The sequence below is a fragment of the Membranihabitans maritimus genome (assembly GCF_021729145.1).
Lineage (GTDB): Bacteria > Bacteroidota > Bacteroidia > Chitinophagales > Saprospiraceae > Membranihabitans > Membranihabitans maritimus.
On the sequence record NZ_JAJSLW010000015.1, the window covers coordinates 14,158 to 71,828 of the forward strand.

40 protein-coding genes (1 of these 40 running past the window's edge) are annotated in these 57,671 nt (G+C 37.4%); 20 read left to right on the plus strand and 20 right to left on the minus strand.

Going from position 1 to position 57,671, the window contains the following annotated elements:
* A partial coding sequence (locus tag LVD47_RS16800; RefSeq protein ID WP_236979004.1) for a T9SS type A sorting domain-containing protein occupies positions 1 to 5,148 on the plus strand: 5,148 nt, incomplete at its 5' end.
* A 63-nt stretch (positions 5,149 to 5,211) separates the two neighbouring features.
* Here LVD47_RS16800 and LVD47_RS16805 read toward each other — a convergent pair.
* Entirely contained in the window at positions 5,212 to 5,883 is a 672-nt protein-coding gene (locus LVD47_RS16805; protein WP_236979006.1) for a response regulator, read from the minus strand.
* Positions 5,884 to 6,411: 528 nt separating this feature from the next.
* Here LVD47_RS16805 and LVD47_RS16810 point away from each other — a divergent pair.
* Entirely contained in the window at positions 6,412 to 9,543 is a 3,132-nt protein-coding gene (locus LVD47_RS16810) for a sensor histidine kinase (protein ID WP_236979008.1), read from the plus strand.
* Positions 9,544 to 9,549: 6 nt separating this feature from the next.
* Here the strand turns inward: LVD47_RS16810 and LVD47_RS16815 are convergent, their stop codons facing one another.
* Positions 9,550 to 10,155, minus strand: a complete 606-nt coding sequence (locus LVD47_RS16815; RefSeq protein WP_236979010.1) for a hypothetical protein — start codon at positions 10,153 to 10,155, stop codon at positions 9,550 to 9,552.
* 238 nt (positions 10,156 to 10,393) lie between these two features.
* Between LVD47_RS16815 and LVD47_RS16820 the strand changes: the two genes are divergently transcribed.
* From LVD47_RS16820 to LVD47_RS16830, 3 genes are all read left to right on the plus strand, one after another.
* Positions 10,394 to 12,811 carry an alpha-glucuronidase family glycosyl hydrolase gene (locus LVD47_RS16820; RefSeq protein WP_236979012.1) on the plus strand — a complete coding sequence of 806 codons (2,418 nt, stop codon included), beginning with the start codon at positions 10,394 to 10,396 and terminating at the stop codon, positions 12,809 to 12,811.
* Between the two features lie 210 nt (positions 12,812 to 13,021).
* Complete coding sequence (locus tag LVD47_RS16825; RefSeq protein ID WP_236979015.1) at positions 13,022 to 13,783, plus strand: HpcH/HpaI aldolase family protein; 762 nt, start codon at positions 13,022 to 13,024, stop codon at positions 13,781 to 13,783.
* A gap of 101 nt (positions 13,784 to 13,884) precedes the next feature.
* Entirely contained in the window at positions 13,885 to 15,705 is a 1,821-nt protein-coding gene (locus LVD47_RS16830) for a sulfatase-like hydrolase/transferase (RefSeq protein ID WP_236979017.1), read from the plus strand.
* A gap of 518 nt (positions 15,706 to 16,223) precedes the next feature.
* Here LVD47_RS16830 and LVD47_RS16835 read toward each other — a convergent pair.
* Complete coding sequence (locus LVD47_RS16835) at positions 16,224 to 17,213, minus strand: phosphotriesterase family protein (RefSeq protein WP_236979019.1); 990 nt, start codon at positions 17,211 to 17,213, stop codon at positions 16,224 to 16,226.
* Between the two features lie 170 nt (positions 17,214 to 17,383).
* On the opposite strand from LVD47_RS16835, the gene LVD47_RS16840 reads away from it, so the two are divergent.
* Positions 17,384 to 18,226 (plus strand): glycerophosphodiester phosphodiesterase, encoded by an 843-nt coding sequence (locus LVD47_RS16840; protein WP_236979021.1) that lies wholly within the window; start codon positions 17,384 to 17,386, stop codon positions 18,224 to 18,226.
* An 8-nt stretch (positions 18,227 to 18,234) separates the two neighbouring features.
* On the opposite strand, the gene LVD47_RS16845 is transcribed toward LVD47_RS16840, so the two are convergent.
* Entirely contained in the window at positions 18,235 to 18,822 is a 588-nt protein-coding gene (locus tag LVD47_RS16845; RefSeq protein ID WP_236979023.1) for a MiaE family protein, read from the minus strand.
* A gap of 38 nt (positions 18,823 to 18,860) precedes the next feature.
* Here LVD47_RS16845 and LVD47_RS16850 point away from each other — a divergent pair, with 38 nt between their 5' ends.
* Positions 18,861 to 20,105 carry a glycosyltransferase family 2 protein gene (locus LVD47_RS16850; protein WP_236979025.1) on the plus strand — a complete coding sequence of 415 codons (1,245 nt, stop codon included), beginning with the start codon at positions 18,861 to 18,863 and terminating at the stop codon, positions 20,103 to 20,105.
* A 55-nt stretch (positions 20,106 to 20,160) separates the two neighbouring features.
* On the opposite strand, the gene LVD47_RS16855 is transcribed toward LVD47_RS16850, so the two are convergent.
* The 4 genes from LVD47_RS16855 to LVD47_RS16870 form a co-directional block, all read right to left on the minus strand.
* On the minus strand, positions 20,161 to 20,628 hold the full coding sequence (locus tag LVD47_RS16855) for a DUF4168 domain-containing protein (protein WP_236979027.1): 468 nt from the start codon (positions 20,626 to 20,628) through the stop codon (positions 20,161 to 20,163).
* A 461-nt stretch (positions 20,629 to 21,089) separates the two neighbouring features.
* On the minus strand, positions 21,090 to 22,493 hold the full coding sequence (lpdA, locus tag LVD47_RS16860; RefSeq protein WP_236979029.1) for a dihydrolipoyl dehydrogenase: 1,404 nt from the start codon (positions 22,491 to 22,493) through the stop codon (positions 21,090 to 21,092).
* A gap of 29 nt (positions 22,494 to 22,522) precedes the next feature.
* Positions 22,523 to 23,737, minus strand: a complete 1,215-nt coding sequence (locus tag LVD47_RS16865) for a PSP1 domain-containing protein (protein WP_236979031.1) — start codon at positions 23,735 to 23,737, stop codon at positions 22,523 to 22,525.
* Positions 23,738 to 23,775: 38 nt separating this feature from the next.
* Positions 23,776 to 24,879: a DNA polymerase III subunit gene (locus tag LVD47_RS16870; RefSeq protein ID WP_369427818.1), complete on the minus strand. Its 1,104-nt coding sequence runs from the start codon at positions 24,877 to 24,879 to the stop codon at positions 23,776 to 23,778.
* Positions 24,880 to 25,055: 176 nt separating this feature from the next.
* Between LVD47_RS16870 and LVD47_RS16875 the strand changes: the two genes are divergently transcribed.
* A complete protein-coding gene (locus tag LVD47_RS16875; RefSeq protein ID WP_236979033.1) occupies positions 25,056 to 25,466 on the plus strand; it encodes a 6-pyruvoyl trahydropterin synthase family protein in 411 nt (136 codons plus the stop codon).
* A 71-nt stretch (positions 25,467 to 25,537) separates the two neighbouring features.
* On the opposite strand, the gene LVD47_RS16880 is transcribed toward LVD47_RS16875, so the two are convergent.
* The 11 genes from LVD47_RS16880 to LVD47_RS16930 form a co-directional block, all read right to left on the minus strand.
* On the minus strand, positions 25,538 to 27,016 hold the full coding sequence (locus LVD47_RS16880; protein ID WP_236979035.1) for a cryptochrome/photolyase family protein: 1,479 nt from the start codon (positions 27,014 to 27,016) through the stop codon (positions 25,538 to 25,540).
* Positions 27,017 to 27,283: 267 nt separating this feature from the next.
* Positions 27,284 to 27,919, minus strand: coding sequence for a flavin reductase family protein (locus LVD47_RS16885; RefSeq protein ID WP_236979037.1), 636 nt, complete (start codon positions 27,917 to 27,919; stop codon positions 27,284 to 27,286).
* Positions 27,916 to 29,337: an SDR family oxidoreductase gene (locus LVD47_RS16890; protein ID WP_236979039.1), complete on the minus strand. Its 1,422-nt coding sequence runs from the start codon at positions 29,335 to 29,337 to the stop codon at positions 27,916 to 27,918. Before LVD47_RS16890 ends, LVD47_RS16885 begins: the two co-directional genes overlap by 4 nt.
* 380 nt (positions 29,338 to 29,717) lie before the next feature.
* On the minus strand, positions 29,718 to 30,494 hold the full coding sequence (locus LVD47_RS16895; RefSeq protein ID WP_236979041.1) for a HEAT repeat domain-containing protein: 777 nt from the start codon (positions 30,492 to 30,494) through the stop codon (positions 29,718 to 29,720).
* 38 nt (positions 30,495 to 30,532) lie between these two features.
* Positions 30,533 to 30,970, minus strand: a complete 438-nt coding sequence (locus LVD47_RS16900) for an SRPBCC family protein (protein WP_236979043.1) — start codon at positions 30,968 to 30,970, stop codon at positions 30,533 to 30,535.
* Positions 30,971 to 31,577: 607 nt separating this feature from the next.
* Positions 31,578 to 32,057 carry a nucleoside deaminase gene (locus LVD47_RS16905; protein WP_236979045.1) on the minus strand — a complete coding sequence of 160 codons (480 nt, stop codon included), beginning with the start codon at positions 32,055 to 32,057 and terminating at the stop codon, positions 31,578 to 31,580.
* 28 nt (positions 32,058 to 32,085) lie between these two features.
* Positions 32,086 to 33,153, minus strand: a complete 1,068-nt coding sequence (locus tag LVD47_RS16910; protein WP_236979047.1) for a DUF4837 family protein — start codon at positions 33,151 to 33,153, stop codon at positions 32,086 to 32,088.
* Positions 33,154 to 33,210: 57 nt separating this feature from the next.
* Positions 33,211 to 34,182, minus strand: coding sequence for an AAA family ATPase (locus tag LVD47_RS16915; RefSeq protein WP_236979048.1), 972 nt, complete (start codon positions 34,180 to 34,182; stop codon positions 33,211 to 33,213).
* A 47-nt stretch (positions 34,183 to 34,229) separates the two neighbouring features.
* A complete protein-coding gene (gene ddpX, locus LVD47_RS16920) occupies positions 34,230 to 34,862 on the minus strand; it encodes a D-alanyl-D-alanine dipeptidase (protein WP_236979049.1) in 633 nt (210 codons plus the stop codon).
* Positions 34,859 to 36,964 carry an NAD-dependent DNA ligase LigA gene (gene ligA, locus LVD47_RS16925; RefSeq protein WP_236979050.1) on the minus strand — a complete coding sequence of 702 codons (2,106 nt, stop codon included), beginning with the start codon at positions 36,962 to 36,964 and terminating at the stop codon, positions 34,859 to 34,861. The genes ddpX and ligA overlap by 4 nt, the downstream gene beginning before the upstream one ends.
* A 10-nt stretch (positions 36,965 to 36,974) precedes the next feature.
* Positions 36,975 to 37,520 (minus strand): 1-acyl-sn-glycerol-3-phosphate acyltransferase, encoded by a 546-nt coding sequence (locus LVD47_RS16930; RefSeq protein WP_236979051.1) that lies wholly within the window; start codon positions 37,518 to 37,520, stop codon positions 36,975 to 36,977.
* Between the two features lie 526 nt (positions 37,521 to 38,046).
* Between LVD47_RS16930 and LVD47_RS16935 the strand changes: the two genes are divergently transcribed.
* The 5 genes from LVD47_RS16935 (at position 38,047) to LVD47_RS16955 (ending at position 42,319) form a co-directional block, all read left to right on the plus strand.
* A complete protein-coding gene (locus LVD47_RS16935) occupies positions 38,047 to 38,604 on the plus strand; it encodes an RNA polymerase sigma factor (RefSeq protein ID WP_236979052.1) in 558 nt (185 codons plus the stop codon).
* Positions 38,601 to 39,065, plus strand: a complete 465-nt coding sequence (locus LVD47_RS16940; protein ID WP_236979054.1) for a hypothetical protein — start codon at positions 38,601 to 38,603, stop codon at positions 39,063 to 39,065. Before LVD47_RS16935 ends, LVD47_RS16940 begins: the two co-directional genes overlap by 4 nt.
* Positions 39,066 to 39,082: 17 nt before the next feature.
* Positions 39,083 to 39,508 (plus strand): hypothetical protein, encoded by a 426-nt coding sequence (locus LVD47_RS16945; protein ID WP_236979056.1) that lies wholly within the window; start codon positions 39,083 to 39,085, stop codon positions 39,506 to 39,508.
* Between the two features lie 401 nt (positions 39,509 to 39,909).
* On the plus strand, positions 39,910 to 41,319 hold the full coding sequence (locus LVD47_RS16950) for a tetratricopeptide repeat protein (RefSeq protein ID WP_236979057.1): 1,410 nt from the start codon (positions 39,910 to 39,912) through the stop codon (positions 41,317 to 41,319).
* Positions 41,320 to 41,902: 583 nt separating this feature from the next.
* Positions 41,903 to 42,319, plus strand: coding sequence for a hypothetical protein (locus LVD47_RS16955; protein ID WP_236979058.1), 417 nt, complete (start codon positions 41,903 to 41,905; stop codon positions 42,317 to 42,319).
* Positions 42,320 to 42,462: 143 nt separating this feature from the next.
* On the opposite strand, the gene LVD47_RS16960 is transcribed toward LVD47_RS16955, so the two are convergent.
* Positions 42,463 to 43,389, minus strand: coding sequence for an AraC family transcriptional regulator (locus LVD47_RS16960; RefSeq protein ID WP_236979059.1), 927 nt, complete (start codon positions 43,387 to 43,389; stop codon positions 42,463 to 42,465).
* 707 nt (positions 43,390 to 44,096) lie between these two features.
* Here LVD47_RS16960 and LVD47_RS16965 point away from each other — a divergent pair.
* From LVD47_RS16965 to LVD47_RS16995, 7 genes are all read left to right on the plus strand, one after another.
* The gene (locus LVD47_RS16965; protein ID WP_236979060.1) at positions 44,097 to 47,465 is read left to right on the plus strand and encodes a SusC/RagA family TonB-linked outer membrane protein; all 3,369 of its coding nucleotides are present in this window, start codon (positions 44,097 to 44,099) and stop codon (positions 47,463 to 47,465) included.
* Positions 47,466 to 47,474: 9 nt separating this feature from the next.
* Entirely contained in the window at positions 47,475 to 49,127 is a 1,653-nt protein-coding gene (locus LVD47_RS16970; protein WP_236979061.1) for a SusD/RagB family nutrient-binding outer membrane lipoprotein, read from the plus strand.
* A 354-nt stretch (positions 49,128 to 49,481) separates the two neighbouring features.
* Complete coding sequence (locus tag LVD47_RS23770) at positions 49,482 to 50,462, plus strand: PKD domain-containing protein (protein ID WP_255785253.1); 981 nt, start codon at positions 49,482 to 49,484, stop codon at positions 50,460 to 50,462.
* A 21-nt stretch (positions 50,463 to 50,483) separates the two neighbouring features.
* Positions 50,484 to 53,918: a SusC/RagA family TonB-linked outer membrane protein gene (locus LVD47_RS16980; RefSeq protein WP_236979062.1), complete on the plus strand. Its 3,435-nt coding sequence runs from the start codon at positions 50,484 to 50,486 to the stop codon at positions 53,916 to 53,918.
* Positions 53,919 to 53,928: 10 nt separating this feature from the next.
* On the plus strand, positions 53,929 to 55,575 hold the full coding sequence (locus LVD47_RS16985; RefSeq protein WP_236979065.1) for a SusD/RagB family nutrient-binding outer membrane lipoprotein: 1,647 nt from the start codon (positions 53,929 to 53,931) through the stop codon (positions 55,573 to 55,575).
* Positions 55,576 to 55,687: 112 nt separating this feature from the next.
* A complete protein-coding gene (locus LVD47_RS16990; protein ID WP_236979067.1) occupies positions 55,688 to 57,088 on the plus strand; it encodes a PhoPQ-activated pathogenicity-related family protein in 1,401 nt (466 codons plus the stop codon).
* A 101-nt stretch (positions 57,089 to 57,189) separates the two neighbouring features.
* A protein-coding gene (locus LVD47_RS16995; protein WP_236979068.1) for a hypothetical protein crosses the window boundary here: on the plus strand, positions 57,190 to 57,671 show its beginning. Its footprint extends 1,858 nt past the window's final position; only the first 482 of its 2,340 coding nucleotides appear in the window; the start codon lies at positions 57,190 to 57,192; its stop codon lies off the right edge, out of view.

A 57,671-nucleotide genomic window follows, 5' to 3' on the forward strand; every position in this document is an offset into this window, starting at 1 on the left:
GCCGGCACCTATGAATTAACCGTTACCCACCCGGTGACGGGATGTATCTCGGAATGTGAAGTGGAAGTGTTTGAAGATTTGACAGAACCAGAATGTGATGCGGGTTTGGACAAGACCTTGACCTGTGCGGTGACTGAGGTGACCCTGGATGGATCATCGGATGTAGAGGGAGCGACATATTCCTGGACGGGTCCCGGCGGATTTACCAGCGATGAACAAAGCCCTGAGGTATCGGTTGCCGGCACCTATGAATTAACCGTTACCCACCCGGTGACGGGATGTATCTCGGAATGTGAAGTGGAAGTGTTTGAAGAAACTGTCACCCCTACTTGCGATGCAGGAGATGCTAAAGTTCTTTCATGCCAGGAGGGATCGACAACTGTAATCCTGGAGGGGGCTTCACAGACACAAGGGGTTTCATTCTCATGGAGTACAAATGATGGAATGATTGAAAGCGGGGCAAACACTGCAACTCCTACGGTAAGCCAGCCAGGAACTTATACCTTAAGGGTGACGGTAACTGAAACAGGCTGTTATTCTGAGTGTTCAGTAGATGTTACTGAAGATACGGAAGACCCTGTATTTGCCAATTGTAATGAAAATAGTCAAAATGATAGCCCTATAGACCTTGGATGTAATCCGGAAGATTTGCCAGATGAAGACATGGCTATCAACGATGTGGGAGAACCTTCGGATGATCACGACCTTGGAAATAATAATCCTTCCGCTTCAGGAGGAGAGATCATAGAGAACGGTTGTGAAAGAATGCAAATATGGACGGTGAGTATAGAAGATGCATGTGGGAATATAGGTACCTGTGAAGTGACGTACGTGTGGGTAGAAGATGAAGAAAATCCTGTTTTCGCCAATTGTACGGAAGGTAGTCAGGATGAAAGCCCGATTGATTTGGGCTGTAATCCTGAGCGTCCGGGTGAAGAGCGTGCAATTGCGGATGTAGGAGTGCCATCAGACAATTGCGGAGTGGTAGCATCTACGTTAACAGCACAGGGCGGTACGATTACGGGAGACGCGTGTGGATATACCCAGGTGTGGACGGTGAGTATAGAAGATGCATGTGGGAATATAGGTACCTGTGAAGTGACGTACGTGTGGGTAGAGGATGAAGAAGATCCTGTTTTTGCCAATTGTATGGAAGGTAGTCAGGATGAAAGCCCGATTGATTTGGGATGTAATCCTGGTCGTCCGGATGCAGAGCGTGCTATTGCGGATGTAGGAGTGCCATCGGATAATTGCGGAGTGGTAGCATCTACGTTATCAGCGGAAGGAGGAGCGATTACGGGCGATGCATGTGGATACACCCAGGTGTGGACGGTGAGTATAGAAGATGCGTGTGGGAATATAGGTACCTGTGAAGTGACGTACGTGTGGGTAGAAGACGAAGAAAATCCTGTTTTCACTAATTGCACGGAAGGTAGTCAGGATGAAAGCCCGATTGATTTGGGATGTAATCCTGAGCGTCCGGATGCAGAACGTGCTATTGCGGATGTAGGAGCGCCATCGGATAATTGCGGAGTGGTAGCATCAACGTTATCAGCGGAAGGAGGAGTGATTACGGGTGATGCATGCGGCTATACCCAGGTGTGGACGGTGAGTATAGAAGATGCGTGTGGCAATGTGGGCACCTGTGAAGTTGCGTACGTATGGGTAGAGGATGAGGAAAACCCTGTTTTCGCCAATTGTCCGATTGAAGAGCCAATTGATTTGGGATGTAATCCTGAGCGTCCGGATGCTGCGCGTGCTATTGCGGATGTAGGAGCGCCATCAGACAATTGCGGAGTGGTAGCATCTACGTTATCAGCACAGGGCGGTACGATTACGGGAGACGCGTGTGGCTATACCCAGGTGTGGACGGTGAGTATAGAAGATGAATGCGAGAATGTAGGTACCTGTGAAGTGACGTACGTGTGGGTAGAAGACGAAGAAAATCCTGTTTTCGCCAATTGCACGGAAGGTAGTCAGGATGAAAGCCCGATTGATTTGGGATGTAATCCTGAGCGTCCGGATGCTGAACGAGCTATTGAAGATGTAGGAGCACCATCAGACAATTGCGGAGTGGTAGAATCTACCTTATCCGCGCAAGGAGGTGTAATTACAGGAGGCCCTTGTGGTTATTTGCAAACCTGGACGGTAAGTATAGAAGATGCATGTGGGAATGTAGGTACGTGTGAAGTAATCTATACCTGGATTGAAGATGAGGAAGCTCCTCAAATAGTAATAGATGCGAAGAAGATTATTAACTGTGATGATGGAGCTATTTTTGATAGGCCCGATATCCGGGATAATTGTGACAATAGCCCGGATGTCGACGTAAAAACAGAATATTTTATACCGGGAGAGGGGTGCAGACACAGGAGGACCTGGACGGTTACGGATCATTGTGGAAATGTATCAGTCGCTTCTCAAATTATAATCATAGATGACAACACCCCTCCCGTATTAGAACCCGTACATCCTTTATTGACAGGTTTGGAAGATGGAGATACATTGTTTTTTGAATGTAGTAAGCCGGTTTACTTTAGTGAAGATGATTTCAAAGTAGCCAATGAATGTAAGAATTGTCCGCAAGATTATGACATTAAAATTCATGATTACGCGAAAAACCATAATTGCGAAAATGGAACCAATGCTGTAAGAGAAGTAGTCTGTTGGTGGACAGCAACTGACGAATTCGGAAACGAATCATCGTATACTATTTATATGTTTGCTATGGACCGTATGCCACCGGAATTTGTGTATGTACCAGGTGATAAAACCATTGGTGAAGGGGACCCTGTTGTATTTGGGCAACCTAGAGTAGAAGATGCCTGTAGTGACCAGGTAAACATTACATATGTTGATTCTACTTTTCAAGTCCATGGGGGAACGGAAATCAAGCGTACCTGGACGGCTACTGATAATTGTGGAAACTTTAGCCAGGCTTCACAGTCCATAGTGATAGAAGGTTCTGAACTTGTGTTTACCGGAATTCCTCAGGATAAAGTCCTTCCCTTTGGATCTGAACCTTCGTTTGATGAACCGGAAATTAATCCGGAGAATAGTGGATTTACCCTTCAAATTGTTGGTGAGGATTTGATAGAAGGAGATACCTGTGCGGGAATTATTTATAAGCGTACATGGAGGGCATCAAATGGTCAGGGAGTATCTGCTACAACTTCTCAAAAGGTTGAGATAGAAGGAGATGATGAAAAACCGGTTATTCTAAACCCTCCGTCGAATGATTTGGTGCTGCCATGTAATTCAGACATTCCTGAGTACGAACTTGAAGTGACCGATAATTCGGGAGGTCCGGTGGATATTTCAGTTGAAACAACCATTTCAAAAGGTAATTGCGAAGATCGTATGGGGATTCGCAATTGGACAGTAACAGATGCGTGTGGTAATTTGACGGTATTTAGTCAAATGATTTATTTCAATATGGAGGAAACGGTTTCTTTTACCAGTGTGCCGAAAGACACAACCATAGCCATAGGAAATTCTTTACCTCAAGAGAATGCTCAGGCTGAGACCTCATGCGAGGAAGGAAATTTGGATGTAAGTTCTTTTATAGACACATTGGCTACTACGGCGTGTCAAACAATCCTGCAAAAAATATGGATAGCTACAGATGCTTGTGGCGACAGGGATACAGCTTACCAGGAAATCACGTTTGAAGATTCTGAAGCACCTGTTTTTGAAGATACATTAACTAGATTGGAGATTAATTGCGGTGAGTTAGATAGTATATCAATGCCCGTCGTTTCAGATAATGTTGGCCTGGATTCCTTGATGTATGAGGATGAATATACGGCAGATAGTTGTGCCGGAAATATATTACGAAAATGGACGGCTGTTGACAGATGTGGTAATTCCAGCCATTTTTTACAGGAGATTAGGGTACGTCCGGATTCTTCGGATTTAAAACTTGTATTCAGTCCTGCAGATACATCTATACGTTGTGGAGATTCAATTCCTTCTGGAATTCCTCTTTGGGAAAGTACTTATTGCCATGATTTGAATATAGACGAATCTATATCATATAGTATTGTGGATACCAATAATTGTGGCCAGGGGTTGGGTTATTTTATTATAAAGACCTGGACGGTTACGAATTCATGTGGTTTCACTGATACAACCCGCCAACATATTGCTGTGTTGGCTCCGGGGCAGGAAAACTTAATTGCTTTTCTTGATAGACCTATTGCTATGGTAGCCAATTGTTTGGGAGAAATTCCATATGAAGAACCACTGGTGAAATCTACGTGTGACTCCATTGATGTATTTTTCTATGAAGACACAGTGGGGATGAAATGTAGTAATAATTATAGACTGTTGAGAACATGGATTGCTACCGATACTTGTGGTCAGGTGGCAAGTACAAGTCAAACTATTCAAATTCGACCGGATACAGAAGCACCTGTGATTTCAGTGGTTATGGATACCATTGAATTGTCTGTAGAGGAGTATGAAGCATGGAATGATGCTGATTCGAATGTGGATGTATATGACAATTGTGGAATTGATACATCTTACTGGGAATTTGGACAACAAGGATCGGACGGGGAAGATGTATATTTTTATACCTATAGTGTAACTGATTACTGTGGTAATACTACAAAGGACACGTTTTATATTGTTTTGGATGGCATTTCTCTTAAGACTACTTTGAGTCGAAGTGGAACACGGGTATATCCCGGGATCAAGGGAGGAGTGAGGCCGTTTACTTTTCATTGGGAATATATATTATCAGGACAATCGGATTGGGAGCAGTCTGAACAGGCGTTAGAATATTTTGAAACGCGTGGAATGGGACCCCTCGAAAAGGTTCGATTGAGGCTAACAGATAACCTGGGTAATTCATCTGCAGCTTCCATTAACCTGAATGAAGTCAGAACCCGGAAGTTTAACTATCGGGTCTATCCTAATCCTGCTGACAACTTTGTGGAAATAGAATTAGAACCGGGAAATGGAAGGTCTACATTGCTAATTCAGGTATATGACATGGTAGGAAATCAGATATACAAACAGGAGATGCTAAATGGTGAAAGAACAGTGAGGATTAATTCCTCAAACTGGCCTTCTGGGTCATATTTTATCAAATTAATTGATGATTCAACTATTAACAGTCATAAATTGATAATAGCTAAATAAGGCTGGGTGTCTTAATATTTTCTTTTTAGGGTAAGTCCTCTTCAATTTATTGGAGGGGGCTTTTTATTTCCCTTCCAGGAATTTAATTTGCTCTATAAGTTCAACTACATTATTAACAGTCATTTTTTTAAATATCCTGTTTTTGTAAGTACTAATGGTTGAAGGTTGAAGATTTAATTGATTTGAGATTTCATTAGTTGAAAACCCCTTGACCAAAAGTTTCATGACATCTGTTTCGCGAGTAGATAGGGTCTTAAGAGGATTTAATCTTGAATTGTTATTACTATCATTAAATTGGGTCAGTAACTCTTGTTGGATATGTTCACTTGCATAAATTTGGTTACTTAATACCGTATAAAGTGCTTTTTTGAATTCATGATCCGGGGCAGTTTTGGAAATAAATCCTTCTGCGCCACTCCTAAGGCATTGACGTGCATAGATTTTTTCATCGAAGCTAGAAAACACTAAAACTTTGATTGAAGGATTTTTAATTTTTAATAATTCAATCATTTTTGTATTGTTTCCTCCGGGTACATTGAGGTCTAAAATGACCAGATCTATTGTGTGATTTGATAATATTTCAATAGCTTTAGGAAAATTAGAAGCATACTTAATTGTATATTTTATACCAGAATCTTCCAATAGCATTCTAATTCCCACTTGCACTACTCTATGGTCTTCTACAACCAGGATATTGGTTAATGTAAATGCTGTGAATTTAAATTGATTACTCAAGCCAATAATATTATTGATAAGAAATTATTCTTGTGTGGAAATGGTTTTGCCGTAAAATGGAAATAGTTCTGTAATAAAACTTTAAAATACTCCTAAGTTTAACTGTGACTCAAATGGTGAAACTTTATTTGCCTCTCCAGTATTTATCAAATATAGTATTTTAATGGAAAAATAAAAAACTCATTTGGCTAGTCTTTTTTTATTGTTGAAGGGTAATATTTACGGAATTAGTCTTGAATTCTAAGATAGATAGAGAACGTTTACAGATTATCATAGAATATAATATAGGCGGATGTAAGAGATGAAAGCAGTCGGATAGCAAAAAAAATAAAATTGAGAATAAGGAGTGAAATTTTGAGATTGGTTTCGCTCTTTTTATTTTTAGAATTACATTTGATTTTAAGTAAATTATTCTATTTACCCAAAGAATAGATAATGCCACAATTGTATTTTTAAAAATTCTTCTTATTTGTTGGTGAACTTTTGAGGTGCTTTTAGTGACTTAACTTATTTCGTAAGAGTTGTTTTATGGGTAAAGTGTATGATAAAAAGTTGATAAGGCAAAAAAGATTATTTCCTTTTGTAAGGGTAGTGGTTTGCCTGTATTTGATTGGTTTTGTGTTAACTGGCCTTATAGCTCAGAATGATAGTTATTCAGTTCGACATTTTACAGATGAATCGGGACTCCCCCAAAATAGTATAAAGGATATAGTTAAAGATTCCCTGGATTATTATTGGATGGTTACAGAAAACGGAATTGTTCGATTTGATGGTCAGAATTTTATCAAGTTCGGTTCCGGACGTACAGGAACTGGTTCGGATCGTTATTTCGGTTTTCAAAAAAAGATGAACCATTTGACTGCTCATTATGCTATTACGGAAGACTATCAATATGTAAATTTATTAGATGATGTAAGAGTAGATAAAAAAATATCCAAAAAGGGATTTGATAAATACTATTCAACTTTTGTTGACTCATCCAAATATAATAATTTTTTTTATGCTAAAGGCTTACCGAGAATTATCAAAGCCCATTCAAGTAAGTCTGTATATGTCATACAAACTAATTATTTAAATACTTTTTATTTATGTTTTCATGACAAGATCAAGTATTATAAGGATGGAGAATTGTCTTTTACGTTACCGATGGACGAACTGGATTTCGCAGGGTTATTTTTGTTGCAGGATAAATTGTATTACAAAGCAGGTAAACAGTTTTGGAAAATTGAGGCTGGAGCGATAAAACCTGTAATACTAAAAGGAGATGTAACTTTAAATGACATGGAAGGTCCTGACATTCAAATTGTATGGAATATAAACAGTCATAAAAATCTTATAGTCTGCAAAGGAAAATTATATTCTTTTTTTTACGATGAAAATGGGGATTTAACCACTAAGTACATTGTAAATCTGGATACATATAATTTTTCAATCATTGAAAGTTATTATTTCTCAGAGGAAGGAGATTATATTTTACTCGGAAGCTTAACAAATGGGCTCTTACTATTAAGTAGCTTTCAATTTAACACTATTAATGTTCCTGCAATAAGTTATAAGTCCAATGTTTTTTACGCACAAACTCAATTCAATACCAATTCTATATTGACGCCTGATGGATATAAATTTACTAATAATTCAAGTGGGAATTGGGATTATACCCAAGTACAGGAAATAGATAATAACGATTATGGCATTTTTTGTGATAGTAATAACTTTATTTGGGTTTCTAATAATACAGAACTTCTGAAACTGGATTCTAATTTCAATAGAGTAGAATCCTGGGATTTAGGGAATGAAATTGTCAATTTTTTTTCCTTTGATGATGAATTGTGGTTTAGTTGTAGGACCAAAGGATTGTATTCGATTCATTTATACAAACCAAATACACAACCTCAAAAAATAAATTCATTGAAAGGGATTTCCTGCTTTTTGAAGACTTCCGATTCTATTATGTGGTTGGGGAGTAGTAATGGTACATATAAGGTGGATTTAAAAGGTAATATTATTGATTCAATTCCCGAATTAAATGGTGTTTATTGCAGAAGCCTTCATTATTCAGATTCAGGACAAATTTGGATTTCCACTTATGAAAAAGGCTTTTTTCTTAATGAGAATGATTCACTTTACGGATTTCCCATGGATAGGGACGAATATTTGAGATCTACTCATTGCATATATGAAGATAGTGCAGGTTACTTTTGGATGACAACGAACAAAGGCTTATTCCGAATTCTAAAACAAGACCTTCTAAATTATGCAAAAGAGGAACAGGAACACATCTATTATCAATATTATGACCGTAGTTTTGGTTTTGGCACGAATGAATTCAATGGGGGATGTCAACCTTGTGCGTTGGAATTGGATAACGGCCTGGTGTCACTTCCTTCCCTTTCAGGGCTTGTAGTCTTTGACCCATTGGAAATAAAAGAAATTACACCATCAGGAATATTAAAAATTGATGAATTTACGGTAGATAATGTTGCTCAAGTAATTTCAGATACCATAGTTTTCCCCAGGGATTTTGAGGAATTTGCAATTGAATTAAGTACTCCTTACTTAGGGAATGAGGAAGATTTATACATTTATTATTCTTTACAACCAAAGTCTGAAGCTCCAAAATGGCGATTGTATAATACGGAAATACGCTTTTCGAGGCTTGATCATGGAGAATATCAATTCCGATTTAGAAAGTTAAATGGCTTTGGCAAGGACAATTTTTCGGAGAGAAGTATACTATTGATAAAACCTCCGTACTTTTATCAAACCTGGACGTTTTATTTGCTTATAATCTGCATGGTAATAGTTATAGTGTATCTATATATCCGGGTCTCGCTGCATAGGGTTAGGGTACGAAATCGTCTTTTGGAAATAAAAGTAAATGAAAGAACGATAACTTTAAAAGCTGCCTTAGACAGTCTCAAGAAGTCCAAGAATAGCTTGAAAAGACAATTGCAAACCCAGGAATATTTATTGGGAGCAATGAATCATGATGTAGTGACACCATTGAAATATGTTCTTTTAAATACGGGAAAAATTAGTAAAAATGGGCATTCATTTTCACCAGAGATAGTATCTGAAGTAGCGGAAGGAATTCATATTTCCATTAAGGAAGTTTACGAATTGATGAGTGAGTTATTAGAATTCTCAAAAATTCAGATTAAAAAAGATAAAATAGATATCACCACTTTTAATTTATCGGATCTGATTCATAGGACAATAAGAATGTTCGATCTTTCTGCAAAGGGAAGGGATGTTCAAATTATTAGCCATATTGACGATGATGTTGAAGTAGAATCCAATGAGGCATTGCTACAAATTGTTATTTCTAATTTAGTAGATAATAGTGTGAAAAATACTTTATCAGGTAGCACTATCAGAATTCGAAATAGTTTTAAGAGTGACGTTTTTACATTGAGTATAGAAGATGAAGGTGGGGGAATTCCGCAAGAAATTATTAATTGGTTGGAAACAGGTTTTCAGGAAAATGATACTTATTTGCGTCAATACAAAGGGTTGGGGCTTTTTATTGTCAAAGAGTTACTTGAAATAATTAATTCGAAAATAGAAGTTACTAAAACTAAAAAAGGAAACCGGATATCAATACTATTTCTGGGAGAAGAAAAACCCAATTCCGTGTTTAGAATACATAAGTCAGATTAAGTAATATCATTTGGGTGGTGTAATCATGATATGTGCCCTGTGGGTGCCCGGGTCCATAATCCAGGGCATGCCGGGTACAGATGGGCTAGTAGGAAGACCTGTGGATTCAGCGGTAGCAAAAGATATATAAATAACATACCGCAATCTCCCTTCTTTTACATTTCCGGTTGTTGGGTCATACTGATCTTGCTCTGCATCAAAAACGAATAAGGGAGAAGGGGCTGTAGGCATCATAAGTTCACCTGACTTGACTTCTTCCTCACGTATCTCGAATCTTTCTTTGGGGGATTTTCCTGCTTTTGCAAGTTCCCTTCCCCTGGTCATAAATGGTTCGAGTTTGTCAACATAACAGGCCGAATGTATATTCTCTTTTTGGGGATCATCTGCTACACAGACAAAATCGTTATTGCCTTTTCGTAGAAGAATCATTTCTCCATTAGCTGCATACCCATATACTTTGGCACCATCCTTTTTCTCCGCAGGAGCGGCATGCAGGGCGGTTGTGATTTGGATTTTAGGATTAGGGAAGTCAGGTGCTATATTTTGTGAGTATAGGCCATTAAAAGAAGCGCATACTAAAAATGGAATTATAGCAGTAATTAAATAGGTCATTTTAATTTATTTGATTAATCATCCAATGTTTAACGATATTAATGAATATTAGGTTCCCAAAATGATACATCAATAAGTCAAGGATAAGAGGTGAAAGGCAATATCATTATGTATTTGATGAATTTAATTTGAAACTTTATACTAATTATTCTAATCGTGATAGAATATTGTCTTTTTTAATAGTCTGGTTTTACGTTGAAAATGTATTTTATTAATATCGTATAAAATATAGTAAAATATGGGACGAAACAAAATATTGAAGTGTTTTATGTTGTTGATTTTTGGGATCCCATTAAATATTGGGGCCCAATCAATGATGAATTTTTCCAATGCTTCCATAATTCTTTTGGCGGAAGATAACGGTACTGAAAATGTGGCCGTTGAGATGCTAATTGATGAAGTTAGTAGGCGAAGTAAAATAGAGTTTTCGGTTGATAATAATTTCTCGACTATTGAAAAACCACTAATTGTTGTGGGAAAGAAGGAGGTTTTGGCTTCAGTTAAGGAGCTTGATATGAAGAGTATTCCGGGAATGGATAATACGGTAGCGGATGGTTTTTCTATTGGCGTTATTCAAGGTGACTCTCACCCCATTCTTGTAATTGCCGGAAATGACAATAGGGGAGTGTTGTTTGGATGTGGATATTTGCTGAGAAAATCGAACCTTTCGGAGGGGCTTATTGATATACCTGAAAATATAGTGATTTCTACTAATCCGGTTGTACCTTTAAGAGGACATCAATTGGGATACAGACCGAAGGTTAATTCATACGATGGATTTACAGTTGATATGTGGGAGCAATACATAAAGGATCTGGTTGTTTTTGGGACCAATGCAGTTGAATTAATGCCTCCAAATACAGATGATGCTTCCAATAGTCCTATGTTTACCCTACCGCAAGATGAGATGCTTGTAAAAATGTCTTCATTATTGAAAAAGTATGGACTTGATGTTTGGATGTGGTACCCTTTAATGCATGGGGACTATAAGAAAACATCTGTAGTAGACAGGTCCCTGCGGGAAAATGACAGCATTTTCAGTAGTATGCCAAAACTCGATGCAGTTTTTATTCCTGGTGGAGATCCTGGAAGGCAAGAGCCATCAGTATTATTTGAACATTTGGAAAGGAAAGCCAAGGTGTTGCATAAATACCACCCTGATGCAGAAATATGGGTTTCTCCGCAGGGCTATAGTGCAGAATGGATGGATGAATTTATTAAAATTCTCAAAGGGAATCCTGAATGGTTAACGGGGATCGTTCATGGTCCCTGGGTTCGGATGGATGTCAACGATCTTAGAGAGGTGGTACCCGAAAAGTATCCTATTCGTCGATACCCTGATATTACTCATAGTATTGATGCGCAGTATTTTGTTCCCGACTGGGATTATGCGTATACGGTTACTGAGAACAGAGAAACTATAAATCCCCGTCCGGAAGACCACAAAACGATCTTTAATTCGGTACCGGTTGAAAATTACAAAGGTTTTATTTCTTACTCAGAAGGAGTAAATGATGATGTTAACAAAATTATTTGGAGTGGATTGGGGTGGAATCCCGAAGCAGATGTATTAGAAATATTAAGGGATTACAGTCGGTATTTTATTGGCCCCCACTATGCTGATGTGTTCCCTCAGAGTATATTGAATCTGGAAAAGAATTGGCAGGGTGATTTATCAAGTAATGATTTGGTGAATGTGCACCACGCTATTTTTCATGAAATGGAGAAAAAGGCAAATCCTTCAACCTTATTGAATTGGAGGTTTCAATTGGCTTTATACAGGTCGTATTATGATATTTATACAAGGAACCGGTTACTCTATGAGAACCATTTGGAAGGACGTGTCATGGATGTTCTTAGGAGAGCTGGGGAAATTGGGTCGGAACTGTCCATTCAAAAGAGCCGAAGAATTCTTGAAAAGGCAGTTTTATATGGTGTCTCTGAGGATTTGAAAAGCCGGTTATTTGAATTAGCAGAGGCCTTGTTCCAGAGTATTCGTATGCAATTAAGCGTGGAGAAGTATCATGCAATCGATGTTGTAAGAGGGGCTAACCTAGACTTAGTTGACTACCCGTTAAATAACCGGTATTGGTTGGAAAAACAATTTGACCGAATTGAAAATATAGATTCTGAAGAGGAGAGGTTGGCCGGAATCCATGAAATTCTTAATTGGACGAATCCTGGCCCTGGAGGTTTCTATGACGATTTGGGTGACCCAGAAAATCAACCACATATGATAGCCAATCTTGATTATGAAAAAGATCCAAATTCTTTTAAATCCGCATTTGCCGGGTTACCGGGAGGATATAGCCTGGAGTTTGACAGGATTAAAGATTGGAGGGTTTCATGGAAGACATACATGCAGACAATATTTGAACAACCATTACAAATGAGATACACAGGACTAGATCCTCATGCCAATTATCAGGTGAAAGTTGTGTATGTAGAAGACCAGGAAATTCGTTTGAAAGCTGATGGCAAGTATATGGTTCACGACTATTTGTTACCGGATTACGACCCCAAACCAGTAATTTTTGATGTGCCTGTGGAGGCGACAAAAGATGGCACACTTGAATTAGAATGGAATATTCATCCCGGAGGAATGGGTCCGGGAAGGGGGTGTTCGGTCGCAGAAGTGTGGCTGGTTAGGAAATAGGAGCGAGATGAACCCGTTAGCTTCCAACCGGAAACTTGGTTTTGTTTAAGAGGTGAAGCCGAAAGCCTTCTGATTGTACTGAAAGATATGTTCGGAAGTATGGACAGGTGGGTATATGTATGAAAATCTCTATGAAATAATATTCTCAATGGAATTGCAAACAATTAAATAATTAAGCGTATGAACAGGCAATTTTTAAAATCGAGTAAAGTGAAAAATAAGTTACGTAAAGGCGGGACTTGTTTTGGAACTATGTTGCGGGTCTTAAAATCACCTCAAAGCTTTGCTTTATGTGCATCGGTAGAGTGGGACTTTGTCATTCTGGATACTGAACACAATGATTTTGATTTGGAATCACTGGGCACCTTCTCGGTTTTGGCTAAATATGAAGATCTTTCAATGTTCGTACGTGTGCCTGATAAATTATACCATCAGCTTGCGCAAATTCTTGATATAGGAGCTGAAGGAATAGTATTACCAAGAGTCAATACATCTGGAGAAGTTCGCCAAATTATACAATCTACAAAATATGCTCCGTGGGGGAAACGCGGTGTAAGTATTTCAAATACAGTAACCCGTTTTAGAGACTTTGAACAAAAAGAATACACGAAATGGGCAAATGATGAATTGCTAAATATCATACAAATTGAAAGTGAGGAAGGAGTAAATAATATACGAGAGTTAGTTTCTATAAAAGGGGTAGATGCCGTGATGATAGGACCTGCTGATCTCTCCCAGGATATGGGTATTTCTGGTGAAATAACGCATGCAAAAGCTGAAGAAGCTTATATGGAGATAATAGAAGCTTGCAATGAATATGGTGTGGCTCCGGGAATCCATTTTGCAGATATGGACCTCGTACAAAAATGGGTGAAAAAGGGAATGCGTTTTATTACATACAGTTATGACAGTAAATTCATAAAAGACGGATTCAATAATGCTATCTCGAAATTACGAGGATTTACTAATTGAAAAAGATATAGATATAATTAGTTAATATAATAGGGAGGTGAATTTTATGGTTTGGAAATAATTGTTGAACTTAGAGTATACCAAATCAACTATTTCTAAATATGACACCTACAAAATTACTACAAATAGTAGCCTTGCTTTTTTTTCCATTCCTGATGTATGGACAAATGGAACAGCCAAATATTCTTTGGATAGTAAGCGAGGATAATAGTCCTTTTATCGGAGCTTATGGGGATGAATTTGCCACGACTCCCAATATCGATCAAATGGCACGAGAAGGTATTTTATATGAAAACGCCTTTGCAAGTGCACCCGTCTGTGCTCCGGCCCGATCAACTTTAATTACTGGTGTTTATCCTCCTTCTATGGGTACTCAACACATGCGTAGCAGGTATCCAATTCCTGATATGATTCGTTTTTTCCCTGAGTTTTTGAAAAAGGCAGGATATTATACAACGAATAATTCCAAGACGGATTACAATACTTCTGATGCGGAAGATCGAATTCCGTTTGCCTGGGATGAATCCAGTGGAAAAGCCACCTATGAAAATAAAAATAAAGGACAACCTTTTTTCGCTGTATTTAATATCGGGATTTCTCACGAAAGCTCTATTCATAAATCAATGGATGAATTGAATCACGATCCGGATGAGGTCCCGATTCCCCCGTATCATCCAGAAACTCCTGAAATGAAACACGATTGGGCCCAGTATTACGATAAGGTACAAGCTATGGATGCTCGTGTGGGAGAGATCCTTCGTGAATTAGAGGAATCGGGATATGCGGATAATACGATCGTTTTTTATTACAGTGATCATGGAGGAATTCTTGGGAGAAGTAAAAGGTTTATGTTTGATTCTGGTCTGCATGTGCCTTTGGTTATTCGATTCCCAGAAAAATATAGAGAGATTGCTCCGGGTGGACCGGGGACCCGAACGGATAGATTAGTATCTTTTGTTGATTTTGCACCTACGGTTTTGAGTTTGGCAGGAGTTCCTATTCCCCAATATATGCAGGGTAAAGCCTTTCTCGGAAGCCAGGAAGAGAAACCGCGGGAATATGCCTATAGTTTTCGCGGTCGAATGGATGAAAGGATTGATATGAGTCGTACAGTGAGGGATAAAAAATACAGGTATATTCGTAATTACCTTCCCCACAAAATTTATGGTCAGTATTTGGGGTATTTATGGCGGGCACCTTCCATGCGTTCATGGGAGAGAGAATATCAGGCTGGTAATCTGGATGAAATACAATCACAGTTCTGGAATCCAAAACCGGTGGAAGAATTGTTTGATATAGAGGCAGATCCTCATAACGTAAATAACCTTGCTAAGGATCCTGCCTATAAATCAACATTGAATAGAATGCGAAAAGCCAATGAAAAATGGATGAAACGCATCCGTGATGTAGGGTTTATACCTGAAGCTATGCTGTCTGATCTGGCTTCCCAGGTTCCGCTATATGACTACAGTAGAAGTGGGGATTATCCAATTGCCAACGTCAATAAAATAGTTGGAAAAATAACCCGGGGAGATAAAAAGACCATTGAAAAAAATCTTACTTCAGAAAACCCGGTCTTGAGATATTGGGCTGCCACAGGTGTTACTATGTATATTGATAAAGTAGATATTTCTGCTGAGAAAGTAAGAGGCTTGATGAATGATGAATATCCTGCGGTAAGAATTGCAGCAGCTGAGGCTTTATTTCATTTAGGAGAATCCGGAAGTGCAGTAACTGTTTTAGCGGAAAGCATGGAGGAGGACAATTTAATGGCCAGGGTACAAGCTATAAATGTCTTGGAAACCATGGGGGAAGAAGCGAGGCCTGCTGTTCCTGCTGTTCAGGAGATTATTCCTGAGGATGATGAAAACAGGGATTACGATGTCCGTGCGGCAAGACGTTTAGTTGACAAGCTTCAGTAGGCCAGGGGGCTTAATATAATTACTTTTCTTAATTCCGAACATCTTTAAGGGGGTTTCACCCTTTAATATCTGTAAAGAGACAATTATCAGGGCTATGCCGGGAACAAGTTAATATCAGAAGATTTTGTCATACTGGGGTATGAAACATTACAGTACAGGTTTTATTACTGTGAGGGAAAAATTTGGATTGTATGCAAAGATGAAATTGAATTTTGAGGAAATAAGCACAAGGATTTTGATGTCTTTTAACTATGAAGAAAAAACAATTTCTAAAATTATCATTAGTATAATGCATTCAATTTATGAGTTCATCGATAATCCTGATGTTAATGTTGTGGGATTCAGTAGTATATCTTCACGTTTCTTCTTACTATAGGAAGAGGGATATAAGAGTACAAAATTGAATATAGAGAAGCCCCTAAACCGGTGCTCATTGGATAATTAACTATGGTGGTCAATAAATAATTTTAGTATCATTTAATTTGATGATAATAGTCTAATCAATTCCTATCTACAGTTCAATGTATATTAAAAGCTTTAGCCGGGTTTTCTTTAAGTAAGCAATTAAAGTCAAAATCAGTAAAACCCGATGCTTTCAGTTGGGGTATGATTTTCTCAAAAATATTGGTGTACGGAGTGATTTCTTGCTTTGACTTTTGAGGATCAAACCATCCGGCATCATGGGAAATTAATATTTTATCAAGAATATCGTTTTCTTTGGCCCACTGGAGTTTGGTATTATATGAATTTGTATTCCAGCCCATTCCATCAAGGCTAATCCAGCAGCCTTCTTCAGCTGCCTTTTTATACTCTTTTGGATTGGTTTCATTTTGTGCATGGACCCATATAAATGCTGAGGGGGAAACTCCTGTTTTTTTCAGTATTTCTAATTGCGGCCAGAGACCCTTTGCTTTTCCTGTATGAGAGGCAATGGTTAAACCGGTTTGCAGGTGGGTTAAAGCAGCGGCTTTCACCAATTTCTGATGCATTGGATGCAGAGGATCTTTAGCATCTACGCCTATCTTGATAAAACCTGGTTTTATACCTGAATCCCCAATCCCATTTTCGAATTCATCAATCCATATATCGGCTATTTCTTCTGCTGAAAGATCAAATGCAATTTTCGGGATGTATTTATTATTTACAGCTCCATAAAATCCAGTGTTAGTTAGTATTTGTATCCCGGAAAGTCTCGATAATTCTTTTAGTAAATTGGGATCTCGTCCCAGGAAATTAGGAGTAGCATCGACAAAATATTTAACCCCCCATTTATGCAATTCCTTTAGTTTTGGTAGGATGGTATTTATCACTTCCGATTGTGAATAGTCGTCTTTATTAATTTTCATTGCCCCTATAAAATCTACTAGAATATGTTCATGGGATAACCAAATTTCCCCCTCTGTAGGGTACTTATTTATTTTTCCCTCAACAGTATAATAGGTGTAGGGTGATTTACAGGAATAACTGATGATCAATACAAGTAATATTATTCTATCTATACCATTCATGAAGATTACTTAATTTTTTTACATTTCTTAATCTACAACTAATTTTGTAATCCGGAAGAAAATCGGTTGCAAGAGTTTTCACGGGAAAAAACCGAGGAATTAAAACCTATGGATTCGTGAAATAATTATTTCTTAATTTAACTTGTCATTGGTTCTAATTATATTGCAGAATGAATACAAGCCTAAATATCTTTATATTACTGTTATCGCTGGTTATTACTTCAAATGCACAGAATAATGGAGTCACCACTACAATGCCTGAAAAAGGTTTATGTGCTCATAGGGGTGATATGACTAAATATCCTGAGAATACATTACTTGCATTGGTGTCAGCTGCTGAAAGCGGGGCTCATATGATAGAATTTGATGTGCGACTTACCGCAGATAAAAAATTGGTAATTATGCACGACGCGACAGTGGATCGTACGACGAATGGATCGGGAATGGTTTCAGAAATGCAATTTGATGAAATACGGAAATTGGATGCCGGGGGATGGATGTCTGATGAATTCAGGAGTTTACGTGTTCCTACATTTCAGGAAGTATTAGAGAGAATGCCTGTTAATGTTTGGTTGAATATTCATATCAAAGGTGACCCATTAATCGGTAAATTGGTGGCGCAAGATGTCATGAAGCAAAATAGACTTCACCAATCTTTTTTGGCTTGTAGTAAGGATGTTGCACTAGAAGCCAAAAAAATTAGTGAAGAGATTAAGATCTGTAATATGGATCGGCAAGACTCTAATTGGGATTATGTCAATCAAACTATTGCCAGGAACAGTGACTTTATACAATTGAAAGGAGATATCTCTCCGGTGTATAAAAGTATGGTGGAGAAGTTACTTGAGTCCGGAGTGCAAATAAATTATTTTGGAACGGATGATGAAACAGAATTAAATCAATTATTTGGATACGGTGTGCAGTTTCCCCTGGTAAATGACTATTCTCAGTCTATTCAAATTGCTGAAAAGTTAGGAGTTGTAAGAAATATCCCGGAATTTTTTAATGAATAGATTTTTTGTTAATGGAGAACAGGGCCAATAGGTAGTGAGGCGAGAATTTTACCTTCAATATCAACCATCTCATTGTATCTCTGTTCAACAGTATTCTGATCGAAATAATTTAGCGCCAATCGCAAGAACATTTCACCATGTCGGGCTTCGGATTTGTAAATAAGGTCATAAAATTTTACCAGTTCAGGGTCTTTACAGTTTTCTGCTATAAGTTTAAACCTTTCAAACCCCCGATTTTCTACCAAAGCTGCTATTATCAAGCGGTCCAATAATCCCTGATCTCTTCCTCCGCGAATATTTTTTAGTAACTGATCTACATAGGCATCTTTATTCATTTTTCGGTTCAGGGGGACTCCGCGTTCACGCATGATCCAAAAGACCTTTCTGAAATGATCGAGTTCTTCGATTCCCGTATGAATTAATTCATCCAGAATTTCATCCCGATCCGGGTATTTTGCCACCAGGCTCATAGCCATTCCACTGGCTTTCCTTTCACAGTCTGCGTGGTCTTTTAAAAATTCATCAAAATCTGCCAAAACAGCTTTGACCCATTCTGGATTGGATGGTTCTAATTCTTTTATTTGAAAATCCGGCATTTTACTCTGATTTTTACGTTTACACAAAAAAGTTACTTTTGAGCAAAACGCAAAATATTTCAGATGTTTTTAAGAATTACAAAGAACGGTTTCTTTACTGGCCCGAATATGAAATTTCTTATTCCACAGAAGGCCCCGAGACCATTGTTGTTATCCCGGCGTATCATGAGGATCAGTTGTTGACTACTCTTGAATCCCTGGATCAGAATAAAATCGGTAATAAAAAGGTAATAGTGTTAGTGGTCCTTAATTACCCGGTGAAATTGGGTGAAAAATGGGCGGAATTTCATCATGTTCAATATGAAATACTAAACAAAAGTAAAAAATTTTATAAAAGTTTTGAACTACAGGTTATTCAGGCTTTTGATTTGCCGGAGAAAAGGACTGGTGTAGGAGCAGCACGGAAAATCGGAATGGATCAGGCATTGAAAATATTTGCAGATTCCGGGTCCGACGGTATAATTATGTGTCTGGATGGCGATTGCACCGTATCGCAAGATTACTTACGTACTTGTACAGCCTATTTTGCAGACCATAAATGTAATACACTTGTAGTTCCTTTTGAACACCCGACAAATAATTTAGATCTCCTTTTACGTGAAGGAATCCTAGCCTATGAGCTGCATCTCAGGTATTACAAAAATGCATTAAAATGGACGGGTTTTCCCTATGCATATCATACTGTAGGGAGTAGCATGGGAGTCAGAGCTTCTGTGTATGGAAAGTTAGGTGGTATGAATCGAAGACGGGCTGGTGAGGATTTTTATTTTTTAAATAAATGCTTTGCTTATGGGGGTGTCATTGAGATGTCTGGAGCTACTGTGTATCCATCTGCCCGGGTTTCGGACCGTGTCCCTTTTGGTACGGGAAGGGCTCAGGAGGAATGGATGAAAAACAAGCGGTATAAAAATACATATCATTTTGATTGTTGGAGGGATTTGAAATTGGTATTTATGGGAATTGATACATTGAATCAACAATATGAACTTCAAAATGTACCTGAATATGTGCTATCTTTTTTTCAAGAGATAAATTTTGTGGAAAGAATCCATCAAATTCAGTCTGGAAGCAATAATCCTGGCAGCTTTATAAAGAACTTTTATCATTGGTTCGATGGTTTTTTGGTAATGAAGTTTCTGAATTATCTGCGAGATAGTGTGCATGGAGAAATGGATGTCGTGGAAGCAGCTGAAGAGTTGGCAAAACAAATAGATCTACCAATAGAGGATGGGATTGGTCTGGAATTATGTCTTGATACGTATAGGGAATTAGATAAGAGGTAAGTGGATGAACCTAAATAAAATCCCCCTTTCAAGATGAAAGAGGGATAAGATAAAATCAGTTATTTTGTCCGCCCATTTTTTGTTGGACTTTCTTTTGTAGTTCCGGATCTTGCTGCAAGGCCAGATAAATTTCATTAAATCTCTGGACACTAAGGTCGTGTTCAGCTATTTCTGCTTCGATTTTTTTATTGGCTTCTAATTGCACTTTTTGAACCTCTTGTTGAGCTTCTTTAAATTTTTTCATTTCTTCTTCTCCCAAATCTGGTTTTTTCCCTTGTTGTTGAGTTTGAGAAATTTGCATGAAACTTTGCGGATCCATACCGGCTCCTTCAATAGCTTTAACCATTTTAGGTTGTGCTTCCTGATTTACTTTTTCAACGGTTTTCATAGCATTCACAAATTTATCAATATCCTGGTCAGTTACTTCTGTGACTGGTTGTTGTTGGGGTAGCTGTTGTCCGTGCGCGGTAATGGTTGCTACAGCCAAAAATAAAATTGTGAAAACTTTTCCTAAATAATTCATTTAATAATATTTTTCAATGATGTAAATTATTGATTTTCAATATGACGGTAAATTAAATTTCACTCATATCGGATCAATACGAATTTTGATCAAATTGGGAAGGTAAATGAATTCAATAGGAATGGAGAAAGAGGAATAAATTTAGGGTATTTTTAAATTACTATTTAGATTATTTTAGTATTAATTTAACATTTTAATTATAATAAAACCAGGTTGATTTTAGCCTACAGCCTAAACTTGCATTGGTTTTGCTGTGAGCATGAGGCAAAAAAAGTCCCGAAGGGACCACTTTGTGGCGGGTAAATCCCTAGTTACGAAGAATATTTTTTTACCAAGTATTTGCAGAAAACAAGCCTGTCATGTAAAATACAATCTTATAGGGTAATTTAGAATAAGCCGTATTAATAAAACTTAATCAATATTAATACGGCTTATATTTTTATGACCGAGTTTGTAAAATGCTAAATATGCAATGGTCTATTATCAGTAGCGGCCAGCGCAGCTTCTTTGACGGCTTCCGTATAAGTAGGATGTGCATGTGACATCCTGGAAATATCTTCAGCAGAAGCTCTAAATTCCATAGCTGTTACTGCTTCGGCAATGATATCTGCTGTTCGGGGTCCGACCATATGTATACCCAGGACTTCATCCGTAGTTTTTTCTGCAAGCACTTTTATCATACCTTCTGTGTCACCACTTGCCCGGCTTCTTCCGAGGGCTTTAAATGGGAATTTTCCGGATTTATATTCTATTCCTTTTTCTTTTAATTGTTCTTCGGTATAGCCTACCGCAGCTACTTCAGGCCAGGTATATACTACACCTGGTATTAAATTGTAGTTGATGTGGGGTTTTTGGCCAGCCAGTTTTTCTGTTACAAGAATTCCCTCTTCTTCGGCTTTATGTGCTAGCATGGCCCCGCCTATAACATCTCCTATAGCGTAAATATTGTCTAATTTTGTTTGCAGCCCTTCATTTACCGGTATAAAACCATTATTATCCACTTCAATTCCTACGTTTTCCAGCCCGAGATTGTCCGTATATGGTCTTCTTCCAATAGCTACTAAACAATAATCATATCTGTCTTTTATAGGTTCTCCACCTTTTACAGGTTCAAATGTAACGGTCGCACTTTTCTTATTGGGTTGTACATCGGTCACTTTATGTTTTAGGTAAAAGCTTATCCCCTGTTTTTTAAGCGCCCTCATCAATTCTTTGCTACAGTCTTTGTCCATAGTCGGAATTATTCTATCCTGAAACTCAACGACTTTTACCTCTGTTCCTATTCTGGAAAATACTGAACCTAATTCAAGGCCGATAACACCACCACCTACAATTAACATAGATTTAGGGACTTCCTTGATATTAAGTGCTTCTGTGGAAGTAATAACTCTTTTTTTGTCGTAATTGAACATTGCAGGAGTAGTTGGTTTTGAACCGGTTGCAATAATTATATATTTTGTTTCTATCGTTTCTTCTTTACCATCATGATAAGAAATTTTTACCTTGTTTTTCCCTTCGATGGTTCCATGACCATGTTTGACGGTTATTTTATTTTTATTCATAAGGAAGTCGATCCCATCGCAAGTTTGTTTTACAACTTCGTCCTTTCGATCAATCATCCTGGCCATATCAAGTTCTAAATTTCCGGTAGATATTCCAAAATCCTCAAACTTGTGTTTGGCCGCATAAAAATGTTCTGATGAATCAAGTAAAGCCTTGGAGGGAATACATCCTACATTTAAACACGTACCTCCCAGGGTTGCATATTTTTCTATAATCAAAGTATTGAATCCTAATTGAGCGGCTCGTATGGCCGCTACATATCCTCCGGGACCGGAACCGATAACGGTGACATCATATGTCATTTTCAGTGTATTTTGTTAGTTTAGTAAAATTATTTTTTTGATTGCTTGCCCTTACCATTATTGGATCTGTTATTTTTATTCCTTTGATTTTTTCGCGGACCTTTGTTTCTTTTATTTGATCTGTTACCGCGTCTTTTTTTCTTTTGCTTTTTTTCTTCAGGGAGTTCTATAATACCGGTAAGATTTTCCTCAAATCCTACTTCAATATTTTGTTCTGAAAAATCAACAAATTGTTTTTCTTCAAATTGATCAGGCAATTCATTGTTGCGGTTGGCTTGTAGTATTTTCTTTACGGTTTGTGGGTCAAGCGCCAATATAGTCGTCTTTCCCATTTTATCTGTAAAACTGTAATACATTGTCCTTTTAAATATATCAGTTTTGACAAGTTCTGCTGAACCTATTTTAGTCTTTATATATTTTGCTTTCGATGGATATTCTCTTAGTGCTTCTATGTACATATCGAGTTCATAGTTTAAGCAGCATTTTAACCGTCCGCATTGACCGGTTAATTTTGATTGGTTGAGTGCCAGGTTCTGGTATCTAGCAGCAGATGTAGTTACTGATGAGAAATTTGTCAACCAGGTTGAACAGCATAACTCTCTTCCACAGGAACCTATTCCTCCTACTAATGCAGATTCTTGTCTGCTTCCGATTTGTCTCATTTCAACCTTGATATGGAACTCCCGCGCATATTGTTTAATGAGTTCCCGGAAGTCGACCCGACCATTAGCTATAAAATAAAAAGTAGCTTTTTTTAAGTCTGCCTGATATTCAATGTCTGAAATTTTCATATCCAGATCCAGTGACCTGGCTATGGCACGTGCACGTACAAGTGTCCTTTTTTCTACTTCACGGGCCCGGTCATTACTTGTCAGGTCTTTATCAGTGGCTGTGCGTATAATACGATTAAAACTATTCTGAAGGGATATATTTTTCTTCTTAAGTTGTAATTTAACCAACTCACCACTTAGGCTAATCTGTCCGACATCAAACCCATTACCTGTATCCACCGTTACCATATCTCCGGTGGAAACATCCAATCTCTCCGGTTTTCTATAAAAATATTTATGTGTACCTTTTTTAAAACTTACTTCGACTATATTAAATTCATCTATATCATTAATATCGTATGTTGTCAGCCAATCAAAGGTATTAAGTTTATTACATCCTCCAGTGCTGCAATTCCCATTACTTTTACATCCGGCTGGTTTCCCACCGCCACTTCCACAAGATTCACATCCCATAATTTCATTTCTAATTTATATTGCGTTAATATTATTTTCTAACTTCTTTTAATCAATTTCTTATAATCTAATATAAGATTAGTTGCCAATATTTTTTTATTGGCATTTTGATTCATGGAGCCAATATAGTGATCAATTTGCTCAACTAATCTAAATACTTCTAAAAATCGAACATTATTAAAAAGCCAATTTGCTGCTTTTTGTTCAGATCGAAGTAATCTTTTAATATAGTTACGTTGGTTATGTCCCGCTATGGCTTCGCGAAAAAAATGAAGTTGGTACTGAAGGAATTGTATAAATTGACCTGTATTTAATTTTTGAATGTTTTCGACCCATTTCATCATTTCCAATCCATTGCCCTGATAAGCAGTTCTCAATCCCGACAAAAGATATTCTGAGAAAAGATGTTCTTTACTGGTCAGAATATTGATGACTTCAGATATACTTCCATCCCCCAGATTTACCGCCTCTTTTATCTCATTACTGTCGCCCAATTCTCGCTGCGAACAATAATCCATTATTTCTGTGTCAGAAGCCGGCGGAATATCTATTTGTTGAAGTCTTGATAGAATAGTTGGAAGAATTTGATTTTTGTTGTAAGCAATAAATATAAAATAAGTATCATCGGTTGGTTCTTCAATGATCTTTAATAATCGATTACCTTCTTTTTCAAGTAGTTCAGTACCCCAAATAAAAAATATTTTTTTTCCCCCTTCATAGGATTTAAGGTTATATGTTTGAAGAATATCATCACATTGCTTTTTGGTGATGTTGGGTTTACTGGTAGTCCCCAGGTGATTGGCCCAGGAATTGATATTGAAGTAGTCATTTCCTTCTATAAAAATTCGCCATTCCGATAGTATGTTTTTAGTGATTTGGTTGGATTCGTAAGTAGGAACCGTAAGGTGAAGGTCAGGATATATCCAATGATTAAGCCGTTTACAATTTTTACATCTTAGACAAGGTCTGCCATTCTCTGGTGTAGAACACAAAAGTCGTAGAGTATAATAAAAGGCCTCTAAAAAAATCCCTCTCCCTTCTTTGCCTGAAAATAATATGGCATGAGGTGCTCTGTCATTTTCGATAAGCGAATTCAGATGACTTCTTATAACATCGGTTCCTATGGCAGATAAAATATTCAGTTTTACTTATTTTTTTAATGAACAATCCAAACTATTTTACAGCTTGCGTTTTATACATGAAAAGGAACGATTAAATAACGAAATTGATTTTGTGCAAACAAATTGAAAAATGTTTTATTGAAAGGCACATATTTTATTTAATCTAGCTTTACATTTGTCAAAAATAACGACTTTATATGAGAATTGCTGTGATTAGAAAAGGCCATTTTAATGCGGCTCATCAATTATACGTTCCTTCCTGGACCCGGGAAAAAAATGAAAGGATATTTGGGAAATGCGCCAATCCTAATTTCCATGGTCATAATTATGAACTGGAAGTTACAGTGATTGGGGAAATTGATCCTGTGACGGGAATGTTGATCAATTTAAAAACTTTAAAGGATATTATCACAGAACACATAGAGGAATATTTTGACCATAAAAACCTAAATCTGGAATTCGAAGAATTTAAAGATAGTCCCCCTACAACAGAGAATCTTTGTATTGTAATTTACAATCGACTGAGAACCGTACTTGATGAAAAATACGACGTAAAAGTCAGACTATCCGAAACACCAAGAAATTTCGCTGAATATCCAGTTAATTAAGATTGCCATCCATACGTGGAGTAGCAGACTGAACTCATAAGTTTTTATTTGATCCGGTTGGCAAGTTAAAATTATGACAAATTCGCGATAAAGTTTTTTGCCGTATTTTTCAATTCACGTTGCTTTTTAGAATCAAATCTATCATAAGTAGATAAAAGGACTTTCATTCTGGGGTTAGTTGTGAAGTAATCCCGATGCTTTTCCATATAACTCCAAAATAGACCGTCCCAAATTTTGGTCCAATCACCATTTTTGTAGTCGCTCATTTTGAGAATGTAATTACTTCCGCTAATATAGGGTTTGGTCGACATTAATCCTCCGTCGGCAAATTGACTCATCCCATATACATTAGGAACCATTACCCAATCGTATGCATCGATGAATAATTCCATAAACCATTTGTATATATCATTAGGATTGATTTCACAAAGTAGCATAAAATTACCGAGTATCATAAGTCTTTCTATGTGATGGCAATACCCGGATTTTAATACTTTGGAAATGGTTTTGTCAAATGGCAGAATCCCGGTTTCGCCTCGATAAAAAGATTGGGGCATTTTACGAGTGAAGCCCCAAAAGTTTTTAGTCCTTTCTACCCTCCCTCTATATCTATATACCCCCCTTATAAATTCTCTCCACCCCAATATTTGCCGAATAAAGCCTTCTGTCGAATTGAGGGGGATTTCGTGTTTTTTTGAATAGGATAATGCTTCGTTAATTACGAATTGAGGGGTTAGTAATCCTGTATTTAAGAGTGGGCTAAGGACACTATGGTGGAGCAAAGATTCAGCTTCTACAATAGCATCTTCGTAGTCCCCAAAATGTAAATATCGCTCTTTTAAAAAATCCTGAAACCAAATCTCAGCATCTTCAAAAGAAATGGGATACAGGGGGGTGGGGCCTACCGTACCCAAATTATTAGGGAAGAATTTTTCCGTATAATTAATAGCTTCATCGAATACATCATTCGATAAAAATTTTTCAATGGATGGAGGCGACTTTTTAGCAGGATATTTCTTTCGGTTTTCTTTGTCATAACTCCAATGTCCCCCTTTAGGACGTGCAGTCCCCTTTTCTATTAATATGTTATATTTTTTTCGAAGTTTTATATAAAAGTCAGTTTGAAAGTATGGGGGGTGAGCAGCTTCAAAATAATCCTCCAGATCTTCAATACTATTAATAAATATCGGGTTGTTCTTTATCGATATGGTAAGGTTACAATATTTGGCAGTATATTTTATCCTTTCTAGTAACCAGTCGTCCTCGGGGTCAATAATTTGTATTTGTTCGTGCCCTTCTTCTGATATATGCTTTATTAATTTCCTGACATCAGAAAGTGGATTTTGAGCATCAATATAGATGATTTCCTTACATGTAGGCTGAATGTAGTTTACATATGTTTTCATCGTTGCCCGATGAAAAGCGATTTTTTGTTTGTGAAAATTATACTGATTGAAAAACAAGTATTCTTCAACAATAAAAACCTTATAATTAGAAGCAATTAATGGGTTCTTTTTGAAAAGTTGATGGGGAAAAACAATGCTTACCATTTACTCAAACTAAATGTTTATTATTTTATTGATTCATCCCAATTAATATATAAAATCCTATTTTAAACTGAAAGTCTTTGCCGGTAAAGACTTTTTTAATAGGGCACCCTACTCTAAAAATCCTTATCTTCCCTAATCCCGCTACCATGTAATGAAACATTCGGAATATTTTTTTCCTCCTACTTACAGAAAGTCTGTTTCAATTTTTTGCGTACCATGTACAGGTAGCTGTATTTCACAATTTGGTTCGTATACGTTTTTTTAATTTTATGAGAATGTTGGTAATTCGTGAGGGCGCGCGTATGGATATTCTTTGATTTTGGAGATTTTGTAATAAGAATTAAGTCCTGCGATGCCAATATTCGATACCAGGTCCAGCCTTATATTTCCTTTGTCGTCTACTATCTCTTTATCCACAAATAAATGAACAATCTCCCCGATTATCATTTTAGTACCGTTAATTTTAATGGGTATTTCTTCAACAAATTTAAGTCCCAATTTTATTTTACTCTCCATGACGAAAGGGGCCGGAAATTCATCTTTGAATTCAGGGGTCAGACTGCATCGTTCAAACTCAGAAACGTGGGGTTCAAATTTAGCAGAAGTGAAATGGGCATTTTCAACAAAGGATTCCTGAATGTGATTTATTGTATAATATCCAGTGGATAATATATTGTCATAAGTATCGCGTTTTACTTTTTCATTGGGTCGGCAGATAAAACCCAAGTAAGGAGGGTTGCTGCCTAAGTGGAGAACAGAGCTAAATATTGCCAGGTTGAGATTTCCCTCATTCGTCTGAGTTCCTATAAGGTTACCGGGTTTAATACCGGATACAGAATTTATCAAATTAATCCTGAAGATCTTTTCCATTTCGTCGATATCCTTTCTTGTAAAATGATTCATTTCTCTGTTAACTTTTTAATGAGTCCAGTAAATATAATTCCGTGAAAAGGCAAAACTGCATACCAATACAGTCTGCCGGCTATTCCTTTGGGGCGAAAAGTGGCCGTTTGGATTAATTGATTATCAGAAATTTGAAAATCCAACCATGCTTCTCCCGGGAGTTTCATTTCTGCAAAAAGCAACAACCGTCCTTCTTCCTGGTTTGCATAAATTACTCTCCAAAAATCAACGACATCACCGGAATTGATTTGATTGGGATTTGTTCGCCCCCTTCTTAATCCCACTCCACCCGACAGTTTATCCATTGTGCCTCTTATGCGCCACAGGAAATTACCATAATACCAACCTGTGTCCCCACCAATGGACCAAAGCTTTTTAATGCAACTTTCCCGGTTTTGAAAGGAACGTTGTCTTTTATCTTTAAAGCAACCAAATGTAGGAACATTTATAAACTCCGAGAGGTCTTCTGAAATTCTACCACTTATAAGAGAATCTTTCCAGCTTGAAACAATGGCATTTGATTCGATAGCAGAAAACGTCCTTTTTAAAGCCTGATTATATGAAATGGGGGAGTGATCAAGAATGGTATTTATTGTATTATTTCTGCAGGTTACTTCCACTTTCATGCTTTCGACCAGGGCGGTGGCGAGTTTGTAGGAAGTGGAGGTCACAAAATATAACCAATATGACGAAAGTTTTGGCGTCATTACGGGGACTGTAAGTATTATTCTTTTCAGATTTCTTACACGGGCGTATTCCATAAGCATTTGCTTATACGTAAGAATGTCCGGACTTCCTATATCAAAATTTTTATTGAATGTTTCTGGATGGTTTAATGTCTTTATCAGCATGGAAAGTACGTCAATTATAGCTATTGGCTGGCATTTCGTTTTTAGCCATTTTGGTGCTATCATAACAGGAAGTTTTTCTACCAAATCTCTTATTATTTCAAAAGAAGCACTTCCGGAACCTATAATAATACCAGCCCTTAAGGCAGTAAAATGATATAACCCCTGATTCAAAATCTTTTCTACTTTAAGCCTTGATTCTAAATGATTAGAAAGGGGTTGCTGATTGGCAATGCCACTTAGATATATTACATGGTTGACTTCTGTTTTATTAAGTTGGTCTTTAAAGTTGGATGCACACTGTAATTCCAACTCTTTATATACAGCTGAGGAAGACATAGAATGGATGAGGTAATAAGCGGCATCAATGTCTTTGGGTATTTTACGAAGGCTCTCCCTGTTCAGGAAATCTACTTCTATTGGTGTTACATTTTCACCCCGTATTCCATTGGGTTTTTGAAATCTTTCGAGATCTCTAACACAACAAATTACTTCGTGACCTTCACTGAGAAGTAAGGGTAATAAACGTTTACCAATATAGCCTGTAGCACCAGTCAAAAGTATTTTCATCAGAGATCTTGAGTTTTAAATCTGAAAGCTCGTAAGCCGGTGAAAATTATTTATTAAAGCAAGAATATTAAAAATAGGTAATTCAAATTTAATATTTACCAGTATTGTTTTACGTATAAGATTACCAAATAGTTTGCAAGAGTGGTTTAAATTCGAATAGAATTTTATTTAAAAAACCAAAAATAATGCAGCTGTTTCTATAGCCCAGTCGAGATCTTTACCGAAGATTATCCTACCGAGGAAGAGTGGGTTTAGTCAAGATGAACAATTTTAATAGCATTTGTTTGCTTGATATAATACAATCGGTGTATCGGTTGATTTTTAAGATAGTATTGAAGATTTTTTCTCTGTTGACAGCATCTTTTTAAATCTTTTAATTTTTAAATATTATTTATTTCTGGATTAGCATTTTTTGAAATGTATTTGATCGCTTGTTTCTGTTCATAAAAAGCAAAATCTTTATATCGGCCATGCACACTAATTATTTCATCGATAGCTTTGGTTACCAGCTCCCTGTTTTCCCAACTGTTTAGTTCCTTAATGACTGTTTCTAAACAACCTTTTTTATAGGATATTTGGCCGAGTACGTGGACCAGGGTGTTTCGTACCCTCGAAGTAGGATCATTCTGAAGTTTTTTTAGCATTGGAAGGATATCCTGGGGATGAGTTCGGCCGCGGAGTTCGATCCCATGACAAATTTCCCTGCGAATTTCTTTATCGGGATGGAGTAGGTATTGATTCGCCCAATTAAGTACTGGCAGCGGATTTTTCTGGCCCATTTTTTTAATGGAACCAATGACGGCATTTCTAACCCGGTGATGGGAGTCAAAAAGCCCTTTGGCGAAAAATTCTTCAACGCTTGAGAAATCACTTTTCCCGATTTCTCCGGAAGCATTTATGACCGTTTGCCTTATTTTGTCGGAACCTGATTCAAATAGGTTATGTAAAAATTTAAGGATCGTATTTCTCCATTTAATACTAATTAAATACAATTTCCCCGTTTCCAGATAGGCTGCTTTTCTGATATACGTGTCTTCATCAGAGTAGAAATGTATGAATTGGGAATCAGTATTATCACGAAGGTCTTTTTTAAGTTTCCGGTTAATAGTTTTTACCAATTTAGATCGTTCTTCTTTAGATAAGTCATAAAATCCCATGATTATTTTTATTTATTGTTTCCCAAGTGTTGTATTCATCAGGATCTTTTCTCAAAGGGGATAATAATACCCTTCTCTGTATAATCTTTAAGGCCTTTTAATAGTAATGCCCAGCAATAGGAAGATACACGAAAATGAGAATTACACTCGGGCCATCCTTTATGGGAAAACATCACCAGGGTCCCGTTTTTACTTTCTTTTAATTCAAACCCAAAAGAAGTGAGGTCCCAATCGGGCTCGGATTTTGTCATCTTAATAAAAAAAGATTTACTCTCTTTTAATTGCGATACTTTGCCATACCAATTGTATTCAGGTGTAAAATAAAAATTATATTCTTCACCTAAAGCAGGAGTACCGGTGCATTTTAGAGGCCACCAATTTTGGAGATGTCGGGGATAGCTCACGGCTTCAAATACTTTTTTGGGACTGGAATTAATTGTTAAATCATGGTAGATGGAGAAGTTTTCTTGATTCATTACTGTAGTTTTTATATTTGTGTGTATAGATTTCTTTGTTAAAGTACAATAATTCTATCGGTTATCTGGATCAGTGATTATAAAGGGCTCTGATAGCTTTATAGGTGACTATATTGGTGTCCTATAATGAGGGTGAAATATTTATAACAACTGAGCTATGCCAGCGTCAAAATTTACAAGCGAGATTGAACCAGATCTTATTTTACTTCTAATGTCTGTGTCTTCAGGGGGGTGTGTAAAGAAATACTTCCTTAATCTGAGTTCGAAGGGTTTTTAGGATCAAGAGCATTTGAGAATAGAGAGGTTATACTAAAAAGGGCGAATACATAGAGGACTATTTAGAGATCATTTTAGGAAGAAGATCGTTGTTTTTAAACTTTTAACTCCGAAATACCCATTCTCAACCTTGAATCGAAAAGGAGAATTTTCTGCGTTCCCTTACCTTGTTTTATCCCGATAAAGCTTCTAGAAGCTGTCTTGTATATTCCCCATCCGCTCTTATGAACCTATAACTATTCGTTGAGCTCGGATTACTTGCCTTATCGGGTTCAAAAAGCAGAACAGTTAAGGACTTTCGTCTATTGTTTGGTTGGAAAGCCGGCATTTATTAATAATCCTCCCGGTCATTTTTAACTCGCCATTCTTTCATAACCTCCCATCCTTTGTCCCGAAGAGCATTTTGGGTGATAATCTTTCTTTTTGAATATTGCACATTGATTTCATCGTAAATAAACTGATCATCAAAACCAATCAAAGCAGCATCTTCCCGGGTATTTGCATAGATTAATTTATCAGGCCTGGCCCAATAAATAGCGCCCAGACACATCGGGCAAGGCTCACAAGAGGCAAATATTGTACATCCGGTTAACTGAAATGAATTTATTTTTTTACAAGCTTGTCGTATTGCTACAATTTCAGCATGTGCTGTTGGATCTTTGGTAGCTGTGACTTGATTGTAGCCACGGCCAATTATCGTTCCTGCTTCATCTACTACTATAGCGCCGAAAGGACCACCGGAATTGGATTCCATTCCTTTTTTGGCCAGGTTAATAGCCTCCTGGAGAAATTTTAATTCTTTTGAATTCATTTATTGTACCAGCTAAAGGTTAATAGCTTTAATTACCGGCCAATTGAACTTGACGTAAAATATAATCAAGGTAAATCATTGATAACTTTTTTGGTTTTTGGGGAGAATATACAAATCCATCGAGAAGTACTACTTCCTGGCTTTCTTCATCCAGAATAGCATAGGAAACAAAAGATCCTCCCATGAAATCGCCTACAATTTCCCAAATGCCTCTGGCCCGCAAGGCATATTTATCATCTATTTCTACTTGATTAATATACAGGGGTAAATCCTCATCGTTAATTTGCATGAAAGTACCTTCAATAGTAGAAGAAACATACCGTCCCAAACGATCTCTCATTTCTTTAAACCCTTGTCTGGAGAACTCTTCTGGATTTTTATAAGGTTTTTTTGTAATGAGGATAGACCTACTAATATCAGGAATTTCCTGACGCAACCATATCATTGAATCTGTTTCCAGAGCTGTTACATAGTCTGCCGGAATAGGCAAGTCAACTCCAAATTTTGCATTGATTTTTTCTGTTATACTATTATTAATACCCTGAACAAAAACAGTGGAACGTATCATTCCCTGGTAAAACTTTTCAACTTCACGTGCAACTGATGGAAATGATTTTTTTATTTCCTTTTGCAGTGCTGATTCATTTGGCCCGTAGATATAAATTAGAAGTTGGTCCTGGGCCCATTTGTCCCTGCCCACTTTGACTCCTGAAGCTTTTTCTTCCAATGTTCCTTTAAAATCTTTCTTTACCATATCTACCAGCGGGTTATTTTTGCTTAGATCCGCAAGAATAAGAAAGCATTTTAGCTGTCTGAGTACTGGTTGCGCATCCAGGTCTTCGGCTACATAAGGTCTCAATTCAAAATATGGTTCTGGCTGGGGAAGGATTGGGTATGCCTGCCCGTACTGAAAATCCAGCGTATCCATAGTAGGTGAATTGATAAGGGCGTCTGTTGAAAGAACATTAACCTGATAAATTTTACCCATTGATTGTGGTTTGACAATAGGACCGGATGGACCGCCATTACCACACCCTGATATTAAAAGTATGCCGGAAAGTAGTATTATATGTAAAAGAATCAATTTTAAATTCATTTGGTCAATATTTCCTTACTACTTGATAGATGAAGAAAACCACACATTTGTTGTACACTATGAGATTTGTTCAATGATACTCTCTTCTGTAAGTCCTTCTGCTTCGGCTTTGTAATTTTTGACGATACGATGTCTTAATACGTATTTTGAAATTGCCTGAATATCTTCTATGTCCGGTGAATATTTCCCATTAATGGCAGCATGACATTTGGCGCCAAGAACCAAATATTGAGAAGCTCTGGGTCCAGCTCCCCATTGGATATAGTCTTTTACTATTTGCGGTGCAAGGTCTCCGGAAGGTCTTGTTTTGTGAACGAGTTTCACAGCATACTCCAAAACATTGTCGGCAATGGGGATTTTACGAATTAATTGTTGGAAATATGAAATTTCAGAACTCGTGAGAATATGATTGAGGTTTGATTGTTTTTCTCCGGTCGTCTCTCGTACAACTTTTAGTTCTTCTTCATAGCTGGGATATTCAAGCGTAATATTGAACATAAAGCGATCAAGCTGCGCTTCAGGAAGCGGATAGGTTCCCTCTTGTTCAATAGGATTTTGCGTTGCCAAAACAAAAAACGGTTTTGGGAGAGGGAAATTCTGACCGGAGATCGTAACTGATCTTTCTTGCATAGCTTCTAAAAGAGCCGCTTGAGTTTTGGGTGGCGTTCTATTAATCTCATCTGCCAATACAATATTTGAGAAAACAGGTCCTTTATTAAATTGAAATTGCCTGTTGTCTCCAAGTATTTCGGATCCGGTGATGTCAGATGGCATCAGGTCCGGAGTGAATTGAATTCTTTTAAACTCTAGATCCAGTACCTCTGCTATGGTACTTACCAATAAAGTTTTTGCCAGTCCGGGGACTCCGACTAGAAGGCTGTGACCATTGCTGAATAGGGAAATGATTACCGTTTCGATGACTTTTTCTTGTCCCACGATCACTTTACTGATCTCTGATCGCAATGCATTGTATTTTTGGGCAAGTTGGTCAACGGCTTCCTTATTGGACGAAAACTTTACTTCTTGCATGTATAAATATTATTATTGATTCTCAATTTTAACGAATATACAATCATTCAATTGCAATCCCATTGTAAATCTGAAATTGGATATGACTTATTGTTGTAAAAATCATAATGCCACCATTCTGTACGAATAGGAGTGAATCCAAATTTATGTAAGGTCTCTTTAAGTAACTTGCGATTTTCTAAAATGTTTTCTGGAAGTTGAAAGTAGTCCTGATGGGCTTGCTCTCCAAAAAAATCATATCCGGTGCCCATTGGTAATTCCTTCCCGTTTTTATCGATAAGAGTAAGGTCAACTGCACCACCCCTGTTGTGAACAGAACCTTTATCGGGGTTAGCTACGTATTGCGGATTAGGTACTTCTTGCCACAACTTGTATTGTACGGATTGGGGACGGTAGCAGTCAAAAACTTTAATTCGATACCCCATTTCCCGGAATTCTTTGTTCGCTAAGACCATTTTTTCAGCTACTTCTTCCCTTAAATAACACTTACCACAATCATACATTTGTTTATTCGTAAAATTGTTTGTGGTTGCATACCGAATATCCAGTTCGATAGTAGGGTCCAATTCTTGCACGTTAACAAATTTACTGGCAGTTGCTTTATCCTCCAGTATTGACTGGGACCAGGAATGACCTGTCCAAGTGAATAACAGGCATACGATTAATAATAATGCCATCATAGACCGATTTTGTTTACAAATTCTTCTTCTGTCATTATTTCAACCGTACCGAGTTTTTCAGCTTTTGCTAATTTAGATCCGGCATTCTTTCCGACTACTAAAATATTTAAATTTCCACTAACGGCAGATATGACTTTTGCACCTTGTTCTTCAGCCATTACTTGTGCTTCTTTTCGGGTGAAATTTTCCAAACTTCCAGTAAAAAGAATTGTCTTATCCTTAAATTCAGCATCTTCCCTGACTTCAATGGGTTTGTCCGCTTCTTTTTGGGACATATCCACACCGTATTTTTCCATTCTTTTTAGTAATTGAATATTTTCATCAAGTGAAAAGAATTCTGTAATGTTTTTTGCTAATACCGGACCTATATCTTTGATTTCCTGATACTTTTCCAAATCCCAATCTTGTAAGTCATAAATACTGGTGATATGGGAGGCTATAATTTTAGAAGCCTTTTTCCCGAGGTGATGTATACTTAAACTGTGTAGGATCCTGTGTAATGGGTTCTTTTTAGCTTTTTCAATACTGGACTTTATATTTGAAGCAGACTTTTCGCCAAATCCTTCCAGTTTTTCAATGGCTGAATAGTCTAGATTGTAGATGTCACTAATATCATGCAGGAACTTTAATTCAAAGAAATTAATAATATTGGATTTCCCCAACCCTTCTATATCCATCGCATCTTTAGATACATGAAATATCATTTTTTGTAGTACCTGAGCTGTGCAATTCGCATTGAGACAACGCCATGCTGCTTCATTCTCTTCCCGGATCAATGGGGTTCCGCACGCAGGGCAGGATGTTGGGAATTCAATTTTGACTTCTTCACCATTTCTAAGTTCCGGAAAAGATTTAACAATATAAGGTATGACATCCCCGGCCCGTTCAATAAGGATAGTATCATACAGCCGTATATCTTTCGCGGTAATAAAATCTTCATTGTGAAGGGATATCGATGAAATGGTAACACCAGCCAATTGAGTGGGAGTGATTTTGGCAACTGGGGTAACGGTCCCGATTTTTCCGACTTGATACTCTACATTTTCCAATTTGCTTGTAGCTTGTTTCGCCTTAAATTTATAGGCCATAGCCCATCTGGGATGATGATTTGTTGCTCCCAATTGATTCTGCCATTCGACATTGTCTATTTTGACGACCATCCCATCTATTTCATAAATATATTCATCTCGTTTAGCCTCCCAGTTTTCACAAAATACTACTACTTCCTGAATAGTATTACAAAGGGCTTTTTCGTTTTCAGGTACCTTAAACCCCATTTCAGAAAGAAGTTGAATTCGGTGGTAATGGCTGTTTAGCTTCTCTGTATTATAGTCCTTTCCTTCAATGTAGGATATTTGGTAAATGAAAGCTTCGATCCCCCTTTTGGCAGTTTCCTGTGGTTGTTTCATTCGCAATCCACCCGTAGCTGCATTTCTCGGATTGGCAAATACCGGGAGTCCTGTTTTCTCTCGCTCTTTATTAATATCCTGAAAAATGTTTTTGGGGATAATGGCTTCTCCCCTGAGCTCTACTTTTGTTATTCCAAGGTTGGAAAATGGAGCAGACAACGGAATTGTTTTAAGTGATTTGATATTTGGTGTTATGTCTTCGCCTACTTGGCCGTCTCCGCGGGTAGCTGCAGAAATTAGAATATCATTTTCATACACGAGTACTATGCTTCCCCCATCATACTTGGGCTCGACTGCATAGGTGACATTATCCTTTCGGTCTAATAATTTTTTCATTTGGGTGTCGAATTCGAATAAATCATTTTCATTGTAAGAGTTGGCTAGAGACAACATTGGCGTTAAATGAGAAACAGTCTGAAATGTATTTTCTACATCACTACCTACTCTTTGGGTCGGGCTTAAAGGAGTTATCCATTCTGCATGTTGTTTCTCTACTTCCTTAGCTAACTGAAAAAGTTTATCGTACTCCCTATCGGAAAACAATGGATTATTTTCTATATAATATTTCCTTTCATGAAATCGCAAGACGTCTAATAGATCTTCGTACTTTTCTTTTGTGAAATTGGCCGAAGAGTTGGATTTGATAAAATCCCTGCTCAAGTCCATTAATTGTTTTTCAGGATTCAAATTCATTATTTGTTTTTTAAAAACTTTTTGCGACTACTTTTCCTTTGACACCTTTGAAATAATCCTCCATTTCCGCAATTTGTTTTTGAGGTTCTCCTTCGGGCCAAATTGGGGTATTAAAATTAACCTCTTTATTTTCAAAATCAAACTTAGTCAAATAAATAGGTACGTTTGCTTTTCGGGCAATATAATAGAATCCGGTTTTGAATCGATGGACTTTTTGTCTTGTCCCTTCAGGGGCAATGGCTATGAAAAATTGATCGTGTTGGTTAAAAATGTCAGCCACAGATTCTACATATCCCTGACTTTTACTTCGGTCTACCGGATATCCACCCAGGTATTTGAATATCGGTCCTTTCAAACCCCGAAATAAGGATTTTTTAGCAATAAATTTTACTTCCAAATCTATTGCTGAGCGAACCAATAATCCGATTGGAATATCCATCCAATGGGTGTGGGGTGCTACTACAAAAATTCCCTTTTTGGTAGTGGGGATCGAACCCGTCACTCGCCATCCCATTATATTCAAAATACTTTTTGAAACTTTTTGTGCCCAGGACATTTTATATATTTAAGAATGAATTTACTAAATGTTCCGGTAAATAATACTCCCATGACTAAATTTGGAAAGTTTGAAAATATCAACCCTATACGTTTAAGAAGCTTCTAGCTTATTTTAATAATTCCATTATAGAAAAGTTGATTCCTGCACTTAAAAAAGATGAAGGATGGAAGATTGTAAAATATACCAAATAGATTATAGGGTGCAACATAAACCTGCATAGAGTTTTTTGTGAAAGTGACGCGAAACACAGTAATAGCAGGGCCAAGTCGAGGGTTTTTAACGAAGCTCTCACCAAAAGGACTTTCAATTTAATAAATAGTATCTTATTGTCAATTTGGTACTTGATCCCAAGCTATTAATTGATAACGTTGAATTCATTTCTACCGGTAGTTTGGAAGAAAATTTGGGGTATGATTAAACCTTTTAGTGAAAAAGTACTCTAATGTTAAAATAAGAGGGAATTTGGCGTTCCGATTCGATTTGGAAAGTAATTTAAGATGAATGAAACGATCAGGATTTAATTGTGACGGAAATTCAAGATAAAAAAATAGTAGAGCTAATTCGGAAGCCCGAGACCCTAAATGAGGGGTTTGCAATGATATTCAAAGAATATAAGGAACCATTGTATTGGTATTTGCGAAAAGTATTGTACAGTCATGAAGATACTGACGATGCAATGCAGAATACTTTTGTTAAAGTCTATCAGAAAATAGGGCAGTTTCGTGAGGATTCTTCATTGAAAACATGGATTTTTAGCATTGGGTACAGGGAAGCGTTGCAAATTATCCGAAAAAAGAAGCAGAGAAATAATGGTTACTATGAAGAGGTTGAATCTGTGGTAAATGAACTGACAGCAGAACCCTATTTTAAAGGCAATGAGATACATAAAATGTTGATGAATGCGGTACAAAGCCTACCGGAGCGGCAGCGACAGATTTTTGAATTAAAATATTTTCAGGAAATGAGTTACCGAGAGATTTCTAAAATTACTGAGATTACGGAAGGAGGATTAAAAGCATCGTATTATCACGCAGTCCATAAAATTCAAGATTATTTAAAGCAAAAAATTGTTTTAAAATGAAACCAGATCCAAATTATGATTTCCCGGAAGACCGATTCCCTTCGGAAATGGAGGAAATTAAGTCAGGTGAGATTTTTGAAATACCGGAAGGGTATTTTCAGGAATTGGAGAAAAAAGTTTTTACCCAAACAGTGGATGTAGAATCTGATATTTTAAGTGAACCGGATACGAGTAGAAGCGTAATCAGGCCTTTGGTATGGATCGCTTCAGCCGCCGCTGCAGTTTTATTGATTCTATTTATTGGAGATTTTTCGCAGAATCCAGAGCCAGGTGAATTAAATAATATCTCTGACCTGGAGATCATAGAATACTTGAATGATTCTGATCTGGATATAGATGAAATTCTGGAAACAATGGGGGAGGAGAATATCTCCGCTATAGACACAGGTGCTGATAATGGTGATGAGTACTTCAATTATATAAATGAAAACATTTCGGAGTTTGAAGAACTCCTTTATTAAATACAAAATTATAAATCATGAGAATATTAATGTTATCCTTCTTCTTTTTACTGGCTATTGGCCTGGAGGCACAGGATAAAGGGAAGAATCGATTTGAGGAAATACACGCCCAAAAGGTTGCTTTTATTACCGAGAAAATAAATTTGTCTGTTGATGAAGCACAGGATTTTTGGCCGGTTTACAATGAGTACAGAGATAAAATATGGGATCTTAAAAAAAGTCAGGATCGAATCAGGGAATCTGATTTGACAGATGAAAATGCAAGGGCCTATTTGATGAAGGAGTTGGAAATTGATGAGAAAAAGTTGGCACTTACTACGGAATTTTATAATAATATTTCCAAGGTTATATCCTATAAAAGAGTGTATTTGTTGGAAAAAGCTGAAGATGAGTTCCGGCACAAATTGCTGGAGAGATTTCGTAAAGGGAAAGAAAAAAATTGATGTAAATGGCAAATCTACTTATATGTAGGTGCTACCATTGAAGTCAATAAAGTCAAAATTATCTGTGTTTTTATAAAGTCGGGTGGTTTACCATTCGGCTTTTTTATTTAGCCTGAATTCGAATAATCATTAATTATATCCCGAACTTGAAGTTTTAACACTTTTGATATGTGTATGAAATTTATCTATTCATTTATTATTTATAAACACTTATAAATACATATAATTTTAATAAAAGAACTCGAATAGATATAAATAGTTGATTAGTAGAGTTTTAAAGTGTTATTAAAAGTTTAAATAATGTATAGAATGGTGTTGAAAAAGTATGATGTTTAATTATTTATTGTGGATATAATTTCTGTATATTTACCGTCGACAAGTTATCTTAAATCCCCCTTGACATGGAAAGTAGACCAAATAATGATTTTGACATCTTTCAGCTTGTCTTCAAATTCGAGGAAATGGTTAAATCAGATATAGACCACTATATCGATGAGAAATCATTCATGCGACTTTTGGAGTATTTTGAAGATGAAAGAGAATATAATAATGCGCTGGTAGCTGCTTCAATGGCAGTAAAGCGGTTTCAATACAATATTGATTTTCACCTGAAAAAAGCTGAATACTTTTTTCACCTAAGAAAGTATATCGAAGCTGAGGCAACGCTGGAGAGTGCCTTACTAATTGCTCCTTATGATTTTGATGTTAGACTTTTCAGTGCAAGAATTTTTATTGCTAGGAAAAAGCATGAAGAAGCTGAAAATATATTAGAAGAAATAAAGAATGGCGCTGATAATCAGGAGTTGGGCCAGATTTATTACTTAGAGGGATTGATTTTTGAAGGATCTGAGGAATATGAACAGATGTTTGAGTCAATGAAATTTGCCTTATTGTGTGATCCTACTAATGAAAATGCCTTAAAGAAGATGTGGGTGTGTACAGAAATAGTAGGTCGGTTTGAGGATTCTATCAATCTCCATCTTTCTATTATTGAAGAAGATCCATACTCTTACCTCGCATGGTATAATCTTGGGCAGGCTTATTCGTGTATCAATGAATACGATAAAGCCCTCGAAGCGTATGAATATTCCTTCCTGATTGAACCGGACTTCGAATTGGGATACCAAGATCGAGCGGATCTGTTTTTTGAATTGAGGAGGTTTCAGGAAGCATTGGATTGTTACAATGAATGGTATGAAGTGTTGGGACCAGATTCTGATTTATTATGTCAAATTGGGCATTGTTACCTTAGTCTGGGTAAGTATAAAAAGGCAAATAAAATATTTAAGAAAGCAAATAGATTAGATCCGTATAATGACGAGATCTATTTTTTATTAGGGAGAACTTATTATAAACAGGGTGAATATTTAAGTGCCATAAATTCTTATCTGAAAGCAATTCGTATTGAGGGTTTGCGAGAAGAGTATTTTGCTTCGCTTGCTTCTGCCTATTCTAGAACCGGTGAATACACCAAAGCACATTTTTATTTTCAAAAAGCAGAAGAGATTGGTCCTGACCAGTCATATATTTGGAAGAAGCATGCACTATTCCTCTATGGAATTGGTGAGTTTAATGCTGCTCTGGAGGTGATAGAAGAAGGTATTGAGAATGCAATGGATCCGGAGTTATTGTATTGTAAGGCGGGTTTCCTCGTTCATGGAAATGATATCCCGGCAGCTATGGATACTCTTGAAGAGGCATTGGTAGAGCGTTATGAAGCTAATTCAACATTTCATAAATTGGTAGAAGGTGTTGAATTAGATAAAGATATCGTTTCACTCCTCAGGTTTTTCACTCCTCAGAATAGTTAATGTGAGAATTATTATTTCCCTATAGTTTAAATAATGAATCTTTATGCACGCTGGTACAAACCGGTTGTATCAGCATATTAATTCTATGCGTGATTAATTTTATTGAATCCACTTTATATTATTTTTTCGTGAAATGATATTCATTATTTCCTTAACAATGGAAGGAGAATAAGTGGTGTAATTGCATTACACTAAAAGAGTATTCAATTATTGTATCCACAGTAATAATATTTTGAGACGCTTCCGTTCCAATTTTCAATTATAAGTTTTAATCGAATTTCCTAAAGACTGTTTTGGAGCTGTAGTTGTATATCCAAAGATGTTGGTTTTAGCCAATTTTCATGTATTCCCTCTATTCAAAAGTAATGGTGATTTTATTTTATATTCTTCTTGCTATTTTTTTATAATGTTTATTGGATTAAATTGGGTGTTTTGTTCTATGTGAAGAACATATAGTACTTTATTTAGTAAATATAATATTAGTATTCAGTATAGTATTATGATTACATTTGAAGAATAATTTTTATTACCCAGAAGAGGCGAACCGCAGAGGTTGTATTTTATAACTATAAAAATATTTTTTATGCGAAACGTTTATTTATTTCTTCTTCTAGGTGTCGGATTTGCATTTTCTTTTACATTGATATCACATGATATTGGTCCTTTAGAAGGAAAGGAAATTACTAAGTCAACAGTCGAACGGGTGCTTCTCTCAGGCACGATAAATATTTCAGTAGATGGGACTCCCGAGATATCTCATTCTGTAAGCGGTACGGCAGGTGTTTGTACTTATATCCGAAAATTGTATGTAGATAACAATAATGCTGAAGGGACGTATTCTGTTTCGGGATCCAATGTAACTGTGAAAGGAGTTGAGGACTCAAGTCCACATGAAATAAGAGTTGACTATATTCCGCTCTATAATAATTTTGTAATTGATATCGATGTCAATACTTCGACTTCCGCAACTAAGTGGGGGGTTGATTGTAATGGGTATTAATACGTAGAAATAATGTAATTTCTACATTACTGCTTCACAGTCACTAATTGTTTGAGACTAATGAATGAAATCAGTAAAATTTTTGCGGGACTTGTTTATTGCAAGCCCGCATTTCTTTTGATAGAGCTGTAAAAGGTAAGCTGTTAGCTTGTTGCAATTTCCAGGTCTTTTATAACATTGGGGTGCAGGTTGTCATAAGTATTTTTCATGCTGTATTCTTTGAAGTAATCACTAGGCGATTGGCCAATTAATTCTTTAAATTTCCGGTTGAAATTAGAAAGGTTATTAAAGCCACTTTCATAGCAGATTTGAGAAATGCTTAAGTTGCCTTCCAGTAATAGTTTGCAGGCATGTCCAACTCTTAATTCAGTGACAAACTCAATAAAAGTCTTAGATGTTCTTTTCTTAAAATATCTACAGAAGTAATTCGGAGATATGTGCACGTGTTGGGCGACCTCATCAATGGTAATTCCATTCTTGAAATTGGAAAGAGTGTATTGGTAAATTTCATTAATTTTATCATTCGGATCAACTTTATAATCATCTATAAAGCCCTGACTTGAAAGATACTTTTTTTCTTTGGAATAGGCCAGGATGTCCAGCATGTCCAATAATTGTATAACTCTTTTCGTTCCTTTTAACTTTAATATTTCCTCCATTTTTTGGACGATAATATCATGGGTTTTACCTTCAATTTTATAGCCCCTTTTGGATTTAGCAAGTAGTTCTTTAATGTGACGGTTTTCGGGTATATTCAAAAATTCACTTCCCCAAAAATCTTCTTTAAAGTGGATTGCTACTGCTTCAATATGGTAGCCGTTTTCTTTTTCGAAATAGATGTCGTCATTGCGCCACATATGAGGGAGGTTTGCTCCCAGTAAGATTAAATCTCCGTCAGTAAATCGATCAATACTGTCTCCGGCTAATCTTGTTCCGGAACTTTTTCGAATATAAGTCAATTCAACTTCAGGATGATAATGCCAATAGTTGTAGAGAAATGGGTAAATATTTTCCCTTACACTAAATGAATGTTCTGCATTCGAGTCGACTTTTCTAAGTATCGGCTTCATACTTCAGATATTATTTTTACCAAAAGATACAATATTTAAAGCTAAAATAATAATAAATTGACAAAATAGTATTGCTAATTACTATATAATTAGCTGCTGAAAATTACTTTAAAATCGTTCTAATAATAGTAGTGAAGTCCAATATTTACTTCACAAAAAAGTAACATAAAGATAATATGATTATTTTGGCATAAAATTTTGAAGAGTATTGGTTAAGTCAACGGAATAAAATTTTTTTAATATTGACAATAATAAATAAAGTTTCGATAATAGTTTCTGTAGGGTAATTAATAAGTGAGATCCTTTTGAAATTGGCATGGAAAAAATTAATTTAAAATTAACGAAGAAAAAATGGATGGTTTCACTTTTGCTGATAGGAACGGTTAATAAAATATCAAAAGACAAAATAGTATTGTTTATTGTCAAAATATACAAACTCAAAAGTAAGGAAGAGGATTAATTTTGACATACCAGAGAAATTGACTTTGGTTCAAATCGTCTGGTGTGTGGAATTAATGTGAAGAAAAGTGTTTGAATTATTGATGTGAAGGCTGCATTTTTTTGAGGATTCGAAACAATTAGTCCAGTAATTCAACAAAAAAGTAATTATAGTCTAAAATAAAAAAAATAGTGTATAGAGAATACACTGGTGTAGTCGCTAAATTGTTTAGTGGCAATGCCTGATAGGAATTATTTAATAAACTAACATGAAAAAACAATTATCGATGAGATTAAATGTGCAAAAAGCGAGTGTCATGTTGGCTGTGTTGTTTTGTCTATTGATCAACCCGCTTATGAGTTATGCGGGTGTGGCCATTGATGAAGTAACCGGTCAGGTGACCGATGAAAACAATCAGCCATTAATTGGTGTAAATGTTCTGGTGAAGGGGACTTCAAACGGAACATCTACTGATTTTGATGGATATTATTCACTGAAAGATGTAGCTGCTGACGCCGTGTTGGTAGTCTCGTACGTAGGGTATGTAAAACAGGAAATTAGTGTAGATGCCAGGTCTACCATTAATGTCCAGTTAGCACCAGATTCTGAGACTCTAGACCAGGTAGTGGTTACGGCATTGGGAATTTCGCGACAGAAAAAATCCTTGGGATATGCTGTTGAAGAGATTGATGGAGGTGCGTTGAATGAAGTAATACAGGAAAACGTGCTAAATGCAATTTCGGGTAAAGCTCCAGGTGTGACTATAAATAGTGCTGGGGGTGGTGCCGGTTCTTCCGTTAGTATGATTATACGCGGTGCATCTTCCCTGTCCGGAGATAATCAGCCTTTATTTGTGATTGATGGAGTTCCGGTTCAAAATCGATTTGCTGGTAATACCTCTGAGGTAGGTAGTAGGAATGTTGTAGATTATGGAAATGCAATATCAGATTTAAATGCTTCCGATATTCAGGATGTTTCCATATTAAAAGGAGCTGGAGCCTCTGCATTATATGGATCACGTGCAGGTAATGGTGTTGTGTTAATTACGACGAAAAAAGGAAATCGAAATCAAAAAATGAAAGTGGATTTTAGTACCTCTGCGGTTTTTGATAAACCTGTAGAGTTTTTGAAATTCCACAGTGGTTTTGCTGCCGGCCAGAATCCCTGGACGCAAGATCAATTAAACGCTTTGTTTGGAGGTCAGGTTGAAGAAAATGTAGTTTATCGAATGGGCCCCCAATTGGATGTCGGAATCAATGCCATCCAATGGAATAGCCCATTGGATGCTGATGGTAATCCTATCCCGTCTCCCTTAGTGTCGCATCCAGATAACGTTAAGAATTTCTTGCAAACCGGAATCACCAATACGAATAATGTGGCAATTAGTGGAGGAAGTACAAATAGCTCTTTTAGAGCATCCTTTACAAATATGAATAACAAAGGAATTGTTCCTGGGTCTGATTACTATAGAAATTCGTTAAATATTAGTGCTAATTATGACATTAGTGATCGATTGAGTTTTAATACAAATATTAATGTAGGAAGGTCAAATTCCAATAATATTCCCTCCACTGAGCGAGGAACTAATCCATTACAGTGGGCTTATTATGTATCTCCTCATATTGATATTAAATCATTGGAAGACTATTGGGAGATAGAAGATATTCAGCAAAGACGATTGCCGGAACACAATAATCCGTATTTCTTGGCATACGAAGTAGATAATTCATTCTTTAGAGATCGTATATTTGGTAATGTCGGAGTAGATTATAAACTTACTGATGATTTAGTGGCTTCTTTTGATTTTGCAATGGATCGATTAGGAGAGGAACGTGAAACGAAGATACCTTACAGTTATGATAGAAATCCACAAGGGGCTTACGGAATTCAAAAAATCACGAGTTCAGAAAGAAACGCCTCGTTAAGTTTGAATTACAATAAATATTTGGGAGATTTTTCATTGTCTGCCTCAGTTGGCGGCAATTTAATGCACCAGTATTATTCAAATACTTCCTCAAATGGAGATCCCCTGGTGTTGCCGGCATTGTTTAATTTGTCAAATATTAACAGGGATCAATTGTCCACCAGTTCTGCATGGAGCCAGAAAGCTATTAATAGTGTATATGGGGTAGCAAATTTTGGTTATAAAGACATTGCTTACCTGGATATTTCAGCCAGAAATGATTGGTCGAGTACATTACCTGAGGAGAACAGGTCTTATTTTTACCCTGCTTTTACATTATCTACCTTAGTTAATAATATTGTTGATTTAGGGAGTAATATAGATATGATTAAATTAAGAGCAGGCTGGGCTCAGGTAGGTAATGATACAGGACCATATCAATTATTAGCAACATTAAGTAATGCAAGTGACTGGGGGAATATCACCCGATTGGGAATCCCAAGTTCTTTATTGTCTACTGACTTAAAACCAGAAATCATTACTTCTATTGAGTTAGGTACTGATTGGATTTTGTTCCAGGATAAAATTAGATTTAGTGGAACTTATTATACTTCAGACAATGAGAATCAAATATTAGGGCTATCCTTGCCACAGTCTTCAGGTTATTCAAGTAAAAAGATTAATGCAGGTTTAGTTTCTAGCCGCGGGATTGAATTGTCAATAGGGTCTACTATTATTTCTAATAATGATTTTAGCTGGGACTTGGATTTCAACTATAGTTTTAATCGTACGCGAATCGAAGAATTGGCAGAAGGAATTGATTATCACACATTTTGGGATGATGCTAAAGTATATGCCACTACCTGGGTAGGAGAAGATATTGGGAATATTTACGACCGTAAACTATTGACTGTGGAAGATGAAAGTTCCCCTTATTATGGATGGCCTATTTTAGACAATAATGGTTCCTGGGGGAATAGTAATGAAGTGACTGATAGAGAGTTAGTTGGTAATTTTAACCCTGATTTTATTATTGGTGGTCAAACTTCGGTTAGATTTAAGAACTTCCGTTTATCAGCTAGTTTTGACTGGAGGCAAGGTGGTGAGTTCTTGTCCCAAACTTATCGATATGGAGAATCTGATTGGGCTACCCAAAGGCAATTGGATGAAATCATTGATCCCAATACAATTAATGGGAATATAACTGAATATTTAAAAGAAAATGCAGATGACCTTATTGTTAATCAATTGACGAGAGTGGGAGGACCTACTACCGAATTAGGTGGGTACACATTTTTCTATCAACCATTAGGAATTGAGTTGACCAGCGGTGTGTTTAATCCTGGAGTGATCCCGGAATATGATGATCAGGGAAACCTGACAGGGTATTTTGAAAACTTAGGCCAGGAGGGTACTCGTTTTATCCCAATAGCTGACAATTACCCATGGGATTTTGGAAGGGCTTCAATTTTTGATGCTTCTTTTGTAAAGTTAAGGGAAATTTCTCTATCCTACCAGTTCCCGAACGAATGGATACAAGGTGCTAAGATCAACAATCTGGCTTTGTCCGTTTACAGTCGGAACATCATGTTGTGGACCAAAGCTGATGTAGGTATTGATCCGGAGCGAGCATTTCAACCTACTGGAGGAGGTGGCTGGAAACAGGGTATTGAAAGATATAATGTCACTCCTTTTGTATTGCCGATTGGAATTAAATTGTCCGCTAATTTTTAAAAAAAGTAAATGATGAAAAATAGTAGAAATATATTTATACTTTTCATTCTTATTTGCTCTTCCTTAGCGTTGGAGTCATGTAAGGATTTATCAGAGATCAATGAAAATCCAAATGGATTGACCATTGATAATGCAAATGTGAATTTAATTTTACCAACGGTATTGACCGAAACGGCCAAAATATATAATGACTTGGGATATGGTCGGGCAGCTGGTATTATGCAGCACACCCAAAAAGATGCCTGGTCAGGAAGTCACAATGGTATTGAATGGGGCCCTGAAGATTGGGGTGGATATTACAATATCTTGAGAAATAATCAGGCTGTATATGATGTAGCAGTGGAGAATGATTTACGATTCCACCAGGGTGTTGCATTGGTAATGAAATCATTTGTATTTGGCCAAATAGCAGACCTTTGGGGTGATGCTCCGTATACAAATGCTCTTAATGGCGATTTAGGAGGAAATGAGAACTTATTGCCTGTGTATGATAGCCAGGAAACAATATACAATGGGGTTATTGCCGATTTAAAGGAGGCTTCACAATTGTTGTCCTTGCCAAAAGGAGAATATAGACAAGTTTTAGACGAAGCAGACGTTTTTTTTAATGGAGACCCGGCAAAATGGCAAAAATTCGCGAATTCCTTATTACTACGTTATTTGATGCGAGTTTCTTTGAAAAAAGATGTTCAGAGTGATTTCGCTAGTGTGGCTCAAGGAGGTAATTTGATTTTGTCCAATGAAGACAATGTTTATATGTCTTTTCTGGGAAATACCTCCGGGGATGCATGGCCAAATAATGCAGATCCTGCCTTTGACGGGACAAATGGAAGTAATTATCGCAGGATTAAAGCTTGTGAAACATTAGTAGATGCTTTAAGAGAAAAAAATGATCCTAGAATTGGAGTGTGGTTTGAGACTATTGAAGTACCTTCTCAATTCTTGACGGAAGAACAAAAAGGAACAATTAATCATCTGGAAGTTGTAGAAGGTGTTCGATACTTGGACAGAGAGTTTTTAACAAGTGAAGGTACGATATCGAATGTTAGCGTAAATCCAAATTATGTTGGGGCACCACCGCAGCTTCAAAGTACACATGGATTTAACTTGAATACCGCTCCTGCTCAATCTTCAATTAATCCGTATGTTTCTTTTTTAAATGAAAGATATAAGGAAGCAAGTGGTCCCTTATTAAGAGCAAGGTTGATGACGGCAGCAGAAGTAAATTTTCTATTGGCAGAAGCCGCTCAGAAAGGTTGGATTAATGGAGCTGAAAACTATTATAATGAAGGTGTAACAGCTTCTATGGAAGAATGGGGAGTTGCTGATAACGTTTCTGATTATTTAGCTCAGGAAAATGTATCTTTCGATGGTAGTCTCGAGCAAATTATAGAGCAAAAATGGATCGCCAGTTGGACGGCGGCTCAAGAAGCCTGGTACGATTACCGAAGAACAGGTCTTCCCGAACTTGAGATGGGACCTTTTAGTCCAAGACCAGTATTTCCATTGCGATTTATTTATGGAAATAATGAATTAAACTTTAATCAAGCTAATGCAAGTACGGCGATTGATCGACTGGAATTGACAAATTTTTCTCAAAATGATAAGAATAGTCCCTGGTCGAAAACTTGGTTGATAGCTGGAACAGGTAAACCATATTGATTTTAATCCTTTGTTTAGATAAAAAATCCGGCTCTGTTGTACATGGAGCCGGATTTCTTTTTTTAGTGCCCTAGTATCGGGTATCTCTCACAAGAATTTCTTAACTTTTTTAACGGTCAATACTCCTATGCAAAAGTCCGCACTATTTCTTTTTGTTTGTAATCGTATGATTTTGCAGTTGAGTGTTATTAGAAAATAAATATTTGATTGTTTTAAATGTGTCGGTATTATAAATTGATTTGAGGTTTTCAGATAGAATAGTATTATTTATGGATAATATTTGCAAACAAAAATCTTTAAGAAAGTGCTATTTTGGACAAAATGCTGTTTGACTTTGGTTCAAAAAGTGAAGAGATGATCAAAAACAATTTCAAATCCTCTGTAGTAAACCGAAAGAGATTATTGTTCTCAGCAGTGGTGTTTTCGGTGCTGGGATTAATACTGTCGTGCACAAAAGAAGAACCCCGTAATACTTTTCCTCTTTCGGCCGAAATCTTTCATAGTATACAAGAAAAACAATTGGCTCTTACTGCATTGACACATAATGCGGTGAGTTGGCAATGGGATTTCGGTGATGGCGATACAAGTGCTGAGAAAGATCCTGTACATATTTATGAGGAAGGAGGCTATTACAGGGTTGTTCTTGTTGCATCGGATGCAATGGGGAATTCGGTGACAAAAGAAGTGACCGTAGCTCTTGATCTGACACCGTATTCTATGCTTACGGGTGATTATACCAGGGATGATTATCAGGGAAAAACCTGGAAGCTCAGTGCAGATCACGGTAGTGGTGGGGACTATTTTGCCAATGCAGATGCCGATTTTAGTGTGGTAGATGGAACACCAAATCCTCTTCCTACCGGTATTTTTGACCTGGAATTCGGTATGGGAGATATTTACAAAGATGAATTTACTTTTTTTTACGATGGAGGATATACTCATGATGTGAAAGATGATAGTGGAGCCTTCGGAGGTATTGTATATCAGTATGCTCTTAATGGAGGGACGGGGATTATCAATGCTAATGGTGCGGAATTTGGATTATGCATTGCTCAGTATGAACCTGAAAATAATGCCACTTTTACATATTCATCCAAAGAAGACATTACAGTTTCGTCTGTATACGGAGCTCAGGGAGCATTGACTTTTAATGATGTTAGTACACTTGACTTTTCAGGTAATGAATATATTGGGTTCAGGGATTTTCAAAGAAAGGTTATCGTGAATAAAATAACAAATGACAAAATGCAGCTCATTATGTTTATGGCTGCTTCGCAGGATTACCCGGGTATAAATACCCATGCTTTGATTCTCAGTTTTGATGCTGTTCAATAAGTAAGCTTAAATCCATTTACAATGAATTTTGGAATTTTAAATATAAATATAGCGGAGTATTCAAGGAGTTATATGAATTGGAACCCTGTTTATTGGCGTATGTTATTAATCTTCTTTAGTGCTTCTTATGCCTTAGGCGATCTGAATGCTCAAACTTCTACTTTTGAAGTGTCGGGAAGAGTTTCCGCAGCGGTTGATGACGAATTATTACCGGGAGTGACCATTCTGGTAGAATCCACTGGTGATGGCACGGTGACCGATGAAAATGGCGAATATAGTATTCAGGTGCCGGCAGATGCTGTTCTTGTATTTTCGTATATAGGATATTCAACACAGAAAATATCTGTGCAAAACCGAAGTACCATAAATGTCGTGTTGGAGGAAAGTGCCGAAGCACTTGATGAAGTAGTTGTGACAGCGTTAGGAATTAAAAGGGAAGAAAAGTCTCTTGGGTATTCTGTAGGCAGAGTGGACGGTAATCAGGTGACAAGGGTGGCCCAGGAGAATGTACTTAATTCCCTCGCAGGTAAAGTAGCTGGTGTGTCTGTTAGTTCAACAGGTGGAGCCGGCTCTTCCGTAAATATGGTGATTCGGGGAGCTACGTCGTTGAGTACCGATAACCAACCATTATTTGTAATTGATGGTGTGCCTGTTACAAGTTCCGTCAATAATGTGGGTGGGTTCGGAAATGACAATCGGGTAGATTATGGGAATGCAATTGCAGACCTGGACCCCGAAAGCATTGCAAATGTTTCAATCCTAAAAGGTCCGAGCGCAGCAGCTTTGTACGGCACTCGAGCTGGCAATGGAGTTGTGTTGATTACCACCAAAAAAGCTCAGGAAGGTGAACCCATGAGTATTTCAGTTACTTCCAACACGGTTTTTGATTTGCCCTCCCGCTACGTGAATACCCAGAATAAGTTTTCTACAGGATTTTTTTCATTTACCCCTGAGAATGTAGGTGGTGGAATACTACCGGCGATTAGTCCAGGAGATGGAACGGGTTCCGGACCTGAAAACGATAAAGGGTATTGGGCAGTACAATGGGACGCACCCGTGGATGCCAACGGTGCTTCCGTTCCGACAGAGGTGATATCGTATCCTAATAACATCCAGAATTTTTTAAATGAATATGCACTCACCAGTACCAATAGTATATCCGTTTCTAACAGTAATCCTTACCTGAATTACAGGCTTGGATATACCAATATGGTTCACAGTGGCCTGATTCCGAATTCGGATTTGAATAGGAATAATTTAACCCTGGCGGCATCTTCCAGGCTCCGTGATCGATTGACGATAAGCACTAATATTAATTTCAACAACACTAATTCGGACAACCGACCCTCATCTAATCGTGGTACCAATCCATTGCAATGGGCATATAGTCATCCTACTAATATAGACATTCAGAAGCTGAAAGATTACGGTTCGGGAAACAATATCAAGCGAGTTTCAAATAATCACGAAAATCCTTATTTCCTGGCACATGATGTAAATAATAGCATTGATCGGTATCGAATATTTGGAAATCTAATGGCTACCTGGGAAGTGGCTCCTACTTTCGAAATTATGGGGCGTTTTACCTTAAATAAGTCCGATGAAGTAAGAGAATCAAAAATTGGACCTGGCTATACCCAGGAACCGAATAATGGGTCTTATGGTATTGCCTCTTCAAATGGTCTGGAAAGGAATATTGATATTCTTGCTACCTATAATAATAATTGGAATGATTTCTCAATTTTGGGTTCTTTGGGAGGAAATATGCTTTATTCTCGTGCTTCCGGATCACGGACCTCTTCGAAGTCCGGTGCGGGGTTAGTAATTCCCAATCTGTTTACGATTGATAATATTCGTTCCGGAGCACTTGATTATTCCAATTATCGGAGCCAAAGGGCGATAAATAGTATTTACGCAATGGCTAATGTAGGTTGGAAAAGCCTATTGTATTTGGATTTGACTGCCCGAAATGACTGGTCAAGTACTTTGCCGTCGGCCAATCGTTCATATTTTTATCCTTCGGCTTCATTAAGTGTTCTATTAGATCAAATATTTGATTTTGGAAGAAAAATGGATATGTTCAAATTGCGGGGGGGATGGGCACAGGTTGGAAATGATACTGATCCTTATAGTTTAGTCGCTACCTATTCCAATGCGGGACAATGGGGAGATGCGATCCAATTGTCCAAGCCCAGTGGTTTGTTGAGTCCTAATTTGCTACCGGAAGCGTCCTCTTCTTTTGAACTGGGAACGGACATAATTATGTTTTCCAATCGATTACGGCTTGAGGCCACCTATTATACAGTTGATAATAAGAACCAAATATTATCAGTACCTCTCGCAGCATCTACGGGGTTTAGTAGGGTCCAGATCAATGCGGGACTCTTACAAAGCCAGGGTGTAGAAGTTTTACTCGGAATTACACCTGTCAGTTCGCCGGATTGGAATTGGGACCTTACTTTCAATTTTACTAAAAATGATACTCGTGTATTGGAATTAGCTGATGAAATCGATTTTATTCAATTCTGGGACCAGGCCCGGGTACAGAATATAGGCTATGCCAAAAACGATGAATTAGGTCGGGATGGCCGTGTCGGCAATTTATACACACGTAAGGTGATGAGGGTAACCGATGAAAGTTCACCGTACTATGGATATCCGATATTGGGGAGTGGTCTTGATACAGAATGGCAGGGTGAAGAAGAATATTCGAAAGTTGGAAATTACAATCCTGACTTTATTTTAGGACTTCAATCATCTCTGACTTTTAAGAACTTTTCACTTAATATGACATTTGACTGGAGGTCGGGGGGGCAATTCGTATCCCAAACCTTTCGGTATATGTCTGAATCAGTGCTTACCCAGACGTGGCTTGACGAATTGATACACCCGGGAGAGCTGGGTGGAGGTCCTAGCCGGGAACTCCGGGATTGGGTAGTGGCTAATGAGGATCGTTTGCTTCTCAGTGATAAAGTCAGGCCGGTAGGTGGACCGACGCCAGAATATGGCGGATTTCCGGAGAGCTTCAGTGGGTTTACCGTTTATGATGGAACATTTGCTCCGGGTGTGCTGGGCTATCACGATGAAAGCGGGAAGTTTATTTTGGATAGGGAGAATCTTGGAAATGAAGGAACTACATTTCTGCCGTACGTGGTAAGTTATCCCTGGGATCTTGGAGAAGCTAATATGTTCGATGCTGATTATATTAAAATGAGGGAAATTTCTCTGGGATATAATTTTCCGGATCATTGGACCCAAAAATGGAAAATTAATAAACTGAATTTATCAATTTATAGTCGGAATATTATGTTGTGGACGAAAGACTCTCCTCTGAATGTTGATCCGGAGAGAGCTTATCAGGCGGAGAGCAGTGGAAGATTTCACCAGGGAGTAGAAAGGTATAACGTTGATCCATGGGTTGTACCGATAGGGGTTAAATTAAATTTTACCTTTTAAAAATGAAACCATGCAAAAATTAAAAATCAGGTTGATGCTATACGCCCCGTTGTTGTTATTTGGGATAATGGGGTGCCAGGATTTGGATGAATTGAATATTAATCCCAATGGGGTGGATCCAGAAATTGCGGATCTTAATTTGCTGATGCCTACTGTGATTTCAGGTATTGGAAGTAGTGTGGTAGAGCTTGGTTATGGAGATATAGCGGGGGTGATGCAGCATACTCAAAAAGATGGATGGTCATCGGGGCACAATGATTATGATTGGGATAATCAAAGTAAAAGTTGGGAAGGTTTATATGGTATCTTGAGAAATATTGATGAATTGTATAAAAAATCGATTGACGGAGGATATGATTTTCACCAGGGGGTGTCCCTGGTCTTAAAGGCTTATACTTTTGGTTTGATAACTGATCTTTGGGGAGATGCGCCGTATTCAGAAGCATTGAAAGCAGAAGAGAGTGCGGATTACTTCAAACCGGTTTATGATCAACAAAGGGATATCTATCTGGGAATACTAAGTGACCTTGAGGAAGCTAATTCAGTCTTGTCCGGAAACAGCAGTTCTTATAATAATATAGACCCCGTACAGGATATTTTATATGGAGGAGATATTGTTCGTTGGAAAAAGTTTGCCAACTCCCTGGCACTTCGTTACTATATGCGTCTTTCTCTTAAAGAACCCGGGATAGCGGAGGAAGGTATTAAGAAAATCATCTCTGATCCCGCACAATTTCCCATAATAACCGATGCGTCTGAAGATGCCAATGTAAGTTATATAGGTACGTCCCCTTCGGACTCATGGCCCACCACTATGGTTTTTAATCCGGATCCGAGCGGTGATTATATGCGTCTAAAAATGTGTTCAACATTAGTAGAAGCACTTCAAAAATATGATGACCCCAGACTAAGCGTTTGGGCTAATAAAGTGACTATACCATTGGTTGAGGTGCCGGGATCAGAAATAGATAGGGTCGTAGATGGCCGACGGGATGTGTCTTCAGATGTTATAAACGCATACGAAGAAACCTGGAATCTAGCGATAGATTTGGATCCGGAATATGTCGGAATTCCTCCATCTGTTTTTGCAGCACCACAATACAATATGAATCCTAATCTTGATCAGGGGGTATTTAATCCGCATGCCTCACAGTTAGCCGATATGTATCGTGAAAACAGCGGTCCATTATTACAAATGAGATTATTGTCTGCTGCAGAAGTGCAATTTATTCTGGCCGAAGCTGCGCTATATGGCTGGGTGTCCGCCCCCCCGGAAGAATACTATACGGAAGGTATTCGACAGTCATTTAATGCTTGGGGAGTCGGAGGTGAAATTGATAACTTTGAAGCGCCATATAATGGACTTGAAAGTATAATAGAACAAAAATGGATTGCCAGTTGGACCGCAGCTGCCGAATCCTGGTTCGATTTTCGTAGAACGGGATTGCCGGAGTTGGAAACCGGGGAGTCAGCGAAGCGAGCGGCATTACCACTCCGATTCTATTATCATTTTGATAGTGAAATATCCAGGAATACAGTAAATGCAGAAACGGCTATTGCTAGATTGGAACCTACCGAATATAAAGGTAGTGATGTGAGTAATAATAGTGCGTGGTCGAAAATGTGGCTGTTGCAGGGAACTGGTAAACCGTACTAAAAATATAAAGGAAATCTGTTCTGTCATAAATAGAAATTGTGTTAAATAGTATGTGACGCAATTCAAAACCCAAATCCCCAGGACAAACTTTTCTATAATAATTATGGTTATAATGCAAAATAGGCTGGTAATTATCTTTTTTCTATTTGGTGCAGTTTTTATTTTTAGCGCTCAGTCCTGTACAGAAAGTTCGGGAAATCCTGGTGATAGAGGCAAAATGTATGGAGAAATAAATCCTGAAAACGCCTTGCAGCGTTATTTGCAGAATGATGATGAAACGTTTGAATGGGAATTGGAACAAACATTGGAAAAAGGGAATGCTCGGATTTATCAAGTGAAATTATCGTCCCAGACCTGGAGGGGTATTATCTGGACACATTCTGTAAGTATTGTTGTTCCTGAGGAAGTTCAGGAGGATGGAGCACTAATTTTTATATCCGGAGGGAAAAATAACGAAGCGACTATTCATCCGGACGGGGATGATGAAGTGTTGACCGCACTATTAGATATTGCTTCAAAAAACCATGCTGTTACTTCATTAATCAGACAGGTTCCTAACCAACCTTTATTTGATGACCTAACGGAAGATGCATTAATTTCATTTACGCTGCATAATTACAAAAGGGATAATGATTTCAATTGGCCATTACTTTTTCCAATGGTAAAGAGTGTAGTCAAAGGAATGGATGTTGTTCAGGAATTTTGCAAATTAGAAGTTGATCAAGCAATTAATTCTTTTCTTTTGACCGGGTTTTCCAAAAGGGGATGGACTACCTGGTTGACTGGTGCCAAGGACGATAGAGTTAAAGCCATAGCCCCTGGGGTAATTGATATACTTAATATGCCGGTAAACGTTGATTATCAGGTAAAAACCTGGGGAGATTATAGTGTAGAAATTCAGGATTATGTCCGTTTGGGAATTGCTCAGGATATTAATTCACCAGGGGGCAGGGCATTGGCAACAATGATTGACCCCTATTCTTACCGCGATGATTTGTCCCAGCCGAAGCTAATTTTCATTGGTACAAATGACCCCTATTGGCCCGTAGATGCGGTCAAGAACTATTTGACCCAGTTGCCGGGAAAAACGTATATCCATTATACTCCTAATGCGGGACATGACCTTAATGGGGGAGCTGAAGCCATCCCGGTTCTTAGCGAGTTTTTCAATGATATGCTGGAAGGACAGAAATCTCCTACTTTTGCATACGAATATGTCCCTTTGAAGGATGGCTTTAGTTGGTCTGTATCTTCTGAAGATCCCATTGAATTTATTGAACAATGGATCGCATATTCACCTGACAGGGACTTCAGGAACGAATTATGGGAGGTGAACCGGACAGCTGTTGGGCATGACAATTCATTTGAAGCCAGTGTCAAAAGTCCGGAATCTGGGTATTTAGCAACTTATTGGAATGTTGGCTTTAAGGGAGACATTATTTCAGATTATCCACTCAGCAGCCGGATGTACGTAATGGGTGAGGATTCTCTTTATTTTAATTTAAATGAATAATAGTCATAAATTCTTCCCAAACCTTTTTTGAATCAAGGTCAAAATTATTACTTTGTGCGGGCCTTTATCTTTTTTTTGAAATCAGTCAAATTATTGGTGAATTGAAATTTTTACAAACCAGCTTTTTTTTATTTGTACTCATTAATCTTTCTTTTGGGGCAGGTAATATTGAGATTAAAAGTATTTACATAGAACCGGGAATTGATCTCGGTCGGGATAGTATTGCCTGGAAATTCTTCAAGGAGGAATTAGGTAAGAGAGTGGGAAGTATTCCGGAATTGACAGGCATACCAGATTTTGATGAAGGACAAATTGTTTTGATCCCCCGTAATTATTCTAATTGGCCTGAGGGAAAGGAGAAAAAGCTTAACGAATTTTCTCTACCGGATGGTCCGGAGTCTTACCGTGTTATTACTATTAATAAACGGGTGTTTATCCAGGGGCGTGATTTCAGGGGGCTATTGTTTGGGATTGGCCATTTTCTAAGAACTGCTATATATGGCGAACAGCTTGGATGGAAACCATGTGATGTTAGTGTGAAACCTGATAAATCAATCCGGGGACACCAGATTGGTTACAGGAA

Bases quoted from the DNA above. Each gene is read 5' to 3' on its own strand.
- LVD47_RS16810 (WP_236979008.1), top strand. From the start codon at position 6,412: ATGGGTAAAGTGTATGATAAAAAGTTGATAAGGCAAAAAAGATTATTT.
- LVD47_RS16815 (WP_236979010.1), bottom strand. From the start codon at position 10,155: ATGACCTATTTAATTACTGCTATAATTCCATTTTTAGTATGCGCTTCT.
- LVD47_RS16820 (WP_236979012.1), top strand. From the start codon at position 10,394: ATGGGACGAAACAAAATATTGAAGTGTTTTATGTTGTTGATTTTTGGG.
- LVD47_RS16830 (WP_236979017.1), top strand. From the start codon at position 13,885: ATGACACCTACAAAATTACTACAAATAGTAGCCTTGCTTTTTTTTCCA.
- LVD47_RS16835 (WP_236979019.1), bottom strand. From the start codon at position 17,213: ATGAATGGTATAGATAGAATAATATTACTTGTATTGATCATCAGTTAT.
- LVD47_RS16840 (WP_236979021.1), top strand. From the start codon at position 17,384: ATGAATACAAGCCTAAATATCTTTATATTACTGTTATCGCTGGTTATT.
- LVD47_RS16845 (WP_236979023.1), bottom strand. From the start codon at position 18,822: ATGCCGGATTTTCAAATAAAAGAATTAGAACCATCCAATCCAGAATGG.
- LVD47_RS16855 (WP_236979027.1), bottom strand. From the start codon at position 20,628: ATGAATTATTTAGGAAAAGTTTTCACAATTTTATTTTTGGCTGTAGCA.
- lpdA (WP_236979029.1), bottom strand. From the start codon at position 22,493: ATGACATATGATGTCACCGTTATCGGTTCCGGTCCCGGAGGATATGTA.
- LVD47_RS16865 (WP_236979031.1), bottom strand. From the start codon at position 23,737: ATGGGATGTGAATCTTGTGGAAGTGGCGGTGGGAAACCAGCCGGATGT.
- LVD47_RS16875 (WP_236979033.1), top strand. From the start codon at position 25,056: ATGAGAATTGCTGTGATTAGAAAAGGCCATTTTAATGCGGCTCATCAA.
- LVD47_RS16880 (WP_236979035.1), bottom strand. From the start codon at position 27,016: ATGGTAAGCATTGTTTTTCCCCATCAACTTTTCAAAAAGAACCCATTA.
- LVD47_RS16885 (WP_236979037.1), bottom strand. From the start codon at position 27,919: ATGAATCATTTTACAAGAAAGGATATCGACGAAATGGAAAAGATCTTC.
- LVD47_RS16890 (WP_236979039.1), bottom strand. From the start codon at position 29,337: ATGAAAATACTTTTGACTGGTGCTACAGGCTATATTGGTAAACGTTTA.
- LVD47_RS16895 (WP_236979041.1), bottom strand. From the start codon at position 30,494: ATGGGATTTTATGACTTATCTAAAGAAGAACGATCTAAATTGGTAAAA.
- LVD47_RS16900 (WP_236979043.1), bottom strand. From the start codon at position 30,970: ATGAATCAAGAAAACTTCTCCATCTACCATGATTTAACAATTAATTCC.
- LVD47_RS16905 (WP_236979045.1), bottom strand. From the start codon at position 32,057: ATGAATTCAAAAGAATTAAAATTTCTCCAGGAGGCTATTAACCTGGCC.
- LVD47_RS16910 (WP_236979047.1), bottom strand. From the start codon at position 33,153: ATGAATTTAAAATTGATTCTTTTACATATAATACTACTTTCCGGCATA.
- LVD47_RS16915 (WP_236979048.1), bottom strand. From the start codon at position 34,182: ATGCAAGAAGTAAAGTTTTCGTCCAATAAGGAAGCCGTTGACCAACTT.
- ddpX (WP_236979049.1), bottom strand. From the start codon at position 34,862: ATGATGGCATTATTATTAATCGTATGCCTGTTATTCACTTGGACAGGT.
- ligA (WP_236979050.1), bottom strand. From the start codon at position 36,964: ATGAATTTGAATCCTGAAAAACAATTAATGGACTTGAGCAGGGATTTT.
- LVD47_RS16930 (WP_236979051.1), bottom strand. From the start codon at position 37,520: ATGTCCTGGGCACAAAAAGTTTCAAAAAGTATTTTGAATATAATGGGA.
- LVD47_RS16940 (WP_236979054.1), top strand. From the start codon at position 38,601: ATGAAACCAGATCCAAATTATGATTTCCCGGAAGACCGATTCCCTTCG.
- LVD47_RS16945 (WP_236979056.1), top strand. From the start codon at position 39,083: ATGAGAATATTAATGTTATCCTTCTTCTTTTTACTGGCTATTGGCCTG.
- LVD47_RS16950 (WP_236979057.1), top strand. From the start codon at position 39,910: ATGGAAAGTAGACCAAATAATGATTTTGACATCTTTCAGCTTGTCTTC.
- LVD47_RS16955 (WP_236979058.1), top strand. From the start codon at position 41,903: ATGCGAAACGTTTATTTATTTCTTCTTCTAGGTGTCGGATTTGCATTT.
- LVD47_RS16960 (WP_236979059.1), bottom strand. From the start codon at position 43,389: ATGAAGCCGATACTTAGAAAAGTCGACTCGAATGCAGAACATTCATTT.
- LVD47_RS16965 (WP_236979060.1), top strand. From the start codon at position 44,097: ATGAAAAAACAATTATCGATGAGATTAAATGTGCAAAAAGCGAGTGTC.
- LVD47_RS16970 (WP_236979061.1), top strand. From the start codon at position 47,475: ATGATGAAAAATAGTAGAAATATATTTATACTTTTCATTCTTATTTGC.
- LVD47_RS23770 (WP_255785253.1), top strand. From the start codon at position 49,482: ATGATCAAAAACAATTTCAAATCCTCTGTAGTAAACCGAAAGAGATTA.
- LVD47_RS16980 (WP_236979062.1), top strand. From the start codon at position 50,484: ATGAATTTTGGAATTTTAAATATAAATATAGCGGAGTATTCAAGGAGT.
- LVD47_RS16985 (WP_236979065.1), top strand. From the start codon at position 53,929: ATGCAAAAATTAAAAATCAGGTTGATGCTATACGCCCCGTTGTTGTTA.
- LVD47_RS16990 (WP_236979067.1), top strand. From the start codon at position 55,688: ATGCAAAATAGGCTGGTAATTATCTTTTTTCTATTTGGTGCAGTTTTT.